The organism is Motilimonas thetidivivens, from assembly GCF_046452435.1.
Lineage (GTDB): Bacteria > Pseudomonadota > Gammaproteobacteria > Enterobacterales > CBDFNC01 > Motilimonas.
The window spans coordinates 1-54700 of sequence record NZ_JBKFDK010000027.1; the positions used below are offsets into that span (position 1 = coordinate 1).

Sequence of the window (54700 nt, forward strand, 5' to 3'; positions counted from 1 at the left end):
ATCAGCCCAGTCGATAAGGACAAATGGAAAGGGGTTGAGGCTGCAAGTTAGCTGCGCATGCCAACGATAAATAGCGATGCGCTCGCGATACAACTGTGCATTGCCAAGCAACCTATCAACACGCTTAATGGCATGCTTAGCGGATGTCTTACCCGTCATGGAGCGGCCAAGTTGAGTAAGGGTGAGGCGATCACCGTTGAGCAATGCTTGGGTAGAATCGATGAGGGATTGAAGTCGTTTTTTGTGAATGAAAGGGCATTGATTTTGTAGCTGTTGGTGTATGATATTAAGTTCACGCATCCCGTTGTAATCTGGTTTGTTTTTGGCGAAATTAATTAGATCACACAACGAGATGCGTTTCTATATATTTGATAGCGAAAGATATTTTGTGGGGATTCGCTAGAATGCGGCGTTAGCAGCCCGACTATGGACAAACAGAATGCTATATGAACTTAAGGATAGAAAGCTGCTTGAATTCGTTGCTAATCCTATTAGCAATATTGAGTATCTTTATGCGGAAGAAAAGTCAACTAGTCTGCTAGGGAAAATACTATATAGGCTTCCACCTTTACGGAAGTTTATTTCAGAAAGAGACAAAAGAATAATTTTTGAAAAACTATATTGCTCCTATTTAAAGGAAGCAAAAAGATCTATAGAGGATTTAAAGGCAAACCCTACTAATTTGCGAAATCAGAATTTCATCGAGAATATTTTAGAGGAATTTACTAGTTTTTTTCGTATCGGACTGTTACTTGATAAAAGTTATGATTCTGAAGTTTTTGATGAAGATCTGGCATCAGTGTACTTAAGAGTAAACCTTATTACAAAGCTCGAATACCATTGCAATAGGATTGCTGAATCTCTCGACTTGACTGAAGACTATTTTCACTCCATTGCTTCAAATGAAAAACTATGGATCTCATTTTTTTTAAGCGAAGCTTACCTTTTGTTACGAAACAATATCTTAAGTCTTAGCTTCAAAAGTAATGAGATTATTTTCAAGCCAAGCAAAACATTTGAAGGCAGGGTGAAGGGATATTGGATATCCGAAATTCTTGAATCAAATTCAAAAATATCAGATATGAAAGCATATCACGACATATCCGCCTTCCTTGGGAAAAATAGCGCGATCCCTAAAGAAATAGCTGAAACAGCTATAGATTACGTTCTAGATAAGGTTTTTTCTATAAACTCTAAATACGTTACAAGAGATATTAGAGTTAATCAAAAATACCTTTTTCTAAGGGAACTTATCTTTTTTTCACTGGTGTTAGAGTGCTGTTCACTGCTTGGAAAAGGCTCGAAAGAGAGACAGTTTTTTCTTGAAAGTAGCAATATAACAAACGAATCTTTGCTTTTTATTGATCAGCAGTTAAGTACCGCATCTGATGCTCGAATAGACAATAAAGAGGGGTTCGTATACAAGGTGTCAGACTCAATCTATAAGAGAGGCTCTTTGGGATTCAAATATGGACTTCGAAAGTTTGCAGGTATTTTATTGGGCGTTAAGCAGAAGCAGCTTAAGGGTAGAGATTTTAAAGGAGAGTTGGGTGATTTTTTTGAGGTTGATTACGTTCTTAATTACCTAAAAGAACTCGATTACTTCGGATACACCCCATTTGACGGGTTTAAATCTGGGAACAAGGCTGAAATAAAAGGATATGATGTCGATATAGTCTTGCATGATAGCAAAAATGATATTTTTTATTTTATTCAGGTTAAGTATAGGTTTTCAGCACTTCCAACATACCTCTCTGAGCAATTTAAGTTATTTAATGAAGAGTCATTCAAAAAAGGATATCTAAAGCAACTGCTTACCTTGAAAGAGAATTTTGACCACCAGAGCATAAGGAACCAATTGTTTAACAGAGGGCTTGGTGGTGCAAAATCTGAGAATAGTCATTTTATTTTGCTTCACAATTTGCCGTTTTTAAACTTTTACGAACATAAAGGTGTTCATTTTTACGAATGGAATCTGTTGAGAAATATCCTCCAAGACGGAATGATACATTGGCGTAAAGACGATGAATTTGGTGACACTTCGACAAGTGATGAGTTGCAGCTACATAAGCCTGATGAGATTATTGACTCCTACTTAAGTAACAGTGTGAACGGTAAAGATCTTCAGCAGCAATTCGACTTATTCAAAAGGTCTAAATGTGTATTTAGTTTTGGTGCTAAAAATGTTCAATGCCAGATGCTCTAAAGCTGCTAACAAGCGCATGTTGCCGGACTGGTTTTCCGCTGCGCTCCAAACCATCCGCAAATGCGGGCGTTAGTGCGTCAAGCGAAGCTTGATGCATCTTGCAGGGTGCAAGTCCCTGTCGGGTAAGGTTTAACTCACCACCCGTATCGAGTGTTGCGTCTATGGCGGAGCTGATTTTTTTTTCAGCGAACAAGATAGGTGAAGCGTACACAGAGAATTAAGTAGGCCACAGGGGATGCGTGTCCCTGAAGTGCTGAGATCGCTCCGATAAATACAGTCTGACTGACGAGGTTTGTAACGCCACTGAAGTCCAAGCAAAGCAACCGTAATGAGTGAGGTTGTGGCGAGTCAGCGGAGTTATTAAGCCGTGGCATGTTTAAAGAGATGCATCAGGAACTTGAGAGAGCCAAGGGCGTTCCGCAAGGACGCGGTAGGGAAGCTAAGCCAAAAGCAAGGCCAACGATGACCCTTTGGCAGTCAGACCAGCTCGTAGTAGTCCGAGACGGGAAAGCCGATCACATGGCGAAGGGGTTAACAGTTATATCACGTGTTTAGCAGACACATAGGCCGGACAATGTAGGGCTGGACTCACTATGACAACCGAACTAAACGCGATCACATTTAAATCACAGCGCCACCCCAAACACAGGTTTCAGAACTTATACGGATTACTAAGGGAAGATTGCCTGTATCAAAGTTGGGGTCAGCTCAATAAACAAGCGGCCGCCGGTATTGATGGCATCACCATGCCCGCTTATCAGCAGCAACTTGTTGGCAACATAACTCGACTGAGCGATGCCCTTAGGCATAAGCGCTTTCGAGCCAATGACATCAAACGTGTCTTTATTCCCAAAGCAAATGGCAAACAGAGACCGCTGGGCTTGCCCACGGTGGATGATAAATTGGTGCAACAAGGCGTGAGTCAGATATTGCAAAGTATCTGGGAAGCGGACTTTCTGCCCAATAGCTATGGCTACCGACCGAATAAAAGCGCCCATCAAGCGGTGCACAGTTTAGCGTTGAATCTTCAGTTTAAAGGATACGGTTACATTGTGGAGGCCGATATCAAAGGCTTCTTCAACCACCTTGACCATGACTGGCTGATGAAGATGCTCAAACAACGCATTGATGACAACGCCATGCTGAGCTTAATCAGCCAATGGCTTAAAGCCCGCATAAAATCACCTGAAGGGGCATTTGAACACCCGAAAAGCGGTACGCCGCAAGGGGGCATCATTAGCCCAGTACTGGCGAACATCTACCTGCATTACGCACTCGACTTATGGTTTGAAAAGAAAGTAAAACCGCGAATGCGTGGCCGCGCGATGCTCATCCGGTACGCCGATGATTTTGTGTGCGCGTTTCAATACGCCAACGATGCGGAGCGATTTTACGAGGTGCTGCCGAAACGACTGAAGAAATTTAACCTAGAAGTGGCAGAAGAGAAAACCTCACTGCTACGATTTAGTCGATTTCACCCGAGTCGAAAACGGCAATTTGTGTTTCTTGGCTTTGCCTTTTACTGGGCAAAAGATGCGAAGGGTATGCCTCGGCTCAGACGGCGAACGGGTGCTGAAAAGCACCGCGCTAGCATGAGTGAGTTTTACCAATACATCAAAGCCAAGCGGTCAAACAAGCTAAATACTTGGATGCCACAATTGAAACGCAAACTGATGGGATACCGAAATTACTTTGGCCTGCCAGACAATAGCCGCAGCCTTGATAGATTGTACAGTTATGTGCTGCACAGTTTATATAAATGGTTGAATAGGCGAAGTGGTCGGCGAAGTTATAACTGGAGTAATTTCAAGAAGATGCTAATGTATTACGCTATTGAGCGACCAAGAGTGAGTAAGCGATTTATTCACGTAGATTGGTACTAGGAGCGTGGTGATTTACACGCGTGAATATATAACTGAAGAGCCGGATGCGGTAATTCCGCACGTCCGGATCTGTGTGGGGTCGGCCCAGTAATGGGTCGCTCTACCACGATTATTTTCAAGCAACTACATGCCTTCTGTCAGAATACGCTGTGATATGTAACTATCTCTATTTTTTAAAAATTCTACTAAAAGAGCGGGGTAATTTTCTGCAACCGCCTTCTGAACAGATTTCCGTTGCCTTAATGCTTTGCGCCAAACTTGGCATTTAGGTAAATTGTCAAAAGTATTCAAATTGATGCAACTGTCGAATACGTCAAAATAACGAAAAATAGGGCCATATACAGCATCTATTAAGTGAAATCTTTCTCCTGTAAAGAAGGGTGTTCCAGAAACTTCTTCAATAATCCGAAATTTACTTTTTATTTTATCGTGAATTTTATAGAAACTTACGTTGTCCTTTGCGTTGTATAGGCTAGCGATATCTTGCAAAATGTTAGAGCCAAACTCGATCCACGCTCGGTGATACGCTTTATCTAAGCTATTTGTGGGGTGTAAAGAGCTAGGTGTTACTTCATCTAAATACTCGCAAATGACAGCCGATTCAAACAGACTGCGGTTTTCATCAACCAATAGAACCGGAACCCTCCCCATAGGTGATTTTTGTTTAAACCAAACCGGCTTATTGGAAAGATCAATGTCGGTTCTGGTAAAGGTGATACTCTTTTCCAGTAAAGTGATAATTGAACGCTGCACATATGGGCATAATACATGGGTTACAAGATGAAAATTTTGTGGTTGCATAACATGGTGCTCCTATGAGTTTCGTAGTGATTGTCTTGCAAGCAAATAGTGACTCAGTGCGTATTTTCCATCGCCCAGGCCAAGCTGCACGATAGCCATTAAACTTAGCACTAATGGGTATTCCCAACCGCCTCCTGTGTTAGTAAACAGCCATCCGCTTGCCGAGTGTACCCAAGTAGCACCGAGTAAAACGGGGATGATGAGTGCAGAAAAAATTCTAGTGTAAAAGCCCAGTAGTAGACCTACACCAACGATGGCTTCTAGCAGGAATACAATATAGGCAAGTGTTGCTGGCAACCCGATTGAGACAAAAAACTGTGCAGTGCCAGCCAAAGTAAACACGACCATTTTCAAGTAAAGGCTGTGTGCTAGAAGCACGGTACCGAGGGTCAATCGTAATATAAGTGCGCTAGTTTCTGGATTGAATAAGCGGTTCATCATGGTTCTCTCTGATTTTAGTAAGTGATGCAATAGTATAGATATTGCGGTACTATCTGAATATTAGTAAAAAGTGAAAGCTAATATTGCATAATTGCAATGAGAGGGTTTATGGATTGGAATTCATTGAAAGTGTTTCTGTCGATTATTCGACGTGGTTCTTTATCTGGTGCTGCCAAAGAACTAGATGTTAATCACACGACCATTTTCAGGCGCTTGAATGCTTTTGAGGCAGAAATCGGTGGGCAGCTCTTTGAACGTATCAATAATCGTTACGAATTGACGGCCTTGGGACATGAGCTACTTGAGTTCGCACAAGATATCGAGAATTCTTTTGATAGCATAAGCCGCCATATTGTTGGTAAAGATTTTCAACCCAAAGGTATCGTGAAGATTACTGCACCTAATAATATTGCTTATCGTTATTTACCCCGCTATATCACCGAATTTAATCTTCTTTATCCTGAGATACATATCGAGTTGTTGGTAAGTAATCAAGAATTCAATATGTCTAATCGTCAAGCTGATATTGCGGTGAGAGCAACATCTTCACCGCCTGAACACTTGATTGGGAAACAGGTTGAAACCCTTAATTGGGGGGTGTTTGGCAGCAAAATATATGCGGATAAATTTGGTTTACCTAAGAATACTGAAGAGTTGAATAATCACGCTTTAATTGGTGCTGCTGGTGCAATACGCAAGCTGCCTGCATTCGTCTGGTTGGATAAGCACTTTGCTGATCAAGTTGTAACACGCTGTGACGATCTAACCGCAATGTCTTATTTCGTAGAAGCAGGCCAAGGTTTGGCTCTTTTGCCTGATGACCAGATTCGACCAGAAATAACCAGATTATTTGGTATTAAAGAAAGTAAAACCAGTAATTTATGGTTGTTAACACACCCTGATCTACGTAATGTTGTAAGAATAAAATTGGTCATGCAGCATTTAACTAAGTCATTTTTGCAGGAATGGAATTCTTGAATCACATGATTATGGGCATAAGACAATATAACAAGATGCTACTACGGAAAACTTATTCGCTAGCGCTCTTAAATTTCCGCAGAGCACGACGTTAGTTGCCTTATCAATATCGCATGTTCAATTTACTGTACAAGTGGAGTGGTGAGGACTATACTTGTTCCATTAAATGTACATGTGGAGGTTCTTATGAGAATCGTATCTTTTACTGAAGCAAGAAATGGTCTTAAAGCTGTTTTGGACGGTGTAGTTAATGACGCTGATACAACAGTTATTACACGTCGTGATTCTGAAGATGCTGTGGTTATGTCCTTAGATTACTACAATAGCCTTATGGAGACAGTGCACTTACTACGCTCTCCTCAAAACGCTGAACACTTAAACCGCTCTATAGCACAGTACCGTGCTGGTAAAACAACCGCACGAGAGTTAATTGATGAGTAGTAGCCAGCGTTTACTGTCGTGGACTGATGATGCATGGGATGACTACCTGTATTGGCAAACTCAAGACAAAAAAACACTCAAGCGCATCAATAAACTCATCAATGATGTTAAGCGTTCTCCATTTGAGGGCATCGGTAAACCTGAGCCATTGAAAGAGAACTTATCTGGTTTTTGGTCTCGTCGTATTGATGATACTAATAGGCTCGTTTACGCAGTCGATGATCAGGCCATAACGATAATCTCGTGTCGTTACCACTACTAAATTAGGTTCAGCGATCTGGCATCCATACAAAGCGTTTAAGACGGATTCCCAACGCTCGGCATTTTCAGTTTGCTTCGGTTTAAGTGTTTACGGCACAATACTTTAAGTGTGGTGGTATGCGTTGCTCACCACTTAACGCGGCGTTATATGCCAGTAATCAGAAAGTCGATAGCAGCAACAATCTCATTTCTAAAAGCGCTCAACTCATTCACAGGATCACACAGGGTTTTAGTTGGAATACTCGCCATTTGATGAGTTAGGACTACAAAGTCGCCTTCATCAATGTGGATCACTGGACACAGGTGGGTAGGGGCTTTCTTCTCTAACATTTCAACCGGTGTTAAGGGAATTACCAGTCGGGTATTCAGCGTATCAAGCATTTCACTTTGAACATCAACAAAGTATGGGTAAGCGGTAGCAGTGCTTTTATCGTTATTTTGGTATAGTGAAAATTGTGGCATTAGAATACCCGGTAAGAATCAGAAAACAGGCCGTGATCTTCTGTTAGTTCATTGCAAGCGCTAATAGCATCTGCATTTTGTTCTAACCACTCAGTTTTACGGCGTTGTTTAACTTCTTTTTCAAGAGCTTTTTCCATTGTTGCAGAGAGGTTTATGTTTAGTCGCTTAGCTTCAGCGAGTAGTTCGCTGTTTAAGCTTAAGTTTGCAGCCTTTTTGGGTGCTTGCGTACTATATAAGTTTCTCATGATAATTACCTATGCGTATTTTTAGTGCGCATTAAGTATAGGTGCACGAAAGGCATATAACAAATCAAATGGACGTGGCAAAGCTGTCATCTTTTGTGCAAAAACACGCACAAAAGCCGCTAACTTCACCGCGCCGGAGTTTGAGGCGTGAGTAGCCTTATAAATACCGCATGTTCAATTTACGGTACAAGTAGGGTGGTGAAGACTATATTTGTTCCATTTAGGGGAAAAATTGAAGGCCTAACGCCGCGTTATACGATAAAGGAATTGGATGTCGATTATGTATCAATTAAGCACGGAGCGATTAATTTTAAGACCATTTAGTTTATCAGATGCGGAGCAAGTGCAACGGTTAGCGGGTTATGCCAAGCTTGCTGAGTTTACATTAAATATTCCTCACCCATATTTGGATGGCATGGCTGAAGCTTGGATCAGTAGCCATGAGCAAAGCTGGCAGTCTGATCGTGGTTACACTTTTGCGATGACGTTAACTGACAGTGGCAAGTTAATTGGTTGTATTAGCTTGAGCAGAAGGCCTGACAACGAGGCTGAGGTTGCTTACTGGGTTGGCGTTCCATATTGGGGAAAAGGCTATTGTACCGAAGCGACCAAAATGATGATTCAATTTGCCTTCGAACAGTTAGGGCTGCAACGTGTGACGGGCTTGCATTTGACGAGAAACCCAGCGTCAGGCAGTGTGATGAAGAAAGCTGGAATGATCTATGGCGGATTATTCAATAAAACAGTTATCAAAAACGGTCAGCGCGAAAGTTTGGTGTTTTATAGTATTGACGCATAACAAATATAAATTGACTCGCTCAAGCAATGGTTAAATGCAGCCTGAGCTGGCCATATATTTTTCACTCATTTATACCTCCTCCTTTTAGGGGAAGTCCCATCTTCTTTCTGCCAAAAGTGCTAGTGTCAACGGTTTAGCTCATTTACACTGCCCGCAGTTATTTGAAATCTTGATATTTTACAAGTAAATATGGGCGCCATTGGGTGTCTATTTGCTTGTTGCTATGTAGCAATGTTTTTATGACGTTTGCTCAGAGGTAGATAAAAATGAGCAGCAGGAAACTGCACAAAGTAATCGGTCTGATCTTGATATTGCCTATGCTGGGCTGGGTATTCACCGGACTGATATTTTTTATCAAGCCCGGCTACCAAGGCGCCTATGAGCAATTAGCGGTAAAAACCTATCCCCTTGAAGCCCCATTCACCCTTCATCCCGACTCAAGTTGGCAAGTGCTTAGGCTAGTTAGAACGGTTATTGGCTATCATTTACTGGTTACCACTGCCGATCAGGTTGAGCATCTTGATCCCGTTTTGTTAAGCGTAAAAGCGCCGCCTAGCAGAGCCCAAACCCGAACCCTTATTGAAGATGCGATTAGCGCTAACCCGCTGCGCTATGGCAACGTGGTTGAGGTTGATGCAAACCGCGCACTCACCAGCACTGGAGTTGAGATTACGTTAGATTGGCAAAATTTAAGGCTAAGCCAACGCGGCAGAGACACCGAACTGATTAACCTGATGTATAAAATTCATTACCTGCAATGGACGCCGATTAAGGCGATTAACCAAGTCTTGGGCGTACTTGGTATGGTGTTATTAATTTTTCTTACCGGGCTGGGCGTTAGGATGTATGTAAAGAATAAGGGGTAACCTGCAGCGCGTCATTGCGTTTGCCAGCGGTGGCGTGAGGCAGGAGATACTATGAGCACCAGTGTAATTAATGAGTTGGGGAAAGCTGGAATGAATATTGAGATTGAGTTAAATGGTGCTATTGACGCCGAGGAAGTGATCGCGCTTTATCGAGCAAATGGCTGGTCTTCTGCCGACAAACCCGATCAGCTTATACCTGCGCTGTTAAATTCCCATACCTTGGTGACGGCGCGTATCAAAGGCAAACTCGTTGGCTTAGGTAACGCCATTTCTGATGGTCATCTTGTTGTTTATTATCCACATATGCTGGTACTTCCATGTCATCAAGGTCTGGGGATAGGAAGCAAGATGATGCAAGCCATGCAAAGCGTTTATCAAGACTTTCATCAGCAAATGTTAACCGCCGATGGTGAGGCGATTGAGTTTTATAAAGCCTTAGGTTTTGAACGGGCGGGTAAAACCGAGCCGATGTGGGTATATGCAGGCACCGAGCATTAAGCTGTATTTGGAAAGTTATTGGATATTTGCGGGTCATTGAAGCGCATATTGGGTATATCAGGGACTAAGGAGATTGAATGTCAAATTACAGCGCCAAAATAGTCTGGCAAAGAGCGAGTGATGAGAGCTATTTGGATCAAAAATATAGTCGCGGGCACGAATGGCAATTTGATGGTGGCGTCACGGTGCCAGCTTCGTCTTCACCTCAGGTGGTGCCTTTGCCTTATTCGGTTGAGGCGAATGTTGATCCTGAAGAAGCCTTTGTCGCGTCTTTGTCTAGTTGCCATATGTTGTTCTTTTTATCGATCGCGGCGAAAAATAAGTTTGTGGTAGATACTTATGTTGATAATGCCGTAGGAGTGATGGAAAAAGGGACAAACGGCAAGATTGCCATGACTAAGGTGACGCTAAAACCTTATGTGCAGTTTGCTGGTGAGCAGCCGAGCATGGCGCAATTAGAAGCGATGCACCATCAATCACATGAGCAGTGCTTTATTGCTAACTCGGTGACCACCGAGGTAGTGACTGAGATTGTTACCGAGATCTAGCGTTAAGTGCGCTGAACTTTTAGGTTAAATAGTATGGGGGATTAACTTGGTGGCGAATACAAGCAGCAGATTAAGGCTCATGGTCAAATACTTCGCAATCCCCGTGCTTTTCGCGTTAGTGGTCGCTGCGTATGTTATGGTGTCGGGCAAGCATAACCAAGCGAGTTGGCTCGGGCTGGTGATTTATGACGTGCTGTTTTATGGTGCGCCATATTTTTTGCACAGTGTGCTGATGTGGTTGTTTAAGGCGGCCAGCCAAGTAATTCACGCTGGGTTTATCGGCATTTCCTTGGCGTTATTGTGGATTGCGAGTTTGTGGTTGTTACCATCTGATCCGTCTGGTTTGCCCATACAATGGATGGGTTACTGGCCTTTGGCTGTGGTGATGGGATTGCTGTTTATGGGCGGTCAAATGCTGCTTACTAAGCTTAAAAGATAACCCGCCATTGCGAGGATTGGTTTTTAAAACAAACAATAAAGGATAGCATTGCAAACTTTGATGGTTGGGAAGGATGAAGCAGAGGATCCAGCTTAAATGTCTGTTAGGGAAGATATGATGATAACGAATAAATGGCATTTTACATATGGTGGCCAGTCCAAAGAGCAACTGCTGCTGGCCTTGTCGGCACAAAAAATAAGCTGTAATGCTTATACTAGCTTATTGTTTATGTCCGATCGTTTTTGCGCCTCTGAAACCATCGAGCAAGTGGATATCGTTGAGGTGAGTGTGCAATCTCTGGGTTTTGAATCTGGAGCCTTGTTTGCGGACGTGATAAAGGCCGCGGCGAAGCAAGGCTTGTCACTCTGTTCTCTAGAGTTAGCGGCTTACTTACGCTTACATTATACCCAGCAGATAGTTGGGACTCAGATTACGGTCGCAACCGAGCGAGCTTATAGTGATATTAACTATCCAAATGGTTTTTATTTAAGTGCTAGGGCTGATGCGCTTGAATTACGCGGATACCGAGCGAGTGATGACTGGATTTGGCCGGCGACCAGTTTGTTCGCGTTTGTGGCTAATGATATTCAAAGTGGTTGTTAGGAATAAGTATGCAGCGAAGACAATTTGTTAAGTTAGGTTTAGCGGGGGCGTTATTGGCTAATATTCGCGCGGTATTTGCAAAGCCTCAAGCAGCAGCCTTGGTGACGGTTGATATTCCTAGCCCTAAAACCTTGCGCGGCGGCTGGGCGGCCTTGGCCGCTGTGATGGCGGCGCGTGGTTGGGGTAAGGAAGTCTATGCGAGTGAGCGGCAATGGCATTATCACGATGGTGGTGGCAATTGGGCAAGCTTGCGCTTTAACGCTAAGGATCAGATGGTATTGCTGGGTCATGATCACGAATACAGTGACACTTATTATGGCGCGGCCGCGCAGTATTTTGATGAGCCGGAGACAGACCTGCTGCAAGGTGCGCCAAGTTGGTGGGGATTTGATTTAGATCCCTTGCCGTTTGAATGGATTGGCTTTGTATATGGTTGGGACGGCAAGCGTTGGCAGCGTGCTGACTACGACAAGGACGACGGCTTTACTGGCATCAATTTACTCGGGGCCTGTAGTATCACTGATTTTGAGTTACTCAGAGAGTATTGCTTAGATGCGCCCGGGCTAAATGGACAGCCTCCGAGTGATGAGGCTTTGCGGGCGCTGGTGGCGGCTGATGGTAAGTTGAGTCGAGAGTTATTAGAAGCGGCTATTCCGGGTTGGGATCTGGATGCCGGCATCGCGGCGGCAGCAAAGTTTTTACAAGCCAGCGTTTAAATCGCTAGATAGGATGTAAGGATGAAATCAACACTTCCCGTGGACGAGCAGGCGGCCTTGCAGGCATTGCGTCAGTCACTTGATGCTTACTGGGCAATTACTGATGAAACTTGGCAGGATTTTACGGCTATTTGCCAGTGCCGCAGGTTAGCCAAGCATGCACTACTGTATCGCGCCGGTGATGTGCCTCGCTCTTACAGTTATGTGGTTGAAGGCTTAATCAGAGGCTATGCCTGTGATGATAAAGGCAATGAATATAATAAGAACTTCTTTGCTGAAGGGGCTTTTCCCGGCTCGATGACGGCGCTGTTAACTGCCACGCCTTCTTTGCTTAGTTTTGAGGCGATAGAAGACAGTATTGTGGTTGAAATAGATTTCGTCGCTTACAGGCAGTTAATGATGGCGCGGGATGATTTAAAAGTATTTCAAATCCACTATTTAGAGAAGAACTGGCTGCTAGCAAAAGACATGCGAGAAATTGAAATTGTGCAAGAGGATGCTACCGAGCGCTATTTACGTTTTGTGGCCGAGCATGCCAGCTTAGTTGATCGCTTGCCGCAATATCATATTGCTTCCCACCTTGGCATCACGCCCACGCAGTTAAGTCGCATTCGAAAAAAATTATAGTTTTTTTGCGCTTATCAACCTATGTAAATGCCTTGTTGGGTTTGGCCCAGTAATCTGCTTGGGTCAACGAGAACAAACAAGGTGAAGCAAGATGAAACTATTAGATGCATTAAACTGGCGGTACGGGGTGAAACAATTTAGCGATGAGAAAGTTTCTGCTGAAGAATTAAACGTGTTACTGGAAGCAACCCGTTTAAGCCCATCCTCTTATGGTCTACAACCATACAAGCTTATTGTGATTGAAAGTAAGGCTCTGCGCGCTAAGTTATTGCCATTTTCTTATGGTCAAAACAAGGTGTTAGAAAGCTCGCATCTGGTTGTGTTTGCCGCAGCCACCCAAGCAGGCGATGCCTTGGTTGACCGCTATATTAATAAGTATTTGTCGGTAACTAACACAGATTACAGTGCGATAAGTGGCTATGCGGATCATATTAAATCGGCCTTGGCGGCCAAAACTAAGGCGCAGCAGCAAGAGTGGGCTAAGCAGCAAGCCTATATTGCCTTGGGGAATTTTGTAACCAGTGCCGCGCTACTGCAAATTGATTGTTGCCCTATGACTGGCATTGACACGACTGGTTATGACGAGGTGTTGGGCTTGACCGAATTAGGGCTGACGACCACTGTGGTGTGTCCAATAGGTCGCCGCCATCAAGATGATCAACAAGCTAACCGCCCTAAGGTGCGGTTTGATTTTGATGATATCATTTTGGAGCTAACAGCATGAATCAGTTAGCCTTGTTAGCCATTGCGTCGGGTGGTGCCATCGCGCTGCAAGCCAGCATGAATGCGCAGCTGGGCGTGTTATTAAAAAATGCCATGTTGGCGACCAGTGTGGCGTTTTTATGTAGTTGTTTGTTTATGGTCGCGGCCTTACTGGCCGCCACGAAACACTATCCACAATGGCAAGAGGTGCGCGCTGTGCCTGTCTATTTGTGGTTTTCTGGTGGGGCGTTAAGCGCCTTTGGTGTCGCCATGTTTTATTATTTGATCCCTAAGATGGGCGTGGGCTCGATGATGTCTTATGCGCTGTCGGGGCAAATTATTATTGCGGTGCTGGCGAGCCATTTTGGTTGGTTTGATTTACCGGTCAAACCCTTGAGTTTAGTGAAGCTAATTGGTGCCGCTACCCTTATTTTGGGCGTATTTTTACTTAATTTGGAGCCGAGCAATGGACACTGAAATGGTGGATATAGATGTTATGGAGCTAGATCAGGCTAATCTGACTAATTTAACTCAATTGTGGCAAAAATACGGCGCGCAGGCTTTGCCGACACAACAGAAAACAAAATGGCAAGCGAATTTGAGTTGGCCACATCGCTGCTGGTTAGCTAGGCCTTTGGCTGAGCTTGGTGACCAAGAATTCGAGTCACAGCTGTTGTCTGGGCTGACACGAGTGCCCAACAATGCCATCTTGTCGCTATGGCCCTCGGCGCTAAAGCAAGGGGTGGATGACGCAGTCTTGCGAGTGGAGCAGGTAGTCACCAAGCATCACTGGCTACCCAGCTTTGAGCAAGTCGCGATGTATAAAACAATCGACCCTAATGTGGATTATCAAGTCAGTGCGCGTGATGGCTTTCGTCTAGTGGAAGTGAGTTCGGAGCTTGAACTACAGCTGTGGTTAGACGTGGCCAGTGCCGCTTTTGATTATCAAATTGACAGTGCAGTGATTGCCGGACTACTCAACGATCCTAATATTAAGGTGTTACTGGCTTATCAAGGTAAGCAAGCGGTGGCGAGTGCGTTGCTCTATAAAACAGGTGAGGTGATTGGTTTACACCAAGTGGGAGTGAAGCCTGCTTGCCAAGGCCAAGGTCTTGCGCGCGATTTAATGCACACCTTGATTGCCATGAGTGCGAAATGGCAGGGGCGATATGTGGTGTTGCAAGCCTCTGCCGCTGGGTTGCCGCTATATCAGCGGTTGGGGTTTGTTAGCCAATTTAAAATCAGTAATTATCGGCTGGCTTAGGCTGTGGGTTGCACTTGGCTAAAACCAAATAGCCGCTTATTCCAATCCTCAACCATGCCTGTGCTCAAGCGCTGCTGCGCCTTAATTTGCCAGCTTTCTGAAAGTGCAGCGCAATCGAGCAAGCGCGCTAAAAAGGCATGGTCCAGTGGGTTATTAAAAAACTGCCAAGCCACCTTTTGTACCGTGAGCTCTGGGTATTCACGCGATAACAGCGTCATTTTCGTTTGTGGCATAAGTTTACCGGGTTGTAGCACCCTAAGTAGGTATCCAGACAGGCCATTGAGCTGCATCTGTAAGGCCAGATTACTTACCCCAAAGCGTTGATTTAATTTAAAACAAGGCGATCTTGGTTGACTGATTTGCACCACGGCATCACCGAGTTGGAAGACATCACCAATACAGACTTGCGACTCGGTTGCCCCGAGTGTCGACAAATTCTCACCAAATGCGCCCGCCTGAAAACAGGTCAGGTTAGGGTATTGCGCTTGCCAGACTGGATAATGCTCTAGCGGATAAAGGTGTAAGGCCCGCTCGACGCCGCCATGGTGTTTTTGATCGGCCTGCTGGTCGCAGGCTAGTCCAGATTCAAGTAACTCGGTGGCTTGTTGAATAGGGTGCTTGTTGATGGCACTGTGCAGGCCAGAATCAAGACGCTGGATCTGGCCGGACAATACGTTGATGTTATGCACTTGCATCTATATGGGGTCCAAGGTTGTGATGGCTGAAGTTAGGTCGAGGCCATCATCAGCTCAAGTGGGTTAAATCTACCTGAGTTGTGAGAATATATAAAGTTTCGATGCGAATCTTTGTCTCATATTAAGCCAATGCTATACTGCGGGTAACATTTTGTAGAACAGATAAGCCATGATGTCAGAGACAGAGCAGATATGTGATTTACTGGAGCGTTTAAGCACCTTGTTTCGTAATGAAGTAAGACAAGCTGGGTTGACTCACGGGCTGCATCCGGTGCACTTAGAGGTGTTGTATTATTTATCTCGTTGCAATCGTTTTAGTGATACGCCAGCCGCAGTTAAAGATTTTTTAGGGGCGACTAAGGGCACCACATCTCAGTCGATTAGTTTGTTGGAAACGAAAGGCTATTTAGCCAAAACCAAAGATCAACAAGACAAGCGTGTATTTCATTTGAGCTTGACCGAGGAAGGCAAAGGGGTGGTTAAAGCGACCATGCCACCAGTCAGTTTGCGTAATGTGTTGGATCAGCGTCGCGGTGATAAAACTAGCCATTTAAAACAACAGCTAGAAAGCTTATTGATTGATATTCAAACCGAAACGCGCATTCACACCTTTGGTTTATGTAGCACTTGTGTTCATCATCTTGATCAAGAAAACGGCCGTTTTTTGTGCCAGCTGACACAGCAAACCTTGCCAAAACAAGAGGGTGAGCTGATATGTCGTGAACACCAACATCCAGCGAATTAAGTCTTTAGTCGCTGAGCTTGCTCAGCGAACACCACCGATTCCCTCAGCAAGCTCAGGTTCCACAATAAAATGCGCTTTCGCTCCCACCGCATAGCTATAGCACCGATATTTATTGCTAGGGTGGGAGCGATTTTTAAATCGCGAAAAATTAACCATTTGCGCAAACTAAGCCGGACAGCCCTCTAGTTTATAGATGGCATACCCTTGCTGTTTAATGGTTTCATCAAACTCAGGCACCGAAATAGAGGTGTGGCAAAAAGCACAGCCACCATGGCGAATTTCTGCATCAGCCTCGCCAATATCTGTTAACCATTGTCTTGCCGTGGTTAGGGCCAACTCTGCATCTTTTGTTGGCAGCAGTACATCAAAATGAAGTCGCTTGCCCTTACTGGTATAAGCATAGGTATCAAAAACATGAACTGACATAGTGACTCCTTAACCTTTATCCGCAGTGACTTTTGCTGGGTGCTGAGCAACGACTTTACCGGGGAGAGATAAATCGCCCGATGCTACATCGTTCACAGCTGTTACGCACAGAAGCGGGTTGTGTACACTGTCGTTCACTTGCAGTACGGCGGTGACAGCATCGAATTGGAAGTCCTCTTGGAACGACAGGTCTTTAGTCGGTACTTCCACCGTGACTTCATTTTTGACAAACTCAGGCGCATAGCCCGGGCTGTCGATGTAGATAGGAAGGCCCGGCCAAGTGGCTGGCATTTTAGGCTGCTGACCTTCAGGAATATCTTTCACTTTAAGGCCGCCACCGCACGATTCATCCTTGGCTAATACCACCCAGTGAGAGTGCCATTCATTACCGTCATTGGTTTTGTCGCCATCTAAGTTTTCATCAAACTTAGGGGTGTCATCAAAGTCAGGGTGTGCGGTAACTGCAAGGGCAAGAATTCCCTGACCTTTTTCAAATCCGACCACCTCTGAATCTAGATTGGTTGGCCAGACATAACTGTAGACTTCAGAACCGCCAAGTTTACCGATTGCCTTGGGTTTGGTTTGGCCTAGGTTATCGGTTACTTCGGCTTGGAAGGTAAGTGAAGCGGCATTTTTTATGACCTTGGCGTGAGTAAGGTCGAATTCGCTAGCGACCTTAGTATTGGCTTCACTTTTAATGTGACCATGATGATCGCCTCCAGCAAGTACGCTGCTGGACACACTCAAAGAAACGGCGGTGGCAACGACGGTAAGATATGTTTTCATAATGACTCCTGTTGATATTAGATTTTAGGCAAAAAGTTTTGCTTCGAAACTATATTCAGTGTAGGGCTGCCTTTTGGTTTCTGTCAACTGGTTTCGAATAAAAACTAAATTTTATGATGTTGCAATATCAATGGCGTGGTACATAGATGTTGATTGACTATACTTTGACCACTTATCGCGTGCCGATATCGCGTTAAAGAAGAGATAGGGAGTGACCATGGTTAAATCAGGTTTTGCTAGCGTTCAACAAGGGGTGGCTAGAGCGGATGGAAAATTAGTGCTAACGGGGGAGGAAGTTAGGTTTACCCCATTTAATCAGCAGTTTGGGCTTGGACCTTATGTGTTTAAACCGCAACAAATCAGCACGGTGACGCGTTGTCTAGGCAAGGGTGGCGGTATTATTCCCATTACCACAGATGCTATCCGTATCACCCTAGATAATCAGCAAGTCTATGAGTTTATTGTGGCTGAGCCAGATAGCTGGATCACAGCGCTCACTTAGTGCGCTTGTAACTTACCCCTTAATGGTGAAAATAACGGTATTATCGTTTTAATATCACAGTAGTAAGGGACAAAAATGTTGAAAAAGGCGATGGGGTTGGTGCTATTGATGTTTGCCGTGGCGGGCTGTGTCAATCGTGATGAGATTTATGCTAATCCACCTGCTGAGTTGGTGGCGTATGTGGATCAAATCATGCCCGCTGCGACTGAGTTTGTTACCACCCATGAAGCGCTTGCTTTGCAACATGGCCAGCCGTTAACGTCTGCACAGCTTAAGATTGCCAAAAAAGTCGGGCTACAGCATGCTGAAAAAGTACGGGTGTACTATGTTGATAAGCTACCTTTTCCACAAGATCCTGAGCTAGCGGCGTTAGCGAAGGAATACGGTTATAGCTCACCTATGATGGCGGCCTACACCTATGGTCACGGTATTTGGATCAAGCATGCTGAAAAACAAAATACCGAATTACTCGCCCATGAATTGATCCATGTGCGACAAGCCGAGCAGCTAGGGTTAGATGAGCAAACCAAGCAATATTTAATGCAGTTGTTTATTTATGGCTACAGAAACGCGCCAATGGAAGTTGAAGCTTATAATCAAGCTCCTAACTATCTGTAATGTATAAGCTTTACTATGCGCCGAATAACGCCAGTTTAGCGGCGCATTTTATCTTGCACCATGTGCAAGCCGATTATGAATTGGTGCTGGTGGACAAAAAGAGCCAAGGCCAAAAGTCGGCTGAGTATTTACGTCTGAATCCAGCGGGTCGGATCCCGACTTTAGTGATAGGTGAGCAGGCGATTTTTGAAAGCAGTGCGATCTGTATTTATCTTTGCGAACAGTTTCCTGAAGCGGCTTTGCTGCCTGCCTTAGGTGATCCGCGGCGACCTTTGTTTTTTCAGTGGCAGGCTTATCTTAATAACACCTTACAAACGGCCTTGATGGCGCGATATTACCCGCTGCGCCATACCCAAGATGGAGCGGGAGTAGGCGCTGTCGTGGCCGCACAAGACAAGTTAATCGGCGAATCATTAGCTGTGCTTAACCAACAATTGGCGCAGCATACCTACTTACTGGGCGAGCAACTGTCGGCGTGTGATTACTTCTTGTTTATGTTGGCTGGCTGGGCTTTGCCTGTCAGCCCCTCGCCGCTGGATTTTGTACATTTGGCTGCTTATTTGAAGCGCATGGCGAGCAATCCTGTTGTAACCGCAGTGTGTCAGCGAGAAGGTATCGAATTAGCCATGCTGACGGCCGAATAACCTAGCTTAAACTGTTAGCGCTGCCATGTTGGGCCACTTGTGTTGTTTGTCATTTTAGCTAGCTTGTGGCTAAATACTGTTTTTCTCGACATGTATTTAAGGTATTGATAAGTAATGATTCGTTATGCATTTCTGGCTGTAATTATGACGCTGTGGAGCGCGGTGACGCAAGGCGCTGTTTATAAGTGTGTCGATCACAATGGCAAAACGGTTTATCAGGGATTGCCCTGTGAGCAAAACAGTCAAAGTGAGGAAAAGCTAAAGATAGTGAATAACACGGGCAGTGGCCCTGCTGCAATGAACAAGCAAAACAAAAGGTATTTTGACTTGGCTTTGTACAGTGATTCTATGGTGTTTACTGCTGAGCAATGCCGCGCTCGAAATTCGTCATACGCCGATGAAGTAGAGCAAGCTTCAAGACGCTTAGATGCGATCCGTAAAACCGAGATTGAAGCAGGTAAAAGAATTATGAAACAAGGCTTTGAAGGTTTTTCTGCGCACCAAATTACGGTACAAAGGATTGAAGCCAAGCATAAGTATCGACATAAGTTGTCGGTAATGTCGCCAGATGAGTTGGATGATTTTTGCAGTAATCAAGCGCGCAAAGCCCGCAACTTAGCCGCAAATGCTCCCTATCGTTCATCGGGTTATGAAGAAGGCGATCTTGATCCGGAAGGTAATGATTAAGCCTTGTCGTTGCTGCAGTCAATATTGTGGCTGGTTCGCAAGTACATTTAATGCCCAAGGTATGGCTATATCGAAGTCATCATCTTGGGCGTGGTGGTTTTAGGCTAAGCTAACAAGCCATCAAATCTGCATCTTAGTTCTGATGTCCCAACATCACCTGAGTGCTTGGATATTGGTGCTTAAGCTGCTGAGCTAATAGTTTTAGCTGCAATAAGTTAGTTTGGTTTTGCTGTTGATCGCGGGTGAAATCGCCGGGCTCAACTTGATTATCCCAGCCCCAACGCGTGTGCGACACATCTCCGACCACTAACACTGGGCCCGTTTTCGCGTTGACCAGATAAGCGGTGGAGCCGGGCGTATGGCCGGGCATATGCAGTGCAAATGCTGAGCCGTCAGCGAAGATGTCGACGATTTCACCTTGCCATTGTTGCAGTGCAGGTCGTCCTTTCAGCAGTAAGTTAATCACGTGTTTGGTTGCTACATTCATCCAATAACGACTTTGCCCCTCGTTATTGCCCACATAGATTGGTGCATCCAGATTGATGTCGGGTAAGCCGGTTACGTGGTCCAGATGTAAATGAGTGAGAAAGACCCCATCGACTTGCTTGATCTGGTTGTGTTCAAGGTAGTCTTGGGTGCTTTGCGTCATAGACAGCTGAGCAAAGCCAAATAGGGATTGCAGCAAGTTATTGATACCAAATTGGCTTGGGTCGTCGAATAAGGCTTGGGATACGCCAGTATCGATCAGGTAGTCGCCTTGGCTGGGGTGTTTAATGTGATAAGCAAAGATCTGAATCGCTTCGTTTTTATCTACAAGCTTGGCTTGTTTCGCTTTAGGGTGGTTTAAATTAACTAAGCCCGATAGCGGTACTTGCCAATCGGCGCTGGAAATGCGGGTAAAATCTACCTTATTACCTTGGCTTAACGCCGCGAGCATTTGTTCTTTGCTAACAGCTCTGCTAACAGCTTTACTAACGGCTTGGCTTGTCAGTTGGCCAGTTACCTGTTCGTTAACATCATGGTCTGTGGTGCGAGTTTGGCTAATGGCGATAGCACTAAGCAAAATGGTCAGGCTACAGGTAGCCAGTGCAAGATAGCGTTTTTTCATTACAACTCCTTTGACAGCTTTTGAACTGATTTTGGTTCTTTGCTTGAGTTTAGCTATCCGTTATTGTTGGTAAATCCGTTAAGTTTCGATATAGGTATGCAAAGATGAATAGTAAAGCCGATGCAAGTTATCAGCCCAGTTGGGAAGACTTACGCTTATTTCTTGCCGTGGCTGAATCGGGCAGTTTTAGTGCGGCGGCGCGTTTGTTAGGGCTAGGCCAGCCAACTCTTAGCCGACGCATTGCCGAGTTTGAAAGTGATTTAGGGGCCAATTTATTTGTTCGATTGCCCCAAGGCTGTCAGTTAACCGAAACTGGGCGTGCTTTATTGCCTGCGGCTAAGCAAATGGCGTGTTGGGCGCAGCAGGCACAAGTGGCGTTAACGCCAGCACCACACCAAGTTAAGGGCAAGGTGCGTGTGACAGCACCGCCGGGTATTGCGTTTACTCTAGTGCCTAGGGTAGCCAAGCAAGTGCGAGGGCAATTTCCTGAGATCCAGTTAGAGGTGATCAGCAGTGTTGATACCTTAGATTTAGCGCGGGGCGAAGCGGATATTTCATTGCGCACTCAATTACCTAAATCAAGTGAATTGCTTTGTTTGGCTTCGCTGCGCAGTGAAATGGCCGCTTATGCCCATCCTGATTACATTGATAACCTCGTTGCCGCCGCCGATTTGGCTGACATAGATTGGATATGTTGGGCGCCGCCCTTTGACCATTTGCAGGTGAATCAAGTGCTGCAAGGGCAAATTGATAACTTCACGCCTTGCTTTAGCAGTGACGATTTCAATGTACAGCTGGCAGCTTGCGCGGCGGGTGTTGGCGCCATGGTGTTGCCAAAGGCCATTTGCGATCATCCTTTGCTGCAACCTTTGCAGCCCCTGCCGCTGGATATTAGTCAGTACGGCTTTGGCGAACTATATTTGATTGTGCACCGACGTCAGGCGCATTTGCCTAAGATTAAGCAAGTGGCGAATGCTTTCGCAGATCACTTTGCTGCGGTGACCGCGCAATTACCCATTTGAGTGAGTATTGTGTGTTCTATCAAATCGCAATCAAGCTGAAGCTTAAGTGCTTGTAGTCGGGCGGGGCTTTTGTATAATCGCGCCTCGATTTTTTGGGTTCCCTCACCCCAACCAACAAAAAGGTACAAGATGAATACTCATACCCTAACGCAGGCAAAATTTGCCTTGCTTGTTCTATCGCTATTTCACATTGGCATTATTGCATCCAGTAATTACTTGGTGCAGTTGCCGGTCACTATTTTTGGTATGCACACCACTTGGGGCGCGTTTACCTTTCCGTTTATCTTTTTGGCAACGGATTTAACGGTGCGTATCTTTGGTGCCGGGCTAGCGCGTAAGATTATTTTTGTGGTGATGTTGCCGGCATTGCTGATTTCTTACTTGCTGTCGGTCATTTTCTTTAATGGTGATTATCAAGGTTTTGCTGGCCTGACGGAGTTTAATGCTTTTGTTGGACGTATTGCGCTGGCGAGCTTTTTGGCTTATTGCTTGGGGCAATTGCTGGATATTTCGGTATTTAACCGTATGCGCCAGTTGCCGCAGTGGTGGGTAGCGCCTTTGGCATCCACCGTGCTGGGTAACTTACTTGATACTCTGATCTTTTTCTTTGTCGCCTTTTATCAATCGAGCGATGCCTTTATGGCGGCGCATTGGTTTGAAATCGCGCTGGCTGATTATGGCTTTAAGTTGGTGATCAGTGTGTTTGTGTTTTTGCCTTTCTATGGGGTGATCCTGACGAGACTGCAAAAGATCCTACTTAAATCGGGTCGCTTATGTGATCAAGACAAGGTCGTTGCAGCAGAAGTATTAGCCCGTTAGTACTTACTGAGTTAGAATACGGCGTTTTTTTGCACTCGTGTCATGCATTCAGAGGTAACAATGACCACAGAAAGTCAGGGTTCGCAAGATATCTACGCTGATATTCGCCCTTATAACGATAATGAAATTGCTGATGTAATTCGCCGCATTACTCATGATGCCGAGTTTATTGAGGCCATGACTAAGATTCGTTTTCCGCGTTTAGCTAAGTGGGCTCCTTGGTTAATGCAGCCTTTGGTCAAACAAGCGCTGATTAAAAAGTGGGCTGGGTTAGATTCTGTGGCTAAGGTGCAAGATGAAGTGGCGTCTTACATGCAAGGCATGGTCAACTCGACGACCTCTAAGGTGACCTTTAGTGGTCTTGATCAGCTTAAAGCCGATCAAGCTTACCTATTTGTTTCTAACCATCGTGATATTGCGATGGATCCGGCTTTTGTTAACTGGGGTCTTTACCATAACAAGTTAGGCACGGTGCGCATTGCCATTGGCGATAACCTGCTGAAAAAACCGTTTGTTACCGATTTAATGAAGCTGAACAAAAGCTTTATAGTGAAGCGCTCAGCCACCGCACCGCGCGCCATGATGGCTGCGTTTTCGCACTTGTCGGCTTACATCAAAGACTCCCTCGATACTGGCAATAATATTTGGATTGCGCAAAAAGAAGGGCGCGCGAAAGACGGTTTTGATAAAACCGATCCCGCGATAATTAAGATGTTTTATATGCACGGTAAAAAGCAAAAAGTGGATTTTGCTGAGTATATTAAGCAGCTTAAGATAGTGCCGGTGGCTATTTCTTATGAGTATGATCCGGGTGATATCAGTAAAGCGCGTGAGCTAGTGGCGACCGAGCAAGATGGTAAATACGAAAAGTCTGAATTTGAAGACATCATCAGTATTATGGAAGGCATCAAGGGTAAAAAAGGCCATGTGCATGTCGCATTTGGTCAACCTTTAACGGCTGATTTTGATAATGCGGAAGCCGTGGCGCAAGCCATTGATGATAGCATTTATCGTCAATACTATTTGCATCCTTCTAATCTACTGGCTGCTAAAGTACCAGAAGCGGAAAAAGTCACTTTTGTTGATCGTCAGGCTTTTGAAGATCACATGAACCAAGTTCCAGAAGCATTACGTGAACGTGTACTCGCCATGTATGCTCAGCCCGTTCTTAACCGCGCCAAGGTTGCAAAATAACCCGTATCTACTTGATGGGTGATCCAGTCTAGTGGCTCCACCCTGTGGGAGCCGCAGTCATGCGGCGATTAATACCAAATCTCAATCGCACCATGACTGGTGCTCCCACAAGAGTTTGATAGTCTATAGTCTGATAGGCAGTGGTTTGATAGATAAATTGCACCATAATGGGAGCCCCAACAGGACATAGCTTGTGATTACTCGATTACCAAAATGGGTAGAATATGGGGCGTTTCTGCTTTCATTATTAGCGGGATGCGTCAATGCCATCGGCTTATTGGGCTTTGAGCATCAAGCCGTGTCCCACCTTTCTGGCTCGGTGACCCAATTTGGGGTCGGCCTGTTTGAGCTTAATTCTGCCACCTTTCATTTGTTTTGGGTTATTGTCAGTTTTTTGGTCGGCGCGATGATTAGTGGCGTCTTGATTGAAAATACCGCGCTGAAGTTAGGCCGCCACTATGGTTCGGCATTGTTTATTGAAGGAGGCTTGTTGTTACTGGCCATGCTAGCGCTGCAATATGGTTCAAGTTGGGGCCATTACTTTGCTTCTGCTGCGTGTGGTCTGCAAAATGCACTGATTACTACCTACAGCGGTGCCGTGGTGCGCACCACTCATGTTACCGGTGTGTTTACCGACTTAGGCTTAATGATAGGGGCGAGATTGCGCGGCCAAGCCTTTGATAAACGTAAGGCGATTTTGTTTAGCATTATCATCACAGGGTTTGTTTTGGGCGGGGTGCTGGGTGCGGCCCTATATCAGAGCTGGCAATATTTAGCATTATCAGTGCCTGCGTTAATGGCGGTGTTATTGTCCATTATTTATCAAGGTTTTATGCAGGATAAAGCAGCAAAGCCCAAATAAATTAAAATCTATATACATATCCTACTGGTATCTTTTCTTGAGAAAAGTTAGATTGGGTTGGCACATTATATTGTTTAATGTGTTAATAGCCTGAGGCTTGAATTTCTTAGCTATTTTTTATTTGTGCCATAATTTCACTGTGTTAAATGGTGAGAAGGATACGTAATGAAGACTCCAAAATATATGTTGGCCCTCGTCGCGGCCAGTACCATGATGACTTTACCTTTACAAGCAGCTCAAGCTCGTGAAAATTTAGCGTGCTCTTTAGTCGATGTCGTAGCTTGTAAAACGGATGGTGAATGCTTGCAGGGCAGCTCGCGTGATTTTGATATTCCAAACTTGTTAATTGTTGATTTTAAAAACAAGCAGGTAAAAGCTCATAGTGAATATGCTGATGATTCGGTTTCAATTATAAAAAATATGGAAGAGACCGAGGAACAATTAATCCTACAAGGCGTTGAAAACCATAAGGGCTGGACCTTAGCTATTGATCGCGAAACATCGAGTCTGGCTCTGACTTCTTCGGGTGAGGATCTCAGTATGATGATGTTTGGTAGCTGTACGCAAAAATAATGAGAGGTTAGATATGATGAAGCAAAAATCAATATTGGTTGCGACAGCGTTATTAATGGCTAGCCTAGTGACAACCGGGGCGTACGCCAGCAATAAAACAGGTGCATTTATTGGCGGTATGGTAGCCGGTAAAGTGTTGCATAATATGAGTGAGCGCACCGAGGCTCAAAAGGTTCAGGCGTATAATAGCCAACCAAGGGTGGTTTACAGCCAAGCCCCAGCACAATCGACTGCGGCTCCATCAGCGCAGCAAAAATTGGATGAATTAGATAAGCTGGCTGCAGGTGGCTATATCACCAAAGAAGAATACCAAACTCGCCGCAAAGCTATCTTAGATACGCTTTAAGTCGAAACCATCTTTCGCCTGTCTTTGTGATAATACCCAAGTGAGCAGCTTTAGCTCATTTGGGTAAATCTCTATTGCCTAAAAGCGGCTAGCGCAGGAAAACTTTTTTCAACAAATGTTTAGCTCAGTGGCAGGGTCAAATAGACTTGCTTTACTGACATCTATCATTAAATCTAATGTTTGGCCTACGACCACAGATAAGTCTGGGGTAAGGCGACAGTGTACCGGACGGTCATTGATGGTTATTTGGGCGATAGTTTCCGGTCCGGTTGGCTCTAATATTTCTATCTTGAATTGAACCGCTGAGATTTCCTCGGTTTCGCTTTGATGAGGTAGCTGTTGACTGATGTGCTCAGGACGCAGGCCTAAGATCAATTCTTGTCCGGCATAATCTTTTAATTTGTTTGGCAAATTAATGGTTTGTGCCTTGTTTTCGTTATCTCGAAGTTCACAATAAACATGGCCAGTAGCGTCGAGTTTGACTTGAATCGGAATAAAATTCATCGCTGGCGAGCCCATAAAACCTGCGACAAACATATTGGTCGGATGGTTATAAATTTGGTAAGGCGAGCCCAGTTGCTGCACTTCTCCGGCCTTCATTACGGCAATGCGATCGGCCAATGTCATGGCTTCAATTTGATCATGAGTAACATACACTATGGTGGTGCCTAAACGCTGGTGGAGCTTTTTCACTTCGGTGCGCATTTCCACTCGCAACTTAGCATCTAGATTACTTAGCGGCTCATCAAACAAATAGAGTTTAGGTCGACGCGCTAAGGCGCGCCCCATGGCTACACGCTGCTGTTGGCCGCCGGAAAGTTGGCTGGGTTTGCGGTCTAATAAGTGATCGATTTGTAATAGCTCGGCAACGCGGGTGATTTCCGCCGCGATCTCAGCGCTGGCGACTTTGCGAATTTTTAAACCAAAGGCAATGTTTTCCCTTACCGTCATGTTGGGGTACAAGGCATAGGATTGAAACACCATGGCGATATCGCGATCTTTGGGAGCCAGCCCTGAGACATCGACATCATTGATGCGTATTTCACCCGAACTAATTTCTTCTAGTCCCGCTATGGTGTTCATCAGCGTTGATTTACCACAGCCCGATGGGCCCACCAAAATCAAAAACTCGCCCGGCTCGATACTGATATTAATGCCCTTGAGGGTTTCAACATCGGTTTTAGGGTAAGTTTTACGTATATCAATTAAATCGAGTTTGGCCATAGTGAATTATCCTTTTACTGAGCCAGCGGTGAGGCCGCGCACAAAATATTTACCGGCGACAAAATAAACTAACAAGGTAGGCAGCGCGGCAATGATGGCGGCGGCCATATCGACGTTATAAGCCTTGACCCCCGTGCTGGTGTTCACCAAGTTATTCAGCGCCACCGTAATGGGTTGGCTGTCGGCGCCGGAATAAACCACGCCGAAGAGAAAGTCGTTCCAGATGGAGGTGAACTGCCAAATGATGGTGACCATGATAATGGGCTTGGATATGGGCAGTAAGATGGACCAAAAGATGCGAAAGAAACCCGCACCGTCGAGTTTAGCTGCCTTGATTAGTTCGTCTGGCACATTGATGTAGTAATTACGAAAAAATAGCGTGGTGAACGCCGCGCCGTAAATAACATGCACCATCACCAAACCTGTAGTGGTATTGGCTAAGCCTAATTTACCTAACATGCTGGCCATGGGTAGCAGTACCAGTTGGAAAGGCAAAAAGCAGCCAAACAGCATCAGGCTGAAGAATAAATCCGAGCCTTTAAAGCGCCACTTGCTGATCACATAGCCGTTAAAGGCACCAATCAAGGTAGAAATCAGTACCGCTGGCACCACCATTTTAATACTGTTCCAAAAGTAACCCTTGATGCCTTCGCAGGTAACCCCAGTGCAGGCCGTGCCCCAAGCTGCTTGCCAGCTGTCGGTGACCCATTGCTGTGGCAAGCTGATGAGGCTGCCGCTGCGAATGTCGGCATCGGTTTTAAATGAAGTGACTAGCATGACAAACAAAGGCATTAGATAGATCAGAGCCATAAACGCCAGCACGGCGTAAATCAGGCTGCGACCAAGCTGAGTTGTCATCGTTGAAGAGGAATTAGGCATGACGCTTACCCCTTAATTCTGAGTAAAGATAAGGCACTAAAATAGCTAAGATCCCCGCCAGCATCATGATGGCACTGGCTGCACCTAAGCCCATTTGGCCTCGGGTGAAACTGTGGGAATACATAAACAGGGCGGGTAAATCCGATGAATAACCGGGGCCGCCAGCGGTCAGCGCGGTCACCAAGTCAAAGCTTTTAATCGCAAGGTGCGACAAAATAATAATGGCGCTGAAAAACACCGGACGTAAGCAAGGTAAAATGATGCTCCAGTAGATCCGCGGCTTGCTGGCGCCGTCAATTTGGGCGGCGTTGATGATGCTGCTATCGATCCCGCGCAGCCCTGCCAAAAATAGTGCCATCACAAACCCTGAGCTTTGCCATACCGCGGCAATGACTAAGGTGTACACCGCCATATCCGAGTTAACCAGCCAATCGAATTGAAAATCCGTAAAGCCCATTTGTTGCACTAGGTGTTCAAGACCTAGGCCGGGGTTTAAGATCCATTTCCAGGCCGTGCCCGTGACGATAAAAGACAATGCCATGGGATAAAGATAAATGGTGCGGATCACGCCTTCTTGTTGAATTTTTTGATCCAAAAAAATGGCCAATAACACCCCGATTATTAGGCAGATAGCAATAAACAAGCCGCCAAAAATCAGCAGGTTTTCACAAGCGGTTAGCCAGCGGTCGTTATTCATTAAGCGCTCGTATTGCCGCCAACCGACAAATTCAAATTGCGGCAAAAACCGTGATTTAGTAAATGACAGCAGCGCGGTCCAAATAACAAAGCCATAGACGCAAACTAAGGTGACGACTATGGTGGGCGATAAAATCAGTTTAGGCAGCCAAAGTTGTAGTTTGTCTTGCCAACTGGTGTGTGGCGTAGAAGATTGGTGGCTAACAGACATAGTTAATACAGCCCTTTTGCAAGGGCTGGCTCCGATTACATAGCGTCTTCAACAACGTCAGCAAGCAGATTGGCGGTGTCTTGCGCGCTGATCTTATCGCTGTTGTAGAAGTTAGTGAGCACGTCGTACATGGCTCCCTGAATGGCGCTGGTGGTTGCCATGCCATGGGCAAAACTCGGCACGAGATCGCCTGTTCCTGAGCTGGCTTTAAAGGTCGCCATGGAATCCAATGCACATTGGTCAAACTTACTTAAGTCCATGTCTGTGCGCACCGGAATTGAACCCTTGTTCAGGTTAAAGACTTCCTGAAATTCAGGTGTCAGGATGGTTTTGGCTAAATCATGTTGCGCGGCCATAGCGGCTTTGTCTTTTTGTTTAAACATGGCAAAGCTGTCAACGTTAAAGGTAAATTGGCCTTGCGTGCCGGGAGCGGGGGCGCAGATGAAATCAACCCCAGGTTGTTTACCCGCGGCAATAAATTCGCCCTTGGCCCAGTCGCCCATAATTTGCATGCCAGCTTGGCCCGTGATCACCATGTTGGTCGCTATGTTCCAATCTCGGCCAGACGCGGCATCATCGGTGTAAGCTTTCATTTTCTTAAAGATGGTGAGGGCTTCCACCATTTTGGCACCCTTGAGCACCGCCATGTCGTGCTCGACAAAGGCCTTGTTGTAATCGCTCGATCCCAGCACTTCCAATGCCACTGCTTCAAATAAGGTGGCTTCTTGCCAAGGCTGACCGCCTTGGGCGAGGGGGATCACGCCTGCGGCTTTAAGTTTTTCTGCGGCGACAAAAAACTCATCTAAGTTGGTAGGTATCGTCGCGCCAGCTTTCTCAAACACTGCTGGGTTGGCCCATAGCCAGTTAACGCGGTGCACATTGACCGGCACAGCCACATAATTGTTTTCATATTTCATTATGTTACTGACTACAGCGGGAACTGATTGCTGCCAGCCGCCTTGCTTGGCTGCTTCATTAAGGTTAGCGAGAAAACCTAGGTCGGCCCATTCTTGAATATCGTGTCCCTTGATTTGTGCTGCTGTGGGGGCATTGCCCGAGGCAACGCGGGTTTTTAGCACTGTCATGGCGCTTTCACCGCCACCGCCGGCAACAGCAAAATCTTTCCAGCTATGACCTTGTTTTTCCATCATCTCTTTGAGTACGGCGACAGACTTGGCTTCACCGCCCGAAGTCCACCAATGTAATACTTCGACCTCACCTGCTGTTGCTGAGCCTGCTGCTAATGTCATGGCGATGAATAGGGTTTTCAATTTCATGATTATTCTCCGTGGCAATCAGTAATTGCTGCTTTGGGCACTTAATCTGAGTGAGTGCCTTTGCTCGCATTTCTACTCAAGTGTAGGAGTGATTTGTTGTTTGGATGTAACAAAGTGACTTGATTTGTAACATGGTTGTTACATTTTAATGTTGGAGCCATTTCGGTTTAGTGAGTCGGCGCTTGGTTGCTGTTGCTGGAAGGCAACAAGATGGGCAAAACAATCACAGATAAGCGGGCGTTTTTTAAGTACAATATAAGTAATCTTATTTTATTCAGTAGCCTTAGTTATGCCGCAGTCCGATTCACTTTTTGCTTCCCTTGGCTTAATGCCCGCTCTATGTACCCGCTTGGCCCAGTTACAATATGTGCAGCCAACGCCTGTGCAAACCCAAATCATACCTGCGGCGCTCGCTGGCAAGGATGTGCTCGCAGGTGCTAACACCGGCTCGGGGAAAACCGCGGCGTTTGTGTTGCCCTTGTTGCAGCGTTTATATCAGGCCAAACACTCGACGCAAGCCGTTAAATCACCTGCCAAGGGCAATTATGTGGCGTGTTTGATTTTAGTGCCAACACGTGAGTTAGCTCAGCAAGTTGCCGCCAGTTGTGAGTCTTATGGGCAGGATTTAGCGCCTAAGCTTAAAGTGACCTGCGTGCAAGGCGGGGTCTCTGTGAATAGTCAGATGTTAGCCTTGCGCGGCGGCAGTGATGTGATCGTGGCAACTCCTGGGCGCTTATTGGATTTGATTAACAGTAATGCAATTAAGTTAGATCGGGTTAAGTCCTTGGTGCTGGATGAGGCCGACAGACTACTCAGCTTAGGCTTTGCCGATGAGCTTGGTGCTTTATTGAAGTTATTACCTAAGCAAAAACAAACCCTGCTTTTTTCAGCTACCTTTCCTGAAGAGCTCAACGAGTTAACCGCACGGCTATTACATCAGCCTCATAGCGTGCAGTTACAAAGTGAGCAACAAAGCACCTTAGTGCAGCGAGTATTTACCGTAAATAAGCGTGAAAAAGCCCAAGTACTTAGCCATTTACTTAAAGCAAAAAACTGGTCGCAGGTGTTAATTTTTGCCAATGCCAAAAAGACTTGTGATCGCTTGGCACAAAAATTGGAAAAGGCGGGTATTAAGGCGCAAGTATTCCACAGCGATAAGGGCCAAGGCGCACGCAATCGCATTTTGACTGGCTTTAAAATCGGCGAGATTGATGTGCTGATCGCCACCGACATCGCGGCTCGCGGTATCGATATCGATAAGTTACCCGTGGTGATTAACTATGAGCTACCCCGCAGTCCGGCTGATTATATGCACCGAATTGGTCGCAGTGGCCGTGCCGGAGCGGCAGGCTTAGCCTTGTCGTTGATTTCCCACGATGAATATCAGCACTTTAAGCTGATTGAAAAGAAAAACAAATTACGCCTGCCACGTGAGCAGTATGCTGGGTTTGAGGCCGATGCCGAGGCTCCCGAGGACTGTCCATCTCGTTTAGCTAAACCTGAGATACCCGCGCCAGGCATGGGCAAAAAGAAACGGAAAAAAGCCGTAAGTAAAGCAACGGACACTGTTGCTTCAGCGGTGTCGAGCAACCAAGAGCCATTGCAGGCTGCACAGGCCTTGGTTGAAGATGCTTGGGCTAATTGGAAGAAAAAGTAATTACCCTTGGGTATAAGTCGCTTTGATACTGGGCCATAAGTGGGAGAATCGTTATGCCATTAACTTTAATGACTTTGAATTTATTCAACTTTGTGGCTCCCCCTTGTGCTGCCTATGAGATTGACAATATTCTGGATGCGCAGCAATGGCAGAGTAAACAAGCTTGGATCACAGAGGTTATTCAGGCCGCCCAACCAGATGTAGTGGGGTTTCAGGAAGTGTTTTCCGCGACTGAATTAGCCCAACTGTGCAGCGAATTAGGCTATCCCTATTTCTTATTTACCCCAGCGAGTGGCGATCTTTCTAGTCATGTTTTTGATAAGCCAGGGTTAGCTTTAGCAAGTAAGTATCCGCTGGATAAAAAGTCATTACATACTAATATTCCAGCTAATGTTTTTAGTCGAGAGCCATTAATTGCCGAGTTGACTGTGGCGGGTTTTGGGGCTCTGCGCTTGTATGTTGTTCACCTTAAATCAAAGCGCGCACTGTTAGCGCGTGATTATGCGGCTCAAGCCAGTGAGCTTGAGCATTATATGGGGCGTTGGGCTAGCGATCAGTTACGTGGCCAAGAAATGAGTTTACTCATGCAGGACATTTTATTGCATCGTCAGCAGCAAAAGCAGGGGGTCGTGGTTTTTGGTGACTTTAATGATGACTTATCGCAAGGCGCTTTACCGTTAGCCTTTATTAAGCCGATGCCAAAGGTTGCAGGCAGTGAGCAAGATTGGTCGATGCACGATAGCTACACCTTATACGCGACGACCGATGAGCGCCGCCCGACGCATTACTATGGCGTTCATGGGCGGATCTTAGATTACATATTATTGTCGGGTGAGTTTGCGCCAAATTATAGCCAACAAATTGGTTTGGTCACGGGTTACCAATGCCTTGATCGTCATTTAACCCACGCTGATTTTGCTAAACATAACCAAGCTAGCGATCACGCGGCTGTGGTAGTGAAGCTGACGAGCTTATATGGTTAGTCTTCACTGCTTTTGATTCCGTGAGCAACAATATTGAGCTAACAATTGGTTGAAATTTACACAGCTTTACAGTGGTAGGCCCTACTAATTACCCCCTATGAGGTATGCTTAAGTTGTGGGGGGATAAAAAAGGAGTAGGGCGATGAAACTGTCATGGTTAAATGTGCTTGGCTTGGTCACTTTGTTGTTAGCAGGCTCTGCGTTAGCCGCGCAGAAAATGGGGTGGCAACAGGATAATTGTGGTCGCATGAGCGGGGTGGGGGCTGGCAATCAGCCCAGTTTCGCTGAGTTGGATCTGAACCAAAATCAGGTAGTTACACAGGCCGAGTTTGCGGAGTTTCGACAAATACGTCAGGCCAATCGACCTGGTAAAGGGCGTAATGGTCAGCGCGTAGATGATGAAACTATGTTCCTCTGGCTGGATCAAGATGAAAATGGCGAGGTCAGCGAGGCGGAATTTTTAGCACATCAAGAGGCTTGTCGAGGTAATTGGTAAGGTTACTATCGAGATGATAACTCTGGGTAATAATAAAAATGCCAGTCAATCGACTGGCATTTTTTTCGGTTAAAACGACTTGGTGGCAGGGATATGTTTAAGCAAATCCTTTATAGTCGCGATATTTAATCTTAAAGAAGATCACGTATAGCACAGGCACTATTAGCAAGGTGAGGATAGTCGCCACACCTAAGCCAAACATCACCACGGCCGCCATCGACTCAAAGAAGGCATCCGTGATTAACGGCAAAATACCTAAGATAGTGGTCACCGCAGCCATGCACACAGGGCGTACGCGGCTAACGGTAGAGTCAAAAACGGCTTGATAGGGCTCTTTACCTTCTGCTATTTCAATATTGATTTGATCTAGCAATACGATGCCGTTTTTCAAGAGCATACCCGATAAACTAAGCATACCCAGTAAGGCCATAAAGCTAAACGGCTTATCCAGTACTAATAGGCCAGAGGTGATACCGATTAGGGCTAACGGTACACAAGCCCAAATCACCAAAGGCTTACGCACTGAGTTAAATAGAAATACCGTAATCAAGAACATAAACAAGAAGCCCAAAGGCAAGGTTGCAAATAAGGCCGCCTGTGCATCTTGTGATGACTCGTATTCACCGCCCCATTGCAGCTCATAGCCATCAGGTAATTTGAGCGCCTCAATTTGAGGTTTAACCTGCGCAAATAAGGCCGCTGGCAATAAATCATATTCAAAGTCGGCGTCGGCGAAGACGGTCAGTGTGCGCTTACGATCTTGACGTTGAATGATCGGATCTTCAAATTTAACTTCAAAGCCATCAACGACTTGTTGCATAGGTATAAATGCTTTAAGAGCGGGGCTCCAGATACGCAAGCTTTCTAACGACTCGATATCAATGCGCTCTTCCTTGGGAAGGCGGCTGATAACGGGTAATAAGGAGGTTCCCTCACGATACAAACCAGAACTTAGGCCTGAAAAGGCAAAAGCTAGCGTGCTGTCGACATCGCGCTTGCTGATACCTAAACGTCGCGCTTGCGATTCGTTAAACTTAGGCTCTATGAACTTCACCCGCTCACGCCAGTTGTGACGTACGTTCACCGTGCCGGGGGTAGCATTAAAGATAGCCATTACCTCAACGCCAATGGCACGCAGCACATCAGGGTCAGCACCAACGATACGCGCTTCAATTTTCGCGTCGGTAGAAGGGCCTATTTCTAGACGTTTGAACTTATATTGCGCTTGTGGATAGTTGGTTTCTAGCTGACGACGTAGCGCAATCATAGTGTCGGCAAGATTATCAAATGTTGTAGTGCGTACCGCTATTTGCGCATAAGCGCCATAGTTTTTCTCCGGTGAATAGGTCAGAAGAAAACGTTGGAAACCTTTACCTACTGTGGTGGTGACAAACTCGATGTTATCAAGTTTGAGTGCATCGGCTTCCATTTTGGCGACGGTATCACTGGTTTGACGGATATCAGTGCCTTCAGGTAACCATACATCCACCAAGAATATTGGCGTGGTCGAAGGCGGGAAGAAGGACTGTTTGACCAAACCAAAGCCAGCCACCGATGCAGCAAAGGCGAGTAGCACCAACACAACGCTGGTCCATTTAAAGCGTAAGCACACATCGAGCAGCTTTTTATACAGGGTAAAGAAAGCGCCACCGTATGGGTCTTTGGTTTCTTCGCTTGTATTTACCTCATTGTCTTTAAAGAACAAATCTGCCAGAAATGGGGTGATGGTAATGGCGGTGATCCAAGATAAAAACAGCGAGAACAGCAGTACCCAAAATAGCGAGCCAGCAAATTCACCCGTTGAGTCAGGAGACAGGCCAATGGGGGCAAATGCGGCGATGGCGATAATGGTAGCGGCGAGTAATGGCCAAATAGTTTGCTTAACAATGCCTTGCGCTGCTTCTAGGGTGGTTTGGCCGCGCTGTCGGCCAATTAATATCCCTTCGACAACGACGATGGCATTATCTACTAGCATACCTAAGGCGATGATTAATGCACCTAACGAGATACGTTGCAGCTCAATTTCCGCCTGCAACATCAGCATAAAGGTGCCTAAACAGGTTAGGAATAAGATGATGCCGATAAGCACACCGCTCTTAAAGCCCATAAAGAACAGCAATACACCGACTACAATGACGACCGCGGCGATCAGGTTCCAAACAAAGCTAGCCACCGACTTATCGACCTCGGTAGGTTGACTGTACATGGTCTCGATGATCATGCCCGCTGGGCGTGCATAATCAATTTCAGTGATCTTGGCGATAACGGCTTTACCTACATCCACCACGTTAACGCCGGATGTAAAAGAAATACCTAAGTTAATCGCTTGATGTTGATTAAAGCTAATCAAGTTAGAGGGGATATCTTGATACCCTCGACTGACCGTCGCGACATCTTTTAGGTAAATAAGGTTGTTTCCTGAGGTTCCAGGAATCACGAGATCTTCTAATTCTTTAACTGACTTAAATGCCCCACTTGGGCGCAGGCGAATATTGTCACTGCTAATTCGAATATTACCCGCATCGGTCACCATGTTTTGCGAATTAAGTAAGCTCATGATTAGGCTAGGGTCAATATTAGAGCTGGCCAACTTATTTAATGAGATCTCAATGAATACTTGCTCATTTTGTTTGCCCGCAGCAGAGACCTTGCTGACCCCAGGAACGAGTTCTAGCTCACGACTAACATAGTCGACGTAATCGGCCAGATCTTTGTAGCTGTAATCCTTACCACTGATCATCAACATGATGCCAAACACATCGCCAAAGTCATCATTGACCATAGGTTGGCCAACGCCGGGCGGCAGTCTGCCCGACATATCGTTCACTTTACGGCGTAGCTCATCCCAGATTTGTGGTAGCTCATCGGGACCATAGATGTTTTTCATGGTCACGGTAACTTGAGACATGCCCGCTGTGCTTAGGGACTTAATTTTGTCGACATAAGGCAAAGCCATAATGGCTTTTTCGATCGGGTAGGTCACTTCCTCTTCCACTTCGGTTGAGGTGGCGCCGGGATACATGGTAACGACGATGGCGTCTTTAATGGTAAAAGGGGGATCTTCTAATTGGCCAAGGCCGGTAAAGGCAATGGTACCGCCAATCAGTAAAATAAGAATAAACATCCAACTGATGATGGTGTTTTTAATGAAATAGCCTGCAATATTCATGTGAGTGCTTATCCTTTTCTCAGCTCTACGGTTTGCCCTTCAACAAGACGGTTCACACCGCTGGCAATGATGGTATCCCCTGCGTTGAGTCCTTGTGTTACTTCGATCATGGATCCGGTGATCACACCTAAGGTGACCTGGCGTGCCGAGACAGTTTGGCTGTCGGCGTTATAAATCCAAACACTGGCTTTTTGCTCTGCTAACTTGTCACCATCGAGCATGGCGACAGCGCTGAGCGGAATGGTTTGGGCGCGCGAGTAGGTATAGGTGGCATCATTTAAGTCCACTTCAACTTGTGCGGGCATCCCTTCCAACACGGGGTATTGAGCGTTGAGTGGGACTTGTAAAGTAACGATATAAGTTTTGGTGGCGGGGTCTTTCTCGGTGTTCACTTCTAACGTGGTACCGGTAAAGGTTTGCTCAGGATAGGCATCGAATACCACTTTATATTGGCGACGCTGCTCATCGTATTCTTTGCGTTTTGATACTGCCAATAAGCTATCTGGTACCTGTACATCCACCTCGATAAATTCAATCTTATGCATGGTGAGCACTTCGGTTCCGGGCTGAATGTTGACGAATGAATCCAGCGCGACATTGCTGATGAGGCCGTCAAATGGTGCTCGCAACTCGGTGTAACTGAGTTGCAATTCGGCACTGCGGTGTTCGGCTTTAGCCACTAAGTATTGGGCGCGCATTTGATCGTATTCTGATTGCGCCATCAGTTTTTTGTCGAGCATTTTTTGTGCTCGCTGAAATTGATTGTAAGTCGATTGCATGCGAGCGCGGCGATCACTGAGGTTAACTTCGTAATCGCGTTTATCGAGCACGGCGAGTAAGTCACCTTGCTTCACTTGTTGGCCGTTGGTGACCAAGATATTGGCGATTTTGCCATCGACACGAAATGCCAGCTTGGTGAGTTCTTGCGCTCTCGCCACAGCATTAAATACCCGCTCTACTTTTTGGTCGGCTTGAGGAATTTGGTAGACGGCTACCATAGCTGGTGGCTTTTGTTGGATGCTCACCTCTTGGCATGCCATCAGCGACAAGCAGGTAAGTATTAAGGTCGCGCATTTTGTTAACTTCATCTTATAGTCCTCGCTCTTTAACCCAGCGCACGGCTTGTTGGCCATCTTGTAATTCGTTAGCGCCAACCGTAACTAACCAGTCACCGTCTGCTAAGCCTTCTACTAATCGACCTTCGGCCAAGGTAACCGCTACTTTTTCAACTTGCTGGGTGCTTTCATTTAGGCGAAAGACATAGTCTTGGCCATTTTCTTTCACTACCGCACTAGCCGGAATTTTTGGTTGTAGGCTGTCTGGGTTTGCAGGGAGATTAATTTTTACATCGGCGGCCATGCCAGGAAAGACATTGAGCTGCTCAGGCCGGGGTAAACGCAATATCACGGTGTAACTGCCGGTAGAGCTATCTGCCACGGTGCTAAGCTCGGTGATATGGGCTGGGTACCATTGCTCGCGGCTGGTAAATTGAACTTGCACTAGACCTCGGTCTCTGGCTTTGACTGGCTCAGCAGATGAAGCTGCGGCTTCCCTTGCATTGGTGTCTTGATAGAGACCGATGAATTGCTCAGGAAATTGAAAGTTTACATCCACTTGGTTATCGGTTTGCAAGGTGATGACGGGCTCTTTCGGCGCGGCAAACTCAAAGGCTTCTTTGGCTCTTGAGGCAATAATGCCATCGTAAGGGGCAATAAGTTTGGTATAGGATAGATCGTTATTGGTTTTATCCAATGCTGCTTGAGCTATCGCATAGTCACGCTTCACTTGGTCAAAATCATTACGAGAAATGACGCCGCGTTTGACTAGCTCTTGAGAGCGGTTGTAGAGCACCTTAGCTAGGTTGTATTGCGCCTGAGCGATATCGTGTTGCTGCTGATACAAGGCGGAGTCCAATTCTGCCAATATGGCTCCCGCCTTGATACTTTGTCCGGGATGGACATATATTTTACTGATCTCACCACCGACTTGAAAAGACATGACAGCACGGTTGGAGGCCTGTACTTCACCAGGCAAAATGCGGGTTCGTTGCGAATCTGCAAGCGTGATTTGAGTTACTTTAACTGGGCGCTTTACTGCTGTCGGTGGATTTGAATTGTCTTGACCGCATGCGGTCAGCACCAAGATGCCAGCGCAGAGGAGTAATGCGCTAAGTCGGGCTGTGTTTTTCATGTCCATGTCCGTGTTGAGTTGATTAAGAAAAGATAATCGCTAGTTGGGTAGTCAGTTTACTGAAAATCATAGAATATTTATAACGCATAGATGAATTTTGTGGTGTTAAATTAATTCAAGTCAGGTTTAGTGAAGGTTCTTGCGGGGCGCAACTCGGTTAATCAACCAATTTAGCCTTGCATCCAATTAATTTAATAAGAAATTTCTGTCTAACTCACATTTTTACTGTCTGGGTATTTCAATCCATGCTTTCGTTGTCAAAACCTGCTTCAATAAAGTTATTGCTATCATCGAGAGTAGTTATGATTGTTGTTCGCGCATTATTGGTCATTTTTATGGCCGTGGTCACTGGCTTTGCCTTGCCATATTGTTACGCCTTTTTGAACATAAGTTATGTTCAGGAGGTACAGGTGTGGCTGGTTACCAATAAGGCGTTAGTTTCGCTACTCGGGCAATGGTTTTCAGGGGCCTTAGCCGAGCAGGCTATGTATTGGTTGGTCGTGACGGTGACCGCCAGTGTTTACGGTATATTGTTTGGCGCCATTTTGGGCTTGCTCATCGGCTTCTTACATTCGGGGCGATTGTTTTTTTACGTCAGTCTCTGGTATCCGGTACTGTTCTTTTGCAGTGCTTTTTTCCCGCCCATTTTAACGATTCAAATTGATGGCTACCCATTAATTAAACCTATTGAGGCGATCGGCCATAATTGGCAGCCGACGCTTGTTATATTGTTTTCGTTGTTTTGTTTGTTTTTTGCTTTATTTCGCGGTTTTAGTGATTCAGAAAAGGAAAAACCGGAACAAGCCGATTATTTATTTCGTTAGCTAGATGCTTGATGAGAAGGGCGCGAGCTTAGCGGAAAAATGAGGCTGTGAGACGCGCAAATTTTTGCCATAATGGGGCTAATTTTGTGCCGTAAAATGAGTGAAATATGAACCAGATATCCTTTGACCTTGCCCGTTTACAAGCCATGCTCAGTGAGGCTGAACAAGCTTCACTATTGACTCCAACATATGATGATTTATGGAATCCGGCCTGTTATCCCGGCGGTGAGTTGGTTAATGAAGACGGCCAAACCGAAAGTGAAGTGGTGCTGAGCGGCGGCGAATTTTGGCCTGATTGGCAACATATAGAGCAAGATAAAATTAAACCTCAGTTGATTTTGATGGCGGAAGGTATACACGGAATTTATATCATCAATAATGTTGGTGGTGACGTTTCCCCTATTCAACGTAACATGATCTGTTACGCCAAAGGTTTCAATCCAGAGCAGCATCCAGATCAAATGAGTAAGCAAGTTAAATTATTTGGTAAAGACGGCCATGCCTTTGTGGTGCCAACAAAATGGTTAACCTTGGCGGCAGAGGCGGGTAAAAAATCACTGGTCATCGATGTGAGTGACAGTGAATGTGAGCTCTCACTCAACTAACTCACACTCAATTAAGGAAATACCATGCAGCTATACACTAATGTACCAAGCGAAATGCGTAAAAGTGCCAAAATTGCAGCGATATTACTGATGTTGATTGGTGCATTGGCAATCATTTTACCGGTCTATTTTGCCACTCTATCGGTGATGATTCTGGGTTCGGCCTTGTTATCATGCGGTGTATTAGGTTGGCTGTACAATCGCTTTTTGAATCGCTCAGGGATCACCGAAACCAGTAATTTGATGCCGATTATGTTTGGTTTACTTGGCTTATTGTTGCTGCTGGTGCCTTCCTTAACCTTATCTGTGGCAGGGTTAATTATTGGCGTGGGATTGATTTTTTCTGGGGTCATGGGGTGGTTGGTTGAACGCCGTATTGTAAACCCTTCTTTTTGGTCGCAATTGCGCAACGGTATCACCGCTTTATTAGGTTTGGTGTTGATTTTGTCAGGTGCGACCGGTGCTGCTTGGTTGATTGGCGTGTTATTTGGCCTGAACACCTTGATTGCAGGGGCTAATGTTTGGATAACGGTCGAAGGTCAAACGCGCGACTCTTAGTTGATATTGGGAATTATTTTCATTAAAGTTGTACCTATTCGTTTCACTTATAGGTGCCACTAATGAAAGCGATGAACAGTCAGTGTCAGCAAGATCGCCTAGCGGCGCATGAATCGAAACATAAAATCCAGCTTGAAATCGATCAGGCGACTTTAGCTCGTTTATTTGCCCAAGGCCATTTATGTGCTGCGCAAATTAATTGCCTTAATTTGTCTTCTAAGCAAGCCGTTTGGCAATTATGTCTGCAAGCTTGTGGTCATTGTGTCGAGGTTCAAGGGGCGAGGGATGGCGAGCCTAAAGCCGAATCATCTTTATGGCAGCACTTACCGCCCATAGTGTAATTATTTTGGGTATAAATATATGCCTTTACGTTCCTTGAAAACCCCTTATCTGACCTGCCTATCTTCTGATTAACAACTATGCTTGAAGCTAGCTTATTTATTGAGCTGGTTATTGCCTAACGTTGTCGTCATTGCAATAAAACTGTCTTGATGCTGCGGCAAGATAAAGCAGCTTGTTTTGGCCCATGTTTATAGCGACTGGAGATGTGTTTGTGCCTCATTTAGTGCTCGAATATTCACATAATCTTACCCATACCTTCGACTCAGAAAAACTGTTACTTGCCCTACATCAAGAGGTGGTGAGTAGTGAATTGTTTGCTGTTGATGATATTCATGTGCGTAGTCAAGACTACCACCAATATCTAGTTGGAGGACGTTTAGTTAGCTTTGTTCACTTAGCGGTTGTGGTTGAGCCAAGACACGATTTTGGTGAAAAGAAGCGATTAGCAAATGCCTTATTAGCGGTCTTAGCAAGCACTTTTCCAACCGTGACTCATGTTGATGTAGAAATGCGTGAAGCCGAACATAGCTGTGTTGGGCAACGCAGGGTGTCATTGCAAGCGGTTGATAAAGAGCGGGTGTATTGCAATTAGTCAAGGCGTCTTAGGCTAGGGCTAAGACGCCTTGGTTGGCTTACAGCTGGCTATTAAATGTTGGGCTTAAAGGCTGTAGGCTGGCCTCGAGCACCGCAACGCCATTAGGCAGGTCGACTTCTTTGCCAAGCGCCTTCATGCTTGAACCAAACGCATGCACGGTACGGAACAAGTTATGGGCGCGGCTTTGTTCACCCATTTGGCCAATACGCACTATGTTAGGGCCAAACGAGCCTGAAATTTCAACCTTGTAGTGGCTCGACATAAAGTTGAGCAGCTCCATTGAGTTAATTTGCTCGGGTACATTAATGCCAACCACAGAGTTTAATCTAGCTTGCTCTGGCACATATAACGATAGCCCCATGGCTTCGATACTGGCTTGCAGTGCGCGCGAACAAATTAGATGACGCTCGAAACGTTTTGGTAACGTCTCATTACAAACTAAGCGTAAAGCTTCGTGTAGCGCTAAAATACCAGAAACCGGTGCGGTGTAATGATACGACTTTTTATACCAAAATTGGTCTGCCAGCTTGGCATCTAAACACCAATGGCGCAGGGTTTCTTTGCGATTCGAAATGACTTCCCAAGCTTGATCGGAAAAGGCAACCAGCGATACCCCAGGGATAGATGATAGGCCTTTTTGTCCCCCTGTAATAACCGCATCGATATGCCATTTATCCATTTCTAGCGGCATGGTGCTAAGGGTACAAACAGCATCAACAATGACCAAGCAGTTGTGCTTTTTCGCCAAGGCACAAATTTCCGGTAACGAACGGTTAAACACCGTGTTTGAGGTTTCACCTTGTACTATGGTGATGACCCTTGGCTGCAGCTCTTCAATCAGTTTGGCCACTTCTGCAACATCGGCAAATTCGCCATTAGACACGGTATAGCGGGTGACATTTGCTTGAGCGCGTGCGGCCATTTCTGCTAAGCGCGAGCTAAAAAAGCCATTACAAATACTTAATACCTTGTCATCGGCTTCGACTAGGTTAACGATCGCCATTTCCATGGCGGCAGAGCCGGGGCCTGCAACACCCAGAATATGTTGTGACTCGGTTTGAAACACATAGCGAGCCATGGCTTTGACTTGCTCAATGATTTGCGCCATGGTGTTGCCAAGGTGATTGATCACGATAGAGTTCGCCGAGGCTACCTTGGCCGGAATAGGAACTGGTCCAGCCCCCATCATCAGCAGAGGTTCATCGGGTAGAATATTGTCCAAAGGTACGATATTAGGCACTTGGATATACATGATGTTGGGTCCTTAACCGGCAAGATCAGCGTAAAGTAACAAAAAGTTGTTCATTTTAGCTGGGAATGCGGCTTAGGTTAAAGCCAATATGCATTGAAAATGGTATAAATGGCGAAAAGACTGTGGGTAAAGTCGGAAAATTCATCAAAGAGTATTCGCGGCTAAATATCATTTTCATTATACTCACGTAATGTAGAGAGGTTTAATCAGGGACGAACATGGCTAACTCGCAAAAACCAGAATCATTACCATACCTAACGCCAACACAGGTTGCCGAGAAATTTAAAGTATCCCCCATCACAGTAAGACAGTGGTCCAGCAGTGGTAAGCTGAAGTGCCAGACTACACCGGGTGGTCATCGTCGCTATTTACCTGAAGATGTTGCTGAGTTTGCTAAAAGCGCAGGTATTTCTCTCGATGAACTTAGCTCAGGGCCGTGTCGCATCTTAATCGTTGAAGATGACTCTCAGTTATCCCATTTGTTGCAAGAGTTTGTCAGCTCTTTTGACGATTCATTTGAAGTGTATTTGGCTGAAGATGGTTTCAGAGCGGGTGAAATGTTACACACCATGAAACCTGATCTTATCCTACTCGACCTAATGATGCCGGGGATGAATGGTTTTGAAGTTTGTGAGCGAATCAAACGTAATCCAGCCACGCGCAACATTAAAGTGGTCGCGATGACGGGCTTTAGCTCGGAGCACAACGTAAATCGAATTTTGCATGCGGGTGCTGAAACTTGTTTGAAAAAGCCGATAGATTTTGCTCTATTACGTGAAATTTTGGCGCAATGCCAAGGTCAAAAATCTGCCTAATTTAGCGGTTTAGGGCAACTAGAACGGTGTTTGTCGCCGAGCTTAAGGTATGTCCATGTCGAGAATAAATAATCTGCATTGGGTTGCCGTGATCCTGGTTATCATGGCCATCGTGATAGTGGTTCAAGGCATGTTGTTGTCTGCCCTGCAACAAGATGGCCAAGCCCGCTTTGGCCAAGCGATGGCATTGCTGGACGACAACGGCGCTCAAGTAGAACAAGCATTGCGCGTCGATTTGGCTAAGCGCCCTATTCAAGTCAAACAGGCCGTTGTCTCGGCCATGTCGCTTAAGGGGCTGCGCAAAATCATCGTGTTAGATGAAACCGGTCGGGTTATCTTCGCTAACAACAGCATCTGGTTACACCACCAAATTCAAGATTTATCTGATTATGTGCCTGCACTTGCGGCTAACTCTCGGCTTGCTTTTGAGAAACAATTTCAGGTCAGTCATGATGGTCGTTTGCTTTATTACACTAAGCAGCTTGATTTGCCTTATCCCTCACCAACGGCTCAGGTGAAATTATTTTTTGAGTATGAGTTTTTAGAGCCAGCCATTCCGTTCGAGTTTATTGGTAGCCTAACCCTGTCGCCCAGCGCGATGGCGTTTATGCTATTTGTGATTTTATTTGTGGGCTGGTTTTATCGCGCTTCCTTGTTACCTCTAAATCGTTTATCTCAGGCGCTACAAAATTATGGCAAGAGCAAAGAGCGTCTATATCTTGAAGAGCAAGGGACTAGCCAGATCCGTCGTTTAACCCGTCTCTTTAATAATATTCACCATCGTCAGACGCGTGCCAGACGCCAAGCGCAAGAGCAATTACAACAGCACTTAGCTATTTTTTCAGCCATTGATGATGGAGTTATTTTACTCAGTGAAAAAGGCCACGTGTTAGCCTTAAACCCCGCTGCTTGTCGCTTGTTTCAAGCCAGTGAAGCATCACTAATCGGCTGTTATGTTTCTCAGCTGCCGGGTAACGCCATTAATCTCAATAATGCGTTTAAGCAGGTACAAAAAGATGGCGTAGCGACTGAGTTTAATGCGCAATTGAGCTTTATGTTTGACTCTTCTATGCGCCATGTTGCGGGTCAAGTGAGTCGCATCAATGCCGAGTCACCTCAGTATTTGGTTTGTATGCATGACACCTCTCCCGAGCATTATCTAGAGGCCGCCATCGCCAGCTTATCGGTAGTGGAAGCCAGTACCGATCCCCTTACGCATATTTGTAACAGTGTCGCGAAAGCATTAAAAATGCCTTGGGTGTACATAGTAAGGCGTGAATCTGGCAGCGACCGCCTGTACTTATTGGCTGGCTGTCAGGGGCAGCAATTTCCTGGCCAAGCTGATCTTGCATTTAGCCCACTTTACGAGCTGTTTCATCAGGGTGAAATGCTGATGATGGGGGAGAAGGTTAATCAAGTATTTGCCAGTGATCCATTCGTTAAAGCACAGCACCTAAAAGCATTTTTCGCCGTTCCCTTACATGATGAGAAAGGGCAAGTTACAGCCGCATTATGTGCGATGCATTTTAAGAAATCGGAGTCACATACGGCGCGAGATCTATTGCGTATCGCGGCGCGAAGAGCCGAGCTAGAAATGCAGTACAAGGCACAAGACAAACAAATTCGCGCTTCTGATTTATCGTTGCGTCAATTACTTGATAACGTGCCGCATATGATCACCATGCGCGATCAACGCCATCAGGTGCAATTAGAAAATTTAGCCGCCAGACAATTTCGTCAGCAGTTGGATGAGCAACAGATTAATAATTTAACAGCACAATCTGTGATGCTTGCTGAAAAGGTGAAGCAAGGTAAGACGTTACGAGAGATCCGCAAAAATACCAAAAGCTCAGGTCAGTTGTGTTTTCATGAGGTGGTGTGTTCGCCATACCATCAAGTCAACAGTCAACAAGAAATGACCTTAGAGGTGGCGACGGATGTCACCGAGCTGATGCAAGCGAAAACCACCTTACAGCGCAAGGTCAATATATTAGATGCGCTTAATGAAGTGCATCGGATCTTGGTTACTCAAGATAACCAAGCTAAGTTACTGCACGAAATTTGTTATATTTTGGCGCAAAAGCTACATTTTCCTTTAGTTTATGCCGCCCAGTTGGGCGCAGGTGATGAACTTGCCCTGCATCTGGTTGCTGCCATTAGCGAGCTTGAATCAGTTAACAGCCTAGTGACAGATTATTGCTTTGATGATGTTGGGCTATTTGAGAAATTGTTAGAAACTCAAAATGTTCAACGCATCAATAACTTGCTTGAATATAGATTGTCCAATGCATCTCATCGTTTGGTCAGCAAGGGGCTGAGGTCTATGATGGCCATCCCAATCCAATGTAATGGTAAAGTGACTCATGCTATTTGTATCTACGGTCCCAATCCCGATCACTTCGACCAAGATGATGAACTGATTTTTAATCAGCTGGGCTTAGATTTATCACTGGCCATAGAGCATCAGCAGACCACATCAACTAAACGCCAGCTTGAATTGCAATTAATGCAAACGCAAAAGATGGAAGCCATTGGTCAATTGACGGCAGGGGTCGCTCACGATTTCAACAATATTTTAGCCAGTATTTTAGGCTTTACCGAACTGTCGTTAATGCGGGTGAGCTTAGAAGAGGAAAAAATCGCGGATTACTTAAAGCAAGTGATTACCGCAGGCAAACGCGCCCAAGATCTTGTGGCACAAATGTTGGCCTTCAGCCGACCTGGCGATCAATTTCACCAAGCCGCTGTGCCGCTAACCTTGGCGATGGCGTTAAAAGAAGGCTGTCGTATGTTGACGGCCACCTTGGGCAAGGATATCCAGTTAGATTATCAAATTGGTCGTAATGCTAATCAAGCCGTGGCGATCACGCCGACAGAATTCCATCAAGTGTTGATGAACTTAGTGCTTAATGCGCGAGATGCGATGAATGGTGAGGGCGAAATTCGGGTTCGTTTAGATCATTTAACCACTGCCAATGAGTCATTAGAGTGTCGCTCTTGCCGTGGTCAATTCCAAGGCGAATTTTTAGTGCTGACGGTGACCGATACCGGCTCAGGCATGGAAGAAGCGGTGATCCGCAATATCTTCTCGCCGTTTTACACCACCAAAGAAGTGGGCAAGGGAACAGGCATGGGGCTCTCCGTTATCCATGGTTTAGTCCATAACTTAGGTGGTCACATCAGGGTGAAAAGCACCTTAGGTGAAGGCAGTGAGTTTAAGGTTTACTTCCCCATTAGTGCTGCTGTTTCTGTGGCCATCGAAGCGCCAGAGTTAAGCGTGTTTAAATACCCGAGCCTGCGCAACAAGCGGGTGCTATTAGTTGATGATGAGACCAGTATTTTAGAGTTTTTAACCGACTTATTGACGGCAGCAGAGGTGAAAGTGAGCGCCTTTAGTGATGCTCCAGAGGCATTTGAGGCCTTTATGGCTGCGCCGCAATCATTTGATATTGTGGTTACCGATATGATGATGCCAAGAATGACGGGGTTAGAGCTAGCGCGCCGGATCACTGAATACAATACCTTGTTGCCCGTGGTGGCGATCACCGGTGATGACATTGCCAATTTGGCTTCTGAGCAGAATGTATTTGTTGCCCAATTGGAAAAGCCGTTTTCAGCGGCGCTGTTTATGGAAACTTTAGCGGACTTGTTTACCCCGGTATCGGCCTAGCGGGATCTGTTTTGTCAAGCGCTCCCGCCGATTGCAGCGGGAGCTATTATATTCAAGTTACGTCTAGGTGCAGGTAAACGCGACCTTGATGGCGAGGCCGCCTTGCGAAGTCTCGCGGTATTTGGCGTTCATATCTTTCCCCGTTTCATACATAGTTTCGATCACTTTATCTAACGAAATCCGCGCTTCTGAGTTACGGCGCAGTGCCATGCGTGAAGCATTAATTGCCTTCATCGAAGAAATAGCATTTCGTTCAATACAAGGAACTTGCACTTGTCCGGCGACAGGGTCACAGGTTAAGCCTAGGTGATGCTCCATTGCAATTTCCGCCGCTGCAGTGACTTGCATTGGGCTGCCGCCCATGAGTTCGGTTAAGCCTGCCGCTGCCATCGAACAAGACACGCCGATCTCACCCTGACAACCCACCTCGGCACCTGAAATCGAGGCGTTGCGTTTATATAAAATGCCAACCGCTGCACACGCTAAGAAGAAGCGGGTGTATTGCTCGGTGCCTACCGGCTCAATAAACTTATCGTAATAAGCCAAAACCGCAGGAATGATACCTGCTGCGCCGTTAGTCGGGGCGGTGACTACTCGGCCGCCAGCGGCGTTTTCTTCGCTCACGGCCAAGGCAAACATATTCACCCAATCTATGATGATCATCGGGTCAACGTTGTGGTGCCCAGCAGTAGATAGCTGGCGGAACAAGGTTGGTGCACGGCGTGGAACACGCAGCGGCCCAGCTAGTACACCTTCGGTGCGACAACCGCGATCTATGCCTTCTTTCATGGTTTGCCAGATCTTGCCAAATGCGGTGACTATGCTCTCACGGTCGCGTAAATGTAATTCATTGCGCATCATTAAGGTGCTGATACTTAAGCCATGCTCAACACATTGGTCGATAAGTTGTGCAGCTGAGTCAAAGGGATAGGGTACGGTGACATCATCAAGTACATCCTGGCCAAAGCTTTCGGCATCGACAATAAAGCCGCCGCCAATGGAATAGTAGGTTTTACTATAGGCCAGCTCGTCACCTTTATACGCATCTATCTTCATGCCATTTTCGTGTAGCGGCAGAGCTTGGCTGATAAAACGAATGGCGTCTTTTTTAAATTCAACCGTGTGCAGATGCAAACCGATAGGTAATTGCTCGTTGCTGGCAACGCGGTTGAGAAAATCAGGGATCATGTCCAAGTCGACATTATCAGGGCTAAAACCGCCTAGACCCAAAATAATGGCGGTGTCGGTATGGTGACCTTTACCTGTTAGCGCTAATGAGCCGTGAATATCCACGCTAATGCGGGTGATATCCTTAATCATGTGTTGTGCTATCAAATCATCAACAAACTGTTTGGCGGCTTTCATTGGGCCAACAGTGTGGGAGCTAGAGGGGCCGATGCCAATTTTAAAGATATCAAATGCGCTATACATAATAAGGTGTCCTTTACTGCTTTGGGACGAGGCATGTTGATATAACACACTAGCTCGACCCTTTATTATTGTAGTTTATGGCTCATTTTTTACCCTGCTAGTTGCAGTCATAGCGGGTTGCCATGACTGCATTTTGCTGGGTAATGACTCACTTGTGTTTAGGCTAGCAATTTAAAAATGATGGCTGAGATAGCAACTAACCCCATCACAGTGACAAATACGTTGGCGATAGAGCCTTGGTATTTCGCCATCGCGGGTACACGTTTAATCGCGTACATCGGCATTAGGAATAAGATAGTTGCTATGATTGGGCCGCCTAAGTCTTCTATCATGCCAAGCACGCTTGGGTTGATGATGGCAACAATCCAAAGGGTCGCGATCATAAAGCAGATAGTAAATAGGTTTACATGCTTTTTCTGTAGCGGTTTACCCATAGCTTTGGCTTGTTTCATGATGATGCCGTTCATGCCTTCTCTTGCACCTAGATAGTGGCCAAAGAAAGAAGAAACGATGGCAACAAAAGCAACAATGGGGCCAAAGTAAGAAATAAAGACGTTGTCATGTACGTTGGCTAAGTAAGAAAGCACAGGTAAGTTAGCGGCTTTGGCTTCGGCTAGCATTTCTGGTGATAGGCTAAGTACCACAGAGAACACGAAGAACATCACAAAGCCTAATAGCATGGCCGAGGTGCGTTTTAAGATGGCATCAGATTTAGCCACGGCAGCATCACCATATTGTTCACGTTGCTTGCGAGCAAAGCTGCTAACGGCAGGTGAATGGTTAAAGGCAAACACCAATACCGGAATAGTAAGCCATAGGGTAGTAGTGAAATCCATCAAGGTCGGCGCTTGGCTAATGGCAGCAAAGTTCCAATCTGGGATCAGATAAATCGACATACCCGCAAGAATGGCCACCAAGGGATAAACCAAAAATTGAGTGATTTTCAACATCAGTTTTTCACCGGCAATCATCACCGCCATCATGCCCATGATCAAGGTGATAGAAAGTAACCAACGAGGTAGCGATTCCATCCCCAGTTGCGCTGTCATAAAGCTATCTACCGTGTTAGTAATACTGACACCGTAAATTAAAACAATCGGATAAATAGCAAAAAAGTACAGCAAGGTGATGAGTTTGCCCGCGCCTTTGCCAAAGTGCTCTTCAACCACATCGGTGATATCTGCCTTGGGATTTTTTGATGAAAGAACAAAACGAGAAAGGTTGCGGTGGGCAAAGTAGGTCATGGGGCCCACCAAGATAGCCATCGCTAATAAAGGCCAAAATCCGCCAAGGCCAGCATTAATGGGTAAAAATAAAATACCCGCGCCAACAGCGGTACCAAATAGGCTGAGTACCCAGGTAGTGTCTACCTTATTCCAGCGTGAAGCTGAGAGTGGCGCTGAATCGAGATTGTGTGCAGCGGTGCGGGTATCGAGCGCTGCGGCAGTGGTGGTGTTAGTTTCGGGCTTCATAGTTTCACCTTTTTGGGGCTGACGCGAATGAGATATGTGTTGGTTACACTTTTCTAAGTCGAACCACGATATGTTCGAAAGTGGTCTGCTTGATTAGGATTATATGAAGCGGGGTGTAGGCAGATAGTTAGGGAAAACCCGTAACCCCAGTTGGGCAGGTCTATATAAGGTCGAGATCGATGAAATAAAACCATTTTAAAACAATTGGTTAAATTATTTTGTTGAGCTTGCTAGAATTGTACCCAAAGGATCTTTGTGAAGGATTTGTGATCCATCGCAAATTGGTAACGACCGGCAGGGAGGCGCAATGTTTATCGGTGAACTAGCAAAAAAAACCGGGGTAAGTATCAAGGCTATTCGCCACTATGAAGAGATAGGTTTGATTAAGACACCTTCGCGTGAAGGTAAATACCGCGTTTATGATGCCAGCTATGTGGATGTGCTAGCCATGATTAAGTTGGCTAAGCAGCTCGGTTTTAGTTTGGAAGAGCTAAAACACATTGCGGCGGCTAAAACCCAGCAAGGCTTAGTGCCGATGGATCTGTTGGTTGAGAAGATTGAGCAAAAGCGTCAGCGTTTAGCCCAGCAACAAGCCCAGATCCAAGCTCAATTACAAGGTTTAACCACGCTAGAACAAAGCGTTGCCAACTACAACGCTTGTCTGCTCGAAAATCTTACCAGCCTGAGTTAGTACCCGAGCTTGCTAAATATTTTGCATGGCTTGATGGTACATTTTAAGCACTGTATTGCGCGGCAGTAGGCGATTGAGAAACACGTAAAACTTGTTTTCACACAAGGGGATTTCCCTTGTCTTACCACTAAATAAGGCAGCCAAACCTAACTTGGCCACGCGTTCGGCAGAGGTGCGGTGTTTACCGGCAAAGGTGCCCTTGCCTGACTTGGCATTGTCTTCGCCCGCAAAGGTGAAAAAGCCGGTGTCGGTGCGTCCCGGCGATAAACAAGTGACCGTCACATTGTGGGGTTTAAGCTCCAACGCTAAGGATTCCGTTAAGCTAGCCACATAGGCTTTACTGGCTGCATAAGCGGCCATATAAGGCTGCGGCTGATAGGCGGCGGTGGAAGCCACATTCATCAACTGACCTTGGCCTTGTTTTATCATGCGCTCGGCAAAATAGCGGCTTAACTTAGTGAGAGAAATCATGTTGAGCTGCAACATGGCATCGATGTCTTGCTCTGCTAGGCTAAGGTGCTCGCCATACAAACCAAAGCCCGCATTATTTATGGCGACCTCTATCGACCCTTGATAGCTATCCAATTGAGCCAATAAATGGGTCAAACCTAGGCCGCTGGATAAGTCGGCAGTGATGGTCATGACGACATTATTTAACGACGTTTGCAGTTGGTTGAGTATGGCGGTATTGCGGCCATGCAAGATCAGACTGTAGCCTAATTCATTTAACTGCTTTGCAAATGCTAATCCTATGCCAGATGTGGCGCCGCTGATAAATGCTGTTTTCATAACTTGTTACCTATGTTGGTTGGGATGGGTTACAAGTCTAAGGTCTCCCCCATAGGGGAGAGTCAACGCCTATTTTCAATTAATTTGGTTTGGTTAATTAAGCTGTTGTCAGGTTTAAAATATTGATGTCTTACTTGGGTCTAAATCGATTAAAACTATCGCTTAATTAATTTATAAATTTAATTATAACGCTGCTATTTTTTGGGCTAGGAGTAGAAAGTAAGTCTATTTTACTATTTTTTGTTTTTAATTTGATGGTTGTAAGGGGGCTTCTTATACTGATTTCTTTATTTTTGATAAAAAGGTTTTGGTTTGAAAAAAGTCCTCGTTCTATCTTCGTTATTGTTTACGCCACTTACATTCGCCAATTCAGTGATCACCTTGGATAGTGATCAAGGTGATTGGATTGGAGGTGGCCAGTCACGCATGCTCAATAGTGATTTTACGAGCTCGATTGAAGCGGGAAAAATTACTATTTCTCACCCGAGTGGTTTTAATTTCACTTTTAGGCCCCCGAATGATCGTCACTTCGCCCCAGGTGCCTACCTAAATGCTGAGCGAGACGCCTTTAAAGGGCCATACAATGCGGGCATGACGGTGGGGTCAAGTGGTCGAGGTTGTAATCGAATCAGTGGCGAGTTTTATATCTATGAAATCGATTTGAATACTTCTGTTCCAAGTCTGGCGATGGATTTTGTTCAGTACTGTGACTCAAAGGATAAGAAGTTGCAGGGCAGTATTCGACTAAATAATGACGCGCTTATACCTTATCCATTGCCATTGGCTGTGATTCAGAAACGCTCTGGTCAATTGGTTGAAGGCAGCAACTTAGTGCTTGATGGCGCCCGTTCAAAGTCCAATACCAGCAAGATTGAAAGCTATTATTGGGAATACGTGAGCGGTCCAGCAGTGAGCATTCTTAGACCGACGGAAGCGACCACACCTGTTACCTTAGCTGATGATATTGCGTTGGGCGGTGAGGAGCTCACGATGAAATTATCTGTCACTGATGCCCAAGGTTTACCGGCCACGACCATCGAAACCTTCCATGTGGCGAGCAAAAGTGATCCTCGTTCCTATTTCACTATGCGCAGTGCTAGCGGTGATTATATTGGTCAGGGCAAAGTATGGAACTATGACCCCACCAATAGCGTGATTAGCGTTGGTAAAAACTATGATAACGGTGTTTCGGTTTCGATTCAGGGTAGTGAAAGATGGACTGCTGATTTTGCTGCTGCCGATGAGGCTAAGTTAACTTCAGGCAGCTATCTCGACGCCACTCGCTTTCCATTTCAAGCTACGGGCGAGGCGGGTTTAAGTGTGTCTGGCGACGGCCGAGGTTGTAATAAGAGTATCGGTAATTTTGAAGTATCGCAGCTAGTATGGAACAAAGACCAACCCGAGCAGTTTTCAGCTACTTTTGAGCAGCGCTGTGAGAGTTCTTCGGCGGTATTATCGGGGGAAGTGGCGGTAAACGCGCTGCATCCGAGTGTGCCACATGCCAATGCGGGTGAAGATATCACTGTGTTAGAGCATGAAATCGTTAATCTAAATGGCTCTGGTTCATTTGATAGATTAGGTGAACTAGCCTCTTATCAGTGGTCGGCGAATGGATTAAGTATTGAAAAAAATCAGGAATCTAGAGCTTTCTTGATTGCTCCAGCATTAGCCGATAGAGAGCAAAGTCAGGTTTTTGAAGTAAAACTGTTGGTGAAAGACAATGAGGGCTTCCAAGGGAAAGATACGGTTACAGTGACTGTATTGGCGAATAATAAAGCTCCTGTGGCCGTTAATGATCAGGTTGAAGTGGTGGCAGGTGAGGCAACGGAAATTGCCCCGCTTAGTAATGATGTAGACCAAGATGGCTCCTTAAAACTGGACTCCATTGTTATCCAACAACAGCCTAGATTTGGTACCGTCAGCGTTAATGCTCGGGGTGTGTTGACATATAAAGCAACAGACCAGGCTCAAGCCAGCGATCGAATTACGTATCTGGTGCTCGATAATGACGGTGTGGCGTCAAATATCGCCACCATTGAAATAGTGATTAAGGCCAAGAATGTAGAGCCGAACTGGCCTGAATTTGTGCTTGGTAAAACCTTAGTCAAGAACGGTGAGATCGTTGCGTATCAAGGCAGCTGTTATCAAGCTAAAAATAACCCCAGTTTGTGGGAAGCGCCGAAAGCCAATTCATGGTTTTGGGATCAAATTGCCTGTGATACCAGTGTTGACCCAAACGAGCCTGATACTCTAGCGTGGCAGGCAAATAAAGCCTATAGCGCAGGTGATATTGTGGTCTATTCGGGAGTTAAGTTTCAAGCTAGATGGTGGACCAAGGGCGTTCAGCCTGACCTTTCTAATACTTGGGGGGTTTGGCAACAGTTAAACTAATTCATTCATCAGTGTACAAAGGCCACCTGTCAAGCAGATGGCCTTTTTTTAGCGGAATCTCTCTACAGCGTGCTTTTTGGTGGAATAGCCACATTGGCAAATACCAAGCCTGCTACCAAGGACATAAAAATCAAAAAGGTTTGCGAGCCTAGGTTGGGCACGTTCACTATGGATTCACCTAATACCAGGCTGTTTAAGCTGATATAGGTTTTACTGCCGGGCACCAGTAACACGATACCTTGCAGTAAAACCACAGAGGCAGGTGACTTGGTCCAGCGCGCATACAGGTTGGCGTAAATACCGACGGCAAAGGCACCGATAAAGGGGCCTAGGGCTTCACCTAAATACAAACTGCCCAACAAGCTGGCCGCGTAAGCGACAAACCCCGCTAAGATGCCCCAAATGATGTCTTTTTTGCGTACTTTAAACACCACGGCAAGGCCTGCTGAGAGTAACAAAACGCCGAGCCACTTAACCCAAAATGGCATTACCTCTGGGCTTGGATGAAGCGCTTGGCCCCAGCAAATAGCGCCGATGGCCATGCCGAGCACCGCACCAAAGTAGAGTTTAAATAACACCATGCTGGCGTCCATTAAACGCGCCGTGCCAGACACCAGTTCGCGGGAGGCTAATTCACTGAGTGCCATGGTAAGGGATAAACCCGGAATAAAAATAA

59 protein-coding genes and 1 pseudogene (1 of these 60 cut by a window edge) are annotated in these 54700 nt (G+C 45.8%); 39 read left to right on the plus strand and 21 right to left on the minus strand.

Translation table 11 applies throughout. The features are described from left to right. A pseudogene (locus ACK8OT_RS16725) lies at nucleotides 1-300 on the minus strand (IS4 family transposase); the annotation flags it as partial. A 139-nt stretch (nucleotides 301-439) separates the two neighbouring features. On the opposite strand from ACK8OT_RS16725, the gene ACK8OT_RS16730 reads away from it, so the two are divergent. Further along, nucleotides 440-2206: a hypothetical protein gene (locus ACK8OT_RS16730; protein WP_410197653.1), complete on the plus strand. Its 1767-nt coding sequence runs from the start codon at nucleotides 440-442 to the stop codon at nucleotides 2204-2206. 593 nt (nucleotides 2207-2799) lie between these two features. Continuing rightward, nucleotides 2800-4089, plus strand: coding sequence for a group II intron reverse transcriptase/maturase (gene ltrA, locus ACK8OT_RS16735; protein WP_410197654.1), 1290 nt, complete (start codon nucleotides 2800-2802; stop codon nucleotides 4087-4089). A 123-nt stretch (nucleotides 4090-4212) separates the two neighbouring features. Here the strand turns inward: ltrA and ACK8OT_RS16740 are convergent, their stop codons facing one another. Then, entirely contained in the window at nucleotides 4213-4890 is a 678-nt protein-coding gene (locus ACK8OT_RS16740) for a glutathione S-transferase family protein (protein ID WP_410197655.1), read from the minus strand. 12 nt (nucleotides 4891-4902) lie between these two features. Continuing rightward, entirely contained in the window at nucleotides 4903-5331 is a 429-nt protein-coding gene (locus tag ACK8OT_RS16745) for a DoxX family protein (RefSeq protein ID WP_410197656.1), read from the minus strand. A gap of 108 nt (nucleotides 5332-5439) precedes the next feature. On the opposite strand from ACK8OT_RS16745, the gene ACK8OT_RS16750 reads away from it, so the two are divergent. From ACK8OT_RS16750 to ACK8OT_RS16760, 3 genes are all read left to right on the plus strand, one after another. Then, nucleotides 5440-6309 carry a LysR family transcriptional regulator gene (locus ACK8OT_RS16750; protein ID WP_410197657.1) on the plus strand — a complete coding sequence of 290 codons (870 nt, stop codon included), beginning with the start codon at nucleotides 5440-5442 and terminating at the stop codon, nucleotides 6307-6309. Between the two features lie 186 nt (nucleotides 6310-6495). Continuing rightward, the gene (locus ACK8OT_RS16755) at nucleotides 6496-6750 is read left to right on the plus strand and encodes a type II toxin-antitoxin system Phd/YefM family antitoxin (protein WP_005526636.1); all 255 of its coding nucleotides are present in this window, start codon (nucleotides 6496-6498) and stop codon (nucleotides 6748-6750) included. Beyond that, nucleotides 6743-7012, plus strand: a complete 270-nt coding sequence (locus ACK8OT_RS16760) for a Txe/YoeB family addiction module toxin (protein WP_005464459.1) — start codon at nucleotides 6743-6745, stop codon at nucleotides 7010-7012. Before ACK8OT_RS16755 ends, ACK8OT_RS16760 begins: the two co-directional genes overlap by 8 nt. Nucleotides 7013-7155: 143 nt before the next feature. Here the strand turns inward: ACK8OT_RS16760 and ACK8OT_RS16765 are convergent, their stop codons facing one another. After that, nucleotides 7156-7473, minus strand: a complete 318-nt coding sequence (locus ACK8OT_RS16765; protein ID WP_410197658.1) for a CcdB family protein — start codon at nucleotides 7471-7473, stop codon at nucleotides 7156-7158. Beyond that, on the minus strand, nucleotides 7473-7718 hold the full coding sequence (locus ACK8OT_RS16770) for a type II toxin-antitoxin system CcdA family antitoxin (protein WP_410197659.1): 246 nt from the start codon (nucleotides 7716-7718) through the stop codon (nucleotides 7473-7475). Before ACK8OT_RS16770 ends, ACK8OT_RS16765 begins: the two co-directional genes overlap by 1 nt. 271 nt (nucleotides 7719-7989) lie before the next feature. Here ACK8OT_RS16770 and ACK8OT_RS16775 point away from each other — a divergent pair, with 271 nt between their 5' ends. From ACK8OT_RS16775 to ACK8OT_RS16825, 11 genes are all read left to right on the plus strand, one after another. Next, nucleotides 7990-8517 (plus strand): GNAT family N-acetyltransferase, encoded by a 528-nt coding sequence (locus tag ACK8OT_RS16775; protein WP_410197660.1) that lies wholly within the window; start codon nucleotides 7990-7992, stop codon nucleotides 8515-8517. Between the two features lie 266 nt (nucleotides 8518-8783). Next, nucleotides 8784-9383 (plus strand): PepSY domain-containing protein, encoded by a 600-nt coding sequence (locus ACK8OT_RS16780; RefSeq protein WP_410197661.1) that lies wholly within the window; start codon nucleotides 8784-8786, stop codon nucleotides 9381-9383. Between the two features lie 51 nt (nucleotides 9384-9434). Beyond that, nucleotides 9435-9881: a GNAT family N-acetyltransferase gene (locus ACK8OT_RS16785; RefSeq protein WP_410197662.1), complete on the plus strand. Its 447-nt coding sequence runs from the start codon at nucleotides 9435-9437 to the stop codon at nucleotides 9879-9881. A gap of 77 nt (nucleotides 9882-9958) precedes the next feature. Then, nucleotides 9959-10429 (plus strand): OsmC family protein, encoded by a 471-nt coding sequence (locus ACK8OT_RS16790; RefSeq protein ID WP_410197663.1) that lies wholly within the window; start codon nucleotides 9959-9961, stop codon nucleotides 10427-10429. Nucleotides 10430-10508: 79 nt separating this feature from the next. After that, entirely contained in the window at nucleotides 10509-10868 is a 360-nt protein-coding gene (locus ACK8OT_RS16795) for a hypothetical protein (protein ID WP_410197664.1), read from the plus strand. A 114-nt stretch (nucleotides 10869-10982) separates the two neighbouring features. After that, nucleotides 10983-11471 (plus strand): hypothetical protein, encoded by a 489-nt coding sequence (locus tag ACK8OT_RS16800; RefSeq protein WP_410197665.1) that lies wholly within the window; start codon nucleotides 10983-10985, stop codon nucleotides 11469-11471. A gap of 8 nt (nucleotides 11472-11479) precedes the next feature. Then, on the plus strand, nucleotides 11480-12187 hold the full coding sequence (locus ACK8OT_RS16805) for a hypothetical protein (protein ID WP_410197666.1): 708 nt from the start codon (nucleotides 11480-11482) through the stop codon (nucleotides 12185-12187). A gap of 21 nt (nucleotides 12188-12208) precedes the next feature. Beyond that, nucleotides 12209-12814 carry a Crp/Fnr family transcriptional regulator gene (locus ACK8OT_RS16810; protein ID WP_410197667.1) on the plus strand — a complete coding sequence of 202 codons (606 nt, stop codon included), beginning with the start codon at nucleotides 12209-12211 and terminating at the stop codon, nucleotides 12812-12814. Nucleotides 12815-12905: 91 nt separating this feature from the next. After that, entirely contained in the window at nucleotides 12906-13538 is a 633-nt protein-coding gene (locus tag ACK8OT_RS16815) for an NAD(P)H-dependent oxidoreductase (RefSeq protein ID WP_410197668.1), read from the plus strand. After that, nucleotides 13535-13993, plus strand: a complete 459-nt coding sequence (locus ACK8OT_RS16820) for a DMT family transporter (RefSeq protein ID WP_410197669.1) — start codon at nucleotides 13535-13537, stop codon at nucleotides 13991-13993. Before ACK8OT_RS16815 ends, ACK8OT_RS16820 begins: the two co-directional genes overlap by 4 nt. After that, nucleotides 13983-14780 carry a GNAT family N-acetyltransferase gene (locus tag ACK8OT_RS16825; RefSeq protein ID WP_410197670.1) on the plus strand — a complete coding sequence of 266 codons (798 nt, stop codon included), beginning with the start codon at nucleotides 13983-13985 and terminating at the stop codon, nucleotides 14778-14780. Before ACK8OT_RS16820 ends, ACK8OT_RS16825 begins: the two co-directional genes overlap by 11 nt. Here the strand turns inward: ACK8OT_RS16825 and ACK8OT_RS16830 are convergent. Further along, entirely contained in the window at nucleotides 14777-15475 is a 699-nt protein-coding gene (locus ACK8OT_RS16830) for an MOSC domain-containing protein (protein WP_410197671.1), read from the minus strand. The genes ACK8OT_RS16825 and ACK8OT_RS16830 overlap by 4 nt on opposite strands. A 169-nt stretch (nucleotides 15476-15644) precedes the next feature. On the opposite strand from ACK8OT_RS16830, the gene ACK8OT_RS16835 reads away from it, so the two are divergent. Beyond that, nucleotides 15645-16220, plus strand: coding sequence for a MarR family winged helix-turn-helix transcriptional regulator (locus ACK8OT_RS16835; protein ID WP_410197672.1), 576 nt, complete (start codon nucleotides 15645-15647; stop codon nucleotides 16218-16220). A gap of 165 nt (nucleotides 16221-16385) precedes the next feature. Here the strand turns inward: ACK8OT_RS16835 and ACK8OT_RS16840 are convergent, their stop codons facing one another. Both ACK8OT_RS16840 and ACK8OT_RS16845 read right to left on the minus strand, forming a co-directional pair. After that, nucleotides 16386-16646: a DUF2024 family protein gene (locus tag ACK8OT_RS16840; protein ID WP_410197673.1), complete on the minus strand. Its 261-nt coding sequence runs from the start codon at nucleotides 16644-16646 to the stop codon at nucleotides 16386-16388. Nucleotides 16647-16655: 9 nt separating this feature from the next. Continuing rightward, nucleotides 16656-17432 carry a hypothetical protein gene (locus tag ACK8OT_RS16845; protein ID WP_410197674.1) on the minus strand — a complete coding sequence of 259 codons (777 nt, stop codon included), beginning with the start codon at nucleotides 17430-17432 and terminating at the stop codon, nucleotides 16656-16658. Between the two features lie 217 nt (nucleotides 17433-17649). On the opposite strand from ACK8OT_RS16845, the gene ACK8OT_RS16850 reads away from it, so the two are divergent. The 4 genes from ACK8OT_RS16850 (at nucleotide 17650) to ACK8OT_RS16865 (ending at nucleotide 19883) form a co-directional block, all read left to right on the plus strand. Next, the gene (locus ACK8OT_RS16850) at nucleotides 17650-17934 is read left to right on the plus strand and encodes a hypothetical protein (protein ID WP_410197675.1); all 285 of its coding nucleotides are present in this window, start codon (nucleotides 17650-17652) and stop codon (nucleotides 17932-17934) included. Between the two features lie 75 nt (nucleotides 17935-18009). Beyond that, nucleotides 18010-18552, plus strand: a complete 543-nt coding sequence (locus tag ACK8OT_RS16855; protein WP_410197676.1) for an eCIS core domain-containing protein — start codon at nucleotides 18010-18012, stop codon at nucleotides 18550-18552. Beyond that, nucleotides 18552-19196 (plus strand): glutathione S-transferase family protein, encoded by a 645-nt coding sequence (locus ACK8OT_RS16860; RefSeq protein ID WP_410197677.1) that lies wholly within the window; start codon nucleotides 18552-18554, stop codon nucleotides 19194-19196. Before ACK8OT_RS16855 ends, ACK8OT_RS16860 begins: the two co-directional genes overlap by 1 nt. 114 nt (nucleotides 19197-19310) lie before the next feature. Further along, nucleotides 19311-19883, plus strand: coding sequence for a DUF4124 domain-containing protein (locus ACK8OT_RS16865; protein ID WP_410197678.1), 573 nt, complete (start codon nucleotides 19311-19313; stop codon nucleotides 19881-19883). Nucleotides 19884-20016: 133 nt separating this feature from the next. Here the strand turns inward: ACK8OT_RS16865 and ACK8OT_RS16870 are convergent, their stop codons facing one another. Continuing rightward, a complete protein-coding gene (locus ACK8OT_RS16870) occupies nucleotides 20017-20991 on the minus strand; it encodes an MBL fold metallo-hydrolase (protein WP_410197679.1) in 975 nt (324 codons plus the stop codon). A 104-nt stretch (nucleotides 20992-21095) separates the two neighbouring features. On the opposite strand from ACK8OT_RS16870, the gene ACK8OT_RS16875 reads away from it, so the two are divergent. The 6 genes from ACK8OT_RS16875 to ACK8OT_RS16900 all read left to right on the plus strand — a co-directional run bounded on the left by ACK8OT_RS16875 (nucleotide 21096) and on the right by ACK8OT_RS16900 (nucleotide 25807). After that, entirely contained in the window at nucleotides 21096-22013 is a 918-nt protein-coding gene (locus ACK8OT_RS16875) for a LysR family transcriptional regulator (RefSeq protein WP_410197680.1), read from the plus strand. A gap of 129 nt (nucleotides 22014-22142) precedes the next feature. Next, nucleotides 22143-22832 (plus strand): 7-cyano-7-deazaguanine/7-aminomethyl-7-deazaguanine transporter, encoded by a 690-nt coding sequence (locus ACK8OT_RS16880; protein WP_410197681.1) that lies wholly within the window; start codon nucleotides 22143-22145, stop codon nucleotides 22830-22832. Between the two features lie 60 nt (nucleotides 22833-22892). Beyond that, nucleotides 22893-24026: a 1-acyl-sn-glycerol-3-phosphate acyltransferase gene (locus ACK8OT_RS16885; RefSeq protein ID WP_410197682.1), complete on the plus strand. Its 1134-nt coding sequence runs from the start codon at nucleotides 22893-22895 to the stop codon at nucleotides 24024-24026. 193 nt (nucleotides 24027-24219) lie between these two features. After that, entirely contained in the window at nucleotides 24220-24888 is a 669-nt protein-coding gene (locus tag ACK8OT_RS16890; RefSeq protein WP_410197683.1) for a YoaK family protein, read from the plus strand. 165 nt (nucleotides 24889-25053) lie between these two features. Beyond that, nucleotides 25054-25461 carry a hypothetical protein gene (locus ACK8OT_RS16895; RefSeq protein WP_410197684.1) on the plus strand — a complete coding sequence of 136 codons (408 nt, stop codon included), beginning with the start codon at nucleotides 25054-25056 and terminating at the stop codon, nucleotides 25459-25461. Nucleotides 25462-25474: 13 nt separating this feature from the next. Beyond that, nucleotides 25475-25807 carry an SHOCT domain-containing protein gene (locus ACK8OT_RS16900; protein WP_410197685.1) on the plus strand — a complete coding sequence of 111 codons (333 nt, stop codon included), beginning with the start codon at nucleotides 25475-25477 and terminating at the stop codon, nucleotides 25805-25807. Between the two features lie 108 nt (nucleotides 25808-25915). Here the strand turns inward: ACK8OT_RS16900 and ACK8OT_RS16905 are convergent, their stop codons facing one another. From ACK8OT_RS16905 to ACK8OT_RS16920, 4 genes are read right to left on the minus strand one after another with little or no spacing between them, the layout of a single operon-like run. Beyond that, entirely contained in the window at nucleotides 25916-27031 is a 1116-nt protein-coding gene (locus ACK8OT_RS16905) for an ABC transporter ATP-binding protein (protein ID WP_410197686.1), read from the minus strand. A 6-nt stretch (nucleotides 27032-27037) separates the two neighbouring features. Continuing rightward, a complete protein-coding gene (locus tag ACK8OT_RS16910; RefSeq protein ID WP_486348281.1) occupies nucleotides 27038-27910 on the minus strand; it encodes a carbohydrate ABC transporter permease in 873 nt (290 codons plus the stop codon). Continuing rightward, nucleotides 27903-28817: a carbohydrate ABC transporter permease gene (locus tag ACK8OT_RS16915; protein WP_410197687.1), complete on the minus strand. Its 915-nt coding sequence runs from the start codon at nucleotides 28815-28817 to the stop codon at nucleotides 27903-27905. Before ACK8OT_RS16915 ends, ACK8OT_RS16910 begins: the two co-directional genes overlap by 8 nt. A gap of 35 nt (nucleotides 28818-28852) precedes the next feature. Continuing rightward, on the minus strand, nucleotides 28853-30094 hold the full coding sequence (locus ACK8OT_RS16920; protein ID WP_410197688.1) for an ABC transporter substrate-binding protein: 1242 nt from the start codon (nucleotides 30092-30094) through the stop codon (nucleotides 28853-28855). A 289-nt stretch (nucleotides 30095-30383) separates the two neighbouring features. Here ACK8OT_RS16920 and ACK8OT_RS16925 point away from each other — a divergent pair, with 289 nt between their 5' ends. From ACK8OT_RS16925 to ACK8OT_RS16935, 3 genes are all read left to right on the plus strand, one after another. Further along, nucleotides 30384-31751, plus strand: a complete 1368-nt coding sequence (locus tag ACK8OT_RS16925) for a DEAD/DEAH box helicase (RefSeq protein ID WP_410197689.1) — start codon at nucleotides 30384-30386, stop codon at nucleotides 31749-31751. Between the two features lie 53 nt (nucleotides 31752-31804). Continuing rightward, complete coding sequence (locus ACK8OT_RS16930) at nucleotides 31805-32734, plus strand: endonuclease/exonuclease/phosphatase family protein (RefSeq protein WP_410197690.1); 930 nt, start codon at nucleotides 31805-31807, stop codon at nucleotides 32732-32734. A 142-nt stretch (nucleotides 32735-32876) separates the two neighbouring features. Next, nucleotides 32877-33230, plus strand: coding sequence for an EF-hand domain-containing protein (locus tag ACK8OT_RS16935; protein ID WP_410197691.1), 354 nt, complete (start codon nucleotides 32877-32879; stop codon nucleotides 33228-33230). A gap of 97 nt (nucleotides 33231-33327) precedes the next feature. Here ACK8OT_RS16935 and ACK8OT_RS16940 read toward each other — a convergent pair whose 3' ends face one another. The 3 genes from ACK8OT_RS16940 to ACK8OT_RS16950 are packed head-to-tail and all read right to left on the minus strand — an operon-like array spanning nucleotide 33328 to nucleotide 38589. Continuing rightward, entirely contained in the window at nucleotides 33328-36399 is a 3072-nt protein-coding gene (locus ACK8OT_RS16940; protein ID WP_410197692.1) for an efflux RND transporter permease subunit, read from the minus strand. Between the two features lie 8 nt (nucleotides 36400-36407). Next, on the minus strand, nucleotides 36408-37487 hold the full coding sequence (locus tag ACK8OT_RS16945) for an efflux RND transporter periplasmic adaptor subunit (protein ID WP_410197693.1): 1080 nt from the start codon (nucleotides 37485-37487) through the stop codon (nucleotides 36408-36410). A gap of 1 nt (nucleotide 37488) precedes the next feature. Next, on the minus strand, nucleotides 37489-38589 hold the full coding sequence (locus ACK8OT_RS16950) for an efflux RND transporter periplasmic adaptor subunit (RefSeq protein ID WP_410197694.1): 1101 nt from the start codon (nucleotides 38587-38589) through the stop codon (nucleotides 37489-37491). A 302-nt stretch (nucleotides 38590-38891) separates the two neighbouring features. Between ACK8OT_RS16950 and ACK8OT_RS16955 the strand changes: the two genes are divergently transcribed. The 5 genes from ACK8OT_RS16955 to ACK8OT_RS16975 all read left to right on the plus strand — a co-directional run bounded on the left by ACK8OT_RS16955 (nucleotide 38892) and on the right by ACK8OT_RS16975 (nucleotide 41510). Next, a complete protein-coding gene (locus ACK8OT_RS16955) occupies nucleotides 38892-39413 on the plus strand; it encodes a hypothetical protein (protein ID WP_410197695.1) in 522 nt (173 codons plus the stop codon). A gap of 107 nt (nucleotides 39414-39520) precedes the next feature. Next, nucleotides 39521-40018 (plus strand): hypothetical protein, encoded by a 498-nt coding sequence (locus tag ACK8OT_RS16960; protein ID WP_410197696.1) that lies wholly within the window; start codon nucleotides 39521-39523, stop codon nucleotides 40016-40018. A gap of 24 nt (nucleotides 40019-40042) precedes the next feature. Then, nucleotides 40043-40576: a DUF308 domain-containing protein gene (locus ACK8OT_RS16965; protein WP_410197697.1), complete on the plus strand. Its 534-nt coding sequence runs from the start codon at nucleotides 40043-40045 to the stop codon at nucleotides 40574-40576. Between the two features lie 62 nt (nucleotides 40577-40638). After that, nucleotides 40639-40917 (plus strand): hypothetical protein, encoded by a 279-nt coding sequence (locus ACK8OT_RS16970; protein WP_410197698.1) that lies wholly within the window; start codon nucleotides 40639-40641, stop codon nucleotides 40915-40917. A gap of 185 nt (nucleotides 40918-41102) precedes the next feature. Continuing rightward, nucleotides 41103-41510 (plus strand): hypothetical protein, encoded by a 408-nt coding sequence (locus tag ACK8OT_RS16975; protein WP_410197699.1) that lies wholly within the window; start codon nucleotides 41103-41105, stop codon nucleotides 41508-41510. Between the two features lie 40 nt (nucleotides 41511-41550). Here the strand turns inward: ACK8OT_RS16975 and ACK8OT_RS16980 are convergent, their stop codons facing one another. Then, nucleotides 41551-42765, minus strand: a complete 1215-nt coding sequence (locus ACK8OT_RS16980; protein ID WP_410197700.1) for a pyridoxal-phosphate-dependent aminotransferase family protein — start codon at nucleotides 42763-42765, stop codon at nucleotides 41551-41553. 218 nt (nucleotides 42766-42983) lie between these two features. Between ACK8OT_RS16980 and ACK8OT_RS16985 the strand changes: the two genes are divergently transcribed. After that, nucleotides 42984-43580, plus strand: a complete 597-nt coding sequence (locus ACK8OT_RS16985) for a response regulator (RefSeq protein ID WP_410197701.1) — start codon at nucleotides 42984-42986, stop codon at nucleotides 43578-43580. A 55-nt stretch (nucleotides 43581-43635) separates the two neighbouring features. Further along, entirely contained in the window at nucleotides 43636-47250 is a 3615-nt protein-coding gene (locus tag ACK8OT_RS16990) for an ATP-binding protein (protein ID WP_410197702.1), read from the plus strand. A gap of 63 nt (nucleotides 47251-47313) precedes the next feature. Here ACK8OT_RS16990 and ACK8OT_RS16995 read toward each other — a convergent pair whose 3' ends face one another. Continuing rightward, complete coding sequence (locus tag ACK8OT_RS16995; RefSeq protein WP_410197703.1) at nucleotides 47314-48681, minus strand: L-serine ammonia-lyase; 1368 nt, start codon at nucleotides 48679-48681, stop codon at nucleotides 47314-47316. A gap of 158 nt (nucleotides 48682-48839) precedes the next feature. Further along, nucleotides 48840-50153 carry a serine/threonine transporter gene (locus tag ACK8OT_RS17000; protein WP_410197704.1) on the minus strand — a complete coding sequence of 438 codons (1314 nt, stop codon included), beginning with the start codon at nucleotides 50151-50153 and terminating at the stop codon, nucleotides 48840-48842. A gap of 307 nt (nucleotides 50154-50460) precedes the next feature. Here ACK8OT_RS17000 and ACK8OT_RS17005 point away from each other — a divergent pair, with 307 nt between their 5' ends. Continuing rightward, nucleotides 50461-50844, plus strand: a complete 384-nt coding sequence (locus tag ACK8OT_RS17005) for a MerR family transcriptional regulator (protein WP_410197705.1) — start codon at nucleotides 50461-50463, stop codon at nucleotides 50842-50844. 12 nt (nucleotides 50845-50856) lie between these two features. Here ACK8OT_RS17005 and ACK8OT_RS17010 read toward each other — a convergent pair whose 3' ends face one another. After that, on the minus strand, nucleotides 50857-51633 hold the full coding sequence (locus ACK8OT_RS17010) for an SDR family NAD(P)-dependent oxidoreductase (RefSeq protein WP_410197706.1): 777 nt from the start codon (nucleotides 51631-51633) through the stop codon (nucleotides 50857-50859). A gap of 312 nt (nucleotides 51634-51945) precedes the next feature. Between ACK8OT_RS17010 and ACK8OT_RS17015 the strand changes: the two genes are divergently transcribed. After that, on the plus strand, nucleotides 51946-54024 hold the full coding sequence (locus ACK8OT_RS17015; RefSeq protein WP_410197707.1) for a PKD domain-containing protein: 2079 nt from the start codon (nucleotides 51946-51948) through the stop codon (nucleotides 54022-54024). 62 nt (nucleotides 54025-54086) lie between these two features. On the opposite strand, the gene ACK8OT_RS17020 is transcribed toward ACK8OT_RS17015, so the two are convergent. Further along, nucleotides 54087-54700, minus strand: the 3' end of a protein-coding gene (locus tag ACK8OT_RS17020) for a threonine/serine exporter family protein (protein ID WP_410197708.1). It continues 625 nt past the right edge of the window; 614 of the gene's 1239 nt are visible here — the last part of the coding sequence; its start codon lies beyond the right edge, outside the window; it ends in the stop codon at nucleotides 54087-54089.

Excerpts from the sequence above, each read along its gene's own strand:
- ACK8OT_RS16730 (WP_410197653.1), top strand. The coding sequence starts at position 440 with ATGCTATATGAACTTAAGGATAGAAAGCTGCTTGAATTCGTTGCTAAT.
- ltrA (WP_410197654.1), top strand. The coding sequence starts at position 2,800 with ATGACAACCGAACTAAACGCGATCACATTTAAATCACAGCGCCACCCC.
- ACK8OT_RS16740 (WP_410197655.1), bottom strand. The coding sequence starts at position 4,890 with ATGCAACCACAAAATTTTCATCTTGTAACCCATGTATTATGCCCATAT.
- ACK8OT_RS16745 (WP_410197656.1), bottom strand. The coding sequence starts at position 5,331 with ATGATGAACCGCTTATTCAATCCAGAAACTAGCGCACTTATATTACGA.
- ACK8OT_RS16750 (WP_410197657.1), top strand. The coding sequence starts at position 5,440 with ATGGATTGGAATTCATTGAAAGTGTTTCTGTCGATTATTCGACGTGGT.
- ACK8OT_RS16755 (WP_005526636.1), top strand. The coding sequence starts at position 6,496 with ATGAGAATCGTATCTTTTACTGAAGCAAGAAATGGTCTTAAAGCTGTT.
- ACK8OT_RS16760 (WP_005464459.1), top strand. The coding sequence starts at position 6,743 with ATGAGTAGTAGCCAGCGTTTACTGTCGTGGACTGATGATGCATGGGAT.
- ACK8OT_RS16765 (WP_410197658.1), bottom strand. The coding sequence starts at position 7,473 with ATGCCACAATTTTCACTATACCAAAATAACGATAAAAGCACTGCTACC.
- ACK8OT_RS16770 (WP_410197659.1), bottom strand. The coding sequence starts at position 7,718 with ATGAGAAACTTATATAGTACGCAAGCACCCAAAAAGGCTGCAAACTTA.
- ACK8OT_RS16775 (WP_410197660.1), top strand. The coding sequence starts at position 7,990 with ATGTCGATTATGTATCAATTAAGCACGGAGCGATTAATTTTAAGACCA.
- ACK8OT_RS16780 (WP_410197661.1), top strand. The coding sequence starts at position 8,784 with ATGAGCAGCAGGAAACTGCACAAAGTAATCGGTCTGATCTTGATATTG.
- ACK8OT_RS16785 (WP_410197662.1), top strand. The coding sequence starts at position 9,435 with ATGAGCACCAGTGTAATTAATGAGTTGGGGAAAGCTGGAATGAATATT.
- ACK8OT_RS16790 (WP_410197663.1), top strand. The coding sequence starts at position 9,959 with ATGTCAAATTACAGCGCCAAAATAGTCTGGCAAAGAGCGAGTGATGAG.
- ACK8OT_RS16795 (WP_410197664.1), top strand. The coding sequence starts at position 10,509 with ATGGTCAAATACTTCGCAATCCCCGTGCTTTTCGCGTTAGTGGTCGCT.
- ACK8OT_RS16800 (WP_410197665.1), top strand. The coding sequence starts at position 10,983 with ATGATGATAACGAATAAATGGCATTTTACATATGGTGGCCAGTCCAAA.
- ACK8OT_RS16805 (WP_410197666.1), top strand. The coding sequence starts at position 11,480 with ATGCAGCGAAGACAATTTGTTAAGTTAGGTTTAGCGGGGGCGTTATTG.
- ACK8OT_RS16810 (WP_410197667.1), top strand. The coding sequence starts at position 12,209 with ATGAAATCAACACTTCCCGTGGACGAGCAGGCGGCCTTGCAGGCATTG.
- ACK8OT_RS16815 (WP_410197668.1), top strand. The coding sequence starts at position 12,906 with ATGAAACTATTAGATGCATTAAACTGGCGGTACGGGGTGAAACAATTT.
- ACK8OT_RS16820 (WP_410197669.1), top strand. The coding sequence starts at position 13,535 with ATGAATCAGTTAGCCTTGTTAGCCATTGCGTCGGGTGGTGCCATCGCG.
- ACK8OT_RS16825 (WP_410197670.1), top strand. The coding sequence starts at position 13,983 with ATGGACACTGAAATGGTGGATATAGATGTTATGGAGCTAGATCAGGCT.
- ACK8OT_RS16830 (WP_410197671.1), bottom strand. The coding sequence starts at position 15,475 with ATGCAAGTGCATAACATCAACGTATTGTCCGGCCAGATCCAGCGTCTT.
- ACK8OT_RS16835 (WP_410197672.1), top strand. The coding sequence starts at position 15,645 with ATGATGTCAGAGACAGAGCAGATATGTGATTTACTGGAGCGTTTAAGC.
- ACK8OT_RS16840 (WP_410197673.1), bottom strand. The coding sequence starts at position 16,646 with ATGTCAGTTCATGTTTTTGATACCTATGCTTATACCAGTAAGGGCAAG.
- ACK8OT_RS16845 (WP_410197674.1), bottom strand. The coding sequence starts at position 17,432 with ATGAAAACATATCTTACCGTCGTTGCCACCGCCGTTTCTTTGAGTGTG.
- ACK8OT_RS16850 (WP_410197675.1), top strand. The coding sequence starts at position 17,650 with ATGGTTAAATCAGGTTTTGCTAGCGTTCAACAAGGGGTGGCTAGAGCG.
- ACK8OT_RS16855 (WP_410197676.1), top strand. The coding sequence starts at position 18,010 with ATGTTGAAAAAGGCGATGGGGTTGGTGCTATTGATGTTTGCCGTGGCG.
- ACK8OT_RS16860 (WP_410197677.1), top strand. The coding sequence starts at position 18,552 with ATGTATAAGCTTTACTATGCGCCGAATAACGCCAGTTTAGCGGCGCAT.
- ACK8OT_RS16865 (WP_410197678.1), top strand. The coding sequence starts at position 19,311 with ATGATTCGTTATGCATTTCTGGCTGTAATTATGACGCTGTGGAGCGCG.
- ACK8OT_RS16870 (WP_410197679.1), bottom strand. The coding sequence starts at position 20,991 with ATGAAAAAACGCTATCTTGCACTGGCTACCTGTAGCCTGACCATTTTG.
- ACK8OT_RS16875 (WP_410197680.1), top strand. The coding sequence starts at position 21,096 with ATGAATAGTAAAGCCGATGCAAGTTATCAGCCCAGTTGGGAAGACTTA.
- ACK8OT_RS16880 (WP_410197681.1), top strand. The coding sequence starts at position 22,143 with ATGAATACTCATACCCTAACGCAGGCAAAATTTGCCTTGCTTGTTCTA.
- ACK8OT_RS16885 (WP_410197682.1), top strand. The coding sequence starts at position 22,893 with ATGACCACAGAAAGTCAGGGTTCGCAAGATATCTACGCTGATATTCGC.
- ACK8OT_RS16895 (WP_410197684.1), top strand. The coding sequence starts at position 25,054 with ATGAAGACTCCAAAATATATGTTGGCCCTCGTCGCGGCCAGTACCATG.
- ACK8OT_RS16900 (WP_410197685.1), top strand. The coding sequence starts at position 25,475 with ATGATGAAGCAAAAATCAATATTGGTTGCGACAGCGTTATTAATGGCT.
- ACK8OT_RS16905 (WP_410197686.1), bottom strand. The coding sequence starts at position 27,031 with ATGGCCAAACTCGATTTAATTGATATACGTAAAACTTACCCTAAAACC.
- ACK8OT_RS16910 (WP_486348281.1), bottom strand. The coding sequence starts at position 27,910 with ATGCCTAATTCCTCTTCAACGATGACAACTCAGCTTGGTCGCAGCCTG.
- ACK8OT_RS16915 (WP_410197687.1), bottom strand. The coding sequence starts at position 28,817 with ATGTCTGTTAGCCACCAATCTTCTACGCCACACACCAGTTGGCAAGAC.
- ACK8OT_RS16920 (WP_410197688.1), bottom strand. The coding sequence starts at position 30,094 with ATGAAATTGAAAACCCTATTCATCGCCATGACATTAGCAGCAGGCTCA.
- ACK8OT_RS16925 (WP_410197689.1), top strand. The coding sequence starts at position 30,384 with ATGCCGCAGTCCGATTCACTTTTTGCTTCCCTTGGCTTAATGCCCGCT.
- ACK8OT_RS16930 (WP_410197690.1), top strand. The coding sequence starts at position 31,805 with ATGCCATTAACTTTAATGACTTTGAATTTATTCAACTTTGTGGCTCCC.
- ACK8OT_RS16935 (WP_410197691.1), top strand. The coding sequence starts at position 32,877 with ATGAAACTGTCATGGTTAAATGTGCTTGGCTTGGTCACTTTGTTGTTA.
- ACK8OT_RS16940 (WP_410197692.1), bottom strand. The coding sequence starts at position 36,399 with ATGAATATTGCAGGCTATTTCATTAAAAACACCATCATCAGTTGGATG.
- ACK8OT_RS16945 (WP_410197693.1), bottom strand. The coding sequence starts at position 37,487 with ATGAAGTTAACAAAATGCGCGACCTTAATACTTACCTGCTTGTCGCTG.
- ACK8OT_RS16950 (WP_410197694.1), bottom strand. The coding sequence starts at position 38,589 with ATGAAAAACACAGCCCGACTTAGCGCATTACTCCTCTGCGCTGGCATC.
- ACK8OT_RS16955 (WP_410197695.1), top strand. The coding sequence starts at position 38,892 with ATGATTGTTGTTCGCGCATTATTGGTCATTTTTATGGCCGTGGTCACT.
- ACK8OT_RS16960 (WP_410197696.1), top strand. The coding sequence starts at position 39,521 with ATGAACCAGATATCCTTTGACCTTGCCCGTTTACAAGCCATGCTCAGT.
- ACK8OT_RS16965 (WP_410197697.1), top strand. The coding sequence starts at position 40,043 with ATGCAGCTATACACTAATGTACCAAGCGAAATGCGTAAAAGTGCCAAA.
- ACK8OT_RS16970 (WP_410197698.1), top strand. The coding sequence starts at position 40,639 with ATGAAAGCGATGAACAGTCAGTGTCAGCAAGATCGCCTAGCGGCGCAT.
- ACK8OT_RS16975 (WP_410197699.1), top strand. The coding sequence starts at position 41,103 with ATGTTTATAGCGACTGGAGATGTGTTTGTGCCTCATTTAGTGCTCGAA.
- ACK8OT_RS16980 (WP_410197700.1), bottom strand. The coding sequence starts at position 42,765 with ATGTATATCCAAGTGCCTAATATCGTACCTTTGGACAATATTCTACCC.
- ACK8OT_RS16985 (WP_410197701.1), top strand. The coding sequence starts at position 42,984 with ATGGCTAACTCGCAAAAACCAGAATCATTACCATACCTAACGCCAACA.
- ACK8OT_RS16990 (WP_410197702.1), top strand. The coding sequence starts at position 43,636 with ATGTCGAGAATAAATAATCTGCATTGGGTTGCCGTGATCCTGGTTATC.
- ACK8OT_RS16995 (WP_410197703.1), bottom strand. The coding sequence starts at position 48,681 with ATGTATAGCGCATTTGATATCTTTAAAATTGGCATCGGCCCCTCTAGC.
- ACK8OT_RS17000 (WP_410197704.1), bottom strand. The coding sequence starts at position 50,153 with ATGAAGCCCGAAACTAACACCACCACTGCCGCAGCGCTCGATACCCGC.
- ACK8OT_RS17005 (WP_410197705.1), top strand. The coding sequence starts at position 50,461 with ATGTTTATCGGTGAACTAGCAAAAAAAACCGGGGTAAGTATCAAGGCT.
- ACK8OT_RS17010 (WP_410197706.1), bottom strand. The coding sequence starts at position 51,633 with ATGAAAACAGCATTTATCAGCGGCGCCACATCTGGCATAGGATTAGCA.